Genomic DNA, 57,516 nt, shown 5'->3' with positions numbered 1-57,516 from the left:
CGGCCCGCGCCCGGGTCACGGAGGCCCGCCAGATCGGCCCGGCGCCCCGGTCCACGGCCGACGGGCCCGCCGACGCGTGGGCTTACGTCGCCTCGGACTGCACCACCGACGAGCCGGTGCCGCGCGCCGCCTACGAGGCACTCGACCCCGCGGCGCGGGCGCTGCTGCACGACCGGCGCGCCGCCGAACTGGGCGAACTGGACGACGAGTCGCTCCGGCTCGGCGCCATCGCCTACCACTTGGAACACGGCACCGACCCGAGCGGCGCCGGGGTGCCCGCGGTCTTCCACGCCATGGACCACAGCCTGTGCAACGGCTTCTACGAGGCCTGCGTCGACTACGGCCGGCGGGGACTGGCGCTCGTCGACCCCAGGACCGAGCACGACCGATGGTGGGCCTTCACCAAATGCGTGACGCTCTCCCTCTCCATCCTCGGCCGCACCTACGAGGCCGAGAAGCTGGACGACCAGGCCCGGCTGAACTCCGTCAAGCCCGCCGTCCACATGGCCGCCGCCTACAACACGGCCATGCTCTACACCCGGCACAACGACCCGCAGGACCGTGACGAGTTCAAGGCCAAGGCCTGGCTGAACTCCGCCATCGCCACCGCGTCACTGATCGAGAACCGCAGCGACCGGGCCTTCCAGAGCGCCTTCTACAAGAACGGCCTGGCGCTGGTCGAGGTCAACCTCGGCGAGCCGACCGAGGCGCTGCGCCTGGTCGACGAGGCGATCAGCAGCCTCGACGAGCTGCTCGGCCCGGACGAGCACGCCCTGCACCGCTCGGTGCTCAAGAACAACCGGGCCCGCGTCTACCTCAGCCTCGGCCGGATCCAGGAGGCCCTCGCGGACTACGCGATCGTCATCCGCGAGGACCCCAACCACGCCGAGCACTACCTGGAGCGGGGCAACATCCTGCGCCGCCTGGGCCGCCCCGAGGAGGCGTTCGAGGACTACGCGAGGGCCATGCGGCTCTCCCCGCCGTTCCCCGAGATCTACTACAACCGCGGCGACCTGCGGCTCAGCGAGGGCGACACCGAAGGCGCTCTCGCCGACTTCGGCTATGTGCTGGAACTCGTCCCGGAATTCGTGGACGCGTACGTCAACCGGGCCGGCCTGCTGCTGGACGCCGGCGAGCTGGACGCGGCCGAGCAGGACGCGAACACCGGCCTCGGCTACGAGCCCGACAATCCCTATCTGCACGCCGTGCTCGGCCAGGTGCACGCCGAGCGCGAGGAGTTCGAAGCCTCCCGGGCCGCCTTCGACCGCGCGCTCGCGGTCGACCCGGACATGATCACCGCACTGTCCGGACGCGCCGCCCTCGCCTACGACATGGGCGAGCTGGACACCGCCGCCGTCGACCTCGGCCACGCCGTGGAACTGGAGCCCGACGACCCGGCGCTGCGCTACAACCGCGCCTTCGTCCACCAGGACACCGGCCACTGGGAGGAAGCCCTCGCCGACCTGGAGATCGCCGCCGGGCTGGCGCCGGACGACCCCGACATCACCGAGGCTCTGGACACCTGCCGGCGCAAGGCGGCAGCCGCGCGATGACGGCGGACGGAGCGGTGACGACGGACGCGGCGGCGCGCGAACACCAGCGCCCGCTGCGGTCGGTGCTCGGCCGCTTCGCCACCGGCGTGGCGGTCGTCACCACCGTCCGCCGGGGGCGCCCGGCCGGGCTGACCATCAACTCCTTCAGCTCCCTGTCCCTCGACCCGCCGCTGGTCCTGTGGTGCCTCAACCGCGCCTCCAACCACCGGGCCGCCTTCACCGCGGCCCCGCACTTCGCGGTCCATCTGCTCGCCGCCGACCAGCGCGACCTGGCAGCCCGCTTCGCCGGCCCCGGCGACCGCTTCGACCGGCTCACCACCCGGCCGGGTCCGTACGGGGTACCGCTCCTCGACGGCACGATCGGCACCCTGATCTGCCGCCGCGACCGGATCGTCCCCGCCGGGGACCATCTCGTCCTCATCGGCGAGGTGCTCGACCACCACGCGGAACCCGGCGCGCCGCTGCTCTTCCTCGACGGCCGTTTCCATCGCGGCCCCGCGCCGGAAACGACCTGAACGGGTATCAACCGGCCGGACGCCGACTAGAGTCGGATCACCGCGAAATGCCGTACTGCTGGTGGGTGTGCCAGTGCACAGTTCCGGGTCACCGAGGCGACCCGGAGGGACGGGGTGTGCCCGAATGAGTAGTCGCTCCAACCGGTCGATGGGCGTGTGGGCCGAGGCGCAGCGCCAGCGACAACGCCAGTTGGAGGCAGACCAGCGGGAACAGCGCTACGCCGACCGGGAGCTGGCCCGCAGCAACCGCGAGCAGCAGGCGGCGTACCGGCAGCGGCGCGAGGCCGACGCCCGGCGGCGCACGGAGGAACTGGACGCGCGGGTCGAGGCGTTGACCCGCCTTCTCGCGACGGGCTGCCGGACCCCGGCGTTCCGTACGTCGGCCCTGCTGCGGTCCGAGCAGCTGGAGCCGTTCGCCCCGGGCCGGCTCGCCGTACCCGTCCCGATGCCGCAGCAGAGCGCCTACCGGCCCCAGTCCGGCTGGGGTTTCGGCTCCGGCCGGCGGGCGCAGGAGGAGGCCCAGGCCCGGTACGAGCAGGACCTGTCGGCCGCGCGGACCGCCGAGGCGCAGCGGCAGCAGCAACTGACGGCGCACGGGCGGCAGTACGACGCCTGGCGCGCCGCGCAGCTGGCGGAGATCCGCCGGCACAACGCCGGCATCGAGGAGAACGTGACCGGCATGCGCCGCGGGGACCCGGAGACGGTGGTCGAGTACTTCTCCGCGGCGCTCTACGCCTCCACGGCCTGGCCGGAGGGATTTCCGCGCCAGGTGTCGTGCGCCTACGACCCGGCCGGCCGCCGCCTCGTACTGAACTGGGAGCTGCCGGGGTACGACATCGTGCCCGAGGCCAAGCTGGTGCGGTACATGCCCGGCGCGGACCAGGACAAGGAGACGGCCAGGCCGGTGGGGCAGCGCAGGGCCGTCTACCGGGACGTGCTGGCGCAGTGCGTGCTGCTGGCCCTGCGGGAGCTGTTCGCGGCGGACGAGTTCGGCACGCTGGACTCGGTCACGCTGAACGGCTTCGTGGACGACCACGACCCCTCGACCGGCCTGCGGGCCCAGCTCTTCCTCGCCACGGTCGCGGCGGACCGCCAGATCTTCGAACGGCTGAACCTGGTCCAGGTCAGCGCCGTGGACTGCCTCGTGGACGGCCTGGGCGGCAAGCTGTCCGCGCGTCCCGACCAGCGCACCGTGGTGCGGCCCGGCGCGGTACCGGCGGACCTGGGCCGGGGGACGGTCTCGCACGGCGGAGGCGAGGACCCCGACCTGTTCGAGATGGACCCCATCGAGTTCGAGTCGCTGGTGGCGGAGTTGTTCCGGGCCCGGGGCATGCAGGCGGTCATGACGCAGCGCTCCAACGACGGCGGCGTCGATGTGGAGGCGCTGGACCCGGACCCGATCAGCGGCGGCACGATCATCGTGCAGGTGAAGCGGTACCGCCACACGGTGCCGCCCACGGCGGTGCGCGATCTGTTCGGAACGGTGCAGGGGGCGGGCGCCAACAAGGGCGTGCTCGTGACGACCTCGGGCTTCGGCCCCGGCTCCCACGCCTTCGCCAACGGCAAACCGCTCACGCTGATCTCCGGCCCCGAACTCGTCGACCTCCTGGGCCGGCACGGACTGCGTGGCCGGCTCGGCGGCGGCCCGGCGGTGCCCGCCCAGCGGACCGCCGCACCGGCCGCCGCCCCGGTCCCGGACGCCGACTACAACGTGCTGGGAATGTCCTGGTCCGGGAGTGTCGCGCTGGATGTGTGCGCGCTGGTCTGCCACGGGAACCGCGCGTTGAGCGACGACCACTTCGTGTTCTTCAACAACGCACAGACTCCCGACGGTACGGTCCGTACGGTGTCCCGGCCCGCTCGGGACAAGGCCGCCGTCCGGGTCGCCTTCGACTCCCTTCCCGCGAGCGCGGACCGGCTCGTGCTGGCGGTGTCCATCGACCCCGAGGTCAATCCGCACGCCGACCTGTCCGGCTTCACCGACTCCTTCATCCGCCTGTCGGACGGATCAGGAGCCGAACTCGACCGGCTGGAAGTCTCCGACGGTCGGGCGGGCGAGACCGCCCTGATCCTCGGCTCCTTCCGCCGGCGGGCCGGCGGCGACTGGGAGTTCGTCATCGGCGGCAAGGGATACGAGGGCGGGCTGGAAGCGCTGGTCCGCGAGTACGGCATCGACGTCGGTTAGAACCCCCATTCGTTGTCGTGGCACGAGGTCGTGGCGTGAGCCATAAAAGGATCTTCTGGCACGCAATTCCCTCCCGTCCCGCCAATGCGAACTCCTGTACAGGGAACGGGAATACGAACAGGAATACGAACGGGAATTCGTGGCGAAAGGTCAGGAATTCGGCACGCGCAGCTTCGCCCAGGAAACGGGACCGGGCCAGCCGTCGGCGTCCGAACCCCGATATCCGATCTTCACTTGGAACCGGGCGTACGAGCGCCGGTCGGTCTCGGTCCACTGCGGGCCGGGTCCCTGGCTGTACAACGCCACCCCTTCGGACACCAGCCTGCGGCCCATCGCCGTGATGATCGGGCTGTGCGGTGCGGTGTGGAACCACTGGGTGCCCGGGAACGGCTCCAGGGCGGGCGGGTGCGGGGTGGGGGCCGGACGAGGCCATGCCGGGTCGGCCGATTCGATGCCGCCGGCGTACTTCGGGTACCCGTATCCGTAGACCCGGGGCGAGGTGCGTTCGCGCACCCGCCGGTAGACCCCGTCGCCCTCGGCGGAGCCGTTCACATTGGTGTTCCCCTCGACGGTGTAGATGCGCGTGGCGTCGAACCGCTCCACGACGCCGGTGTGCTCCGAGCCGCCGACACCGTAGAAGACCTGGGCGCCCACCGCCGGATACTCCGAGAACCGCCCGCGCTCCTTGAACCAGCCGACGCCCGTGGCGCACGACGCGGTGCGCGGGAACAGGCTTGCCGCGCCGGCGCGCAGCGCCACCCAGGAGACGAAGGTCGCGCACCAGGGCTGCCCCTGCGACCATTCCAGGCCGGGGACCTCGTCGCTGTACCGCTGGATGTTGTTCCAGTCGCCGTGATCACGGCCCTCATGGACGCCGACCTGCCCGGCCGCGGTCCGAATGACCGCGTCCGGATCCCCTTGCAACGCCTGCGCCAGTAATGGGTCTGCGGACACCTGAATCACCCCCGTTGGCTCCACCGTGGAGTCGGTAATGAACAGAGTCCCTCGGGCGCCTTGCAGAATTCGTGCAACCTACGTGCAAGATGCGTAGCAGGACTACTTCTCATCCATGAGATCCGCGTGTTAAACAATGACGGTGAAAGACGCACCATCGGTCTGGGGGGAGACCATGGAGTTCCGCTTACTCGGACCTGTCACCATCGCCGACGAATACCGTTCGATCAGCCCGGGAGGGCGTAGGCAACAAGCTGTCGTGGCGGCTCTGTTGATGCACCGGAACACCTTCGTTCCGGTGCCCCGGCTCATCGACTACGTATGGGGGGACGAGGCGCCGCCCAGCGCCGTCAACAGTCTTCAGAGTTACGTCTCCCGGTTCAGGAAACTCCTGGAACCCGGTCCGCCCGACGGATCGGTGCGCCTGGTGCGCAGCGTCCCGGGCGGATACTCACTGCACGCCCCGGACGAACGGATCGACGGAGTGCGGTTCGCGCGGCTGGTGTCGGACGGCCGGTCGCTCCTGGAGGCGGGCCGAGCGATGGACGCGTACCGCTGTCTGACCCGGGCGCTGGGGCTGTGGCGCGGGCCCGCGATGGCGGGTCTCGGCGACCACGAACCGCTCGCCGCGGAGATCGCCAGGCTGGAGGAGTTGCGGATGTCCGCGACCGAGTACCGGGCCACGGCCGCCCTGGCGCTCGGCCGGAACGAGGAGGCCGTCGACCTGCTCAAGGGGCTCATCCGCGAATGCCCGCTCCGCGAGCGGCCGCGGGCGGGTCTCATGCTCGCGCTGTACCGCTCGGGCCGGCAGGCGGAGGCACTCGCCGTGTTCAGGACGACCCGGGAGATGCTCATCGACGAGCTGGGCGTGGAGCCGGGCCATGAACTGGCCCGGCTCCAGCAGTCGATCCTCCGGCAGGACCCGGCGCTCGGCGCGCCGGCCCGGACCGTCTAGAAGAGGCCTGGCCGGCCGGCAGGGACGGAGGAGGAGGGACCGGGAAGGGGTCGCGGTTCAGCGGGTGATGATCGCCGGGTCGCTCATACCGGGCCGGCCCGTCTCGACGTGGCCCGCGAGACGGCGCAGGAAGCCGCTGTCCTGGTCGGAGCCGACCGACAGGTCGTACCAGTCGTGACTGTGGCGCGGGTGCGCGATGTGGACGGCGCGCGCGCCCGGCCGCAGCCGGTACGTGGCCGGCCGCTCGTGCCCGTAGCAGTCCTTGACGGTGAGCTTGACGGTCGTCGAGCCCGGATTGGTGAGTACCAGCCGCACCCGGCCGGTGCTCCCGTCATGGGTCGCGGCGACCTCCGGGCCGCGGCTGCCGGCGTGGCCCGCGAACTGCCGCAGAAAGCCGTTGGGGCCGTGCACCGTGAACTCGTAGGCGCTGTGGCCCGCCGGGGCGATGGCCAGGCTGTCGGAGAGCCGCCGGCCCGCCTCGACGGTGTACGTCCACGGTCCGACCGTGTTGGTCGAGGAGGTGACGTACAGGTTCGCGCCGGCCTTGCCGCGGTTGGCGAAGTCGATCTTCAGCCGCTGGTCCTTGACGCTGATGCCGGCGTCGGCGGCCAGGTCGTACGGCAGCGCGCGGGCCGGGCGCAGACCCGGTTCCTGCTTCGGCAGCACCGGGTTGGCCGGCGGCACCGGCGCGTAGTCCGGGTGCCGGTCACGGTCCGGCGGCAGGTAACCGGCGGTGTCCGGGAGCGCCGGGACCCTGGTGTCGGCCCTGCCGAACTGGAACGCGGTGGTGAGGTCGCCGCAGACCGCCCGGCGCCAGGGCGAGATGTTCGGCTCGTGGACGCCGAAGCGCCGCTCGATGAACCGGATGATCGAGGTGTGGTCGAAGACCTGGGAGTTGACCCAGCCGCCCTTGCTCCACGGGGACACCACGAGCATCGGGACCCGCTGCCCCAGCCCGTAGGCGCCGGGAACGCTGTGGTCGGTTCCGGTGGGCGTGAAGAGCTCGCCCGTGATGTCCACGGTCGACTGCCCCTGCGCCCGGGAGGACGGCGGGTACGGCGGCACGACGTGGTCGAAGAAGCCGTCGTTCTCGTCGTAGGTGATGAAGACCGCGGTCTTGCTCCACACCTCGGGGTTGGACGTCAGCGCGTCCAGGACCTGGGAGATGTACCAGGCGCCGTAGTTGACCGGCCAGTTCGGATGCTCGGTGAAGGCTTCGGGCGCCGCGATCCAGGAGACCGCGGGCAGTCGGTCGGCCGCCACATCAGCCTTGAGGATGTCGAAGAAACCCTCCCCGGCCTTCGCGTTGGTGCCGGTGCGGGCCTTGTCGTACAGCGGGTCGCCCGGCTTCGCGTTGCGGTACTGGTCGAAGTAGAGCAGCGAGTTGTCGCCGTAGTTGCCCCGGTAGGCGTCCTCGATCCAGCCCCAGCCGCCGGCTGCGTCGAGCCCGTCGCCCACGTCCTGGTAGATCTTCCAGGAGACGCCGGCCTTCTCCAGGCGCTCGGGGTAGGTCGTCCAGGAGTAGCCGGCCTCGGCGTTGGTGATGACCGGTCCGCCACCGGTGCCGTCATTGCCGACGAAGCCGGTCCACATGTAGTAGCGGTTGGGGTCGGTGGGACCGAGCAGCGAGCAGTGGTACGCGTCGCAGATGGTGAACGTGTCGGCCAGCGCGTAGTGGAAGGGGATGTCCTCCCGCGTCAGGTAGGCCATCGTCGTCGCGGTCTTGGCCGGCACCCAGCGGTCGTACTTGCCCTGGTTGAAGGCGGCGTGGCCGCCGTTCCAGTCGTGGTTGAGGTCCTGGAGGAACTGCAGGCCGAGATTGTCCGCCTCCGGGTGGAACGGCAGGACGTCCTTCGTACCGTCGGACTGGTGGAAGACCGGCTTGCCGCTGGGCAGCACCACCGGCCGCGGGTCGCCGAATCCACGGGCGCCTCGCAGCGTGCCGAAGTAGTGGTCGAAGGATCGGTTCTCCTGCATCAGGACGACGATGTGCTCGACGTCCCGCAGCGATCCGGTGCGGTGATTCGCCGGAATCTCCGCCGCTCGGGCGATGCTGTCCGACAGGAGTGACGCGGCGGCGGTGCCACCGGCCAGCTGCATGAATCGTCGGCGGTCGATGGCGGTCATGAGAGGCCGGCCTCCAGGGTCGTCCGTGGTGGGGCGGATGCGGTGACAGTCTCCTCAGGCGGCGGAGAACCCGCCGTGACCGATGGGTGGAACCACGGTGAATACTCCGCCAACCACGATCATTCGCGGGGCGACCGACATGCTCGCACCCGGCGGCACCGAAGCCAAGAGGACCCTCCGGCCCGGCACCTCACGGCCCGCCACTCCGCACGGCGCCTCCCGGATGCTGCTCCGGCCGGAACCCGCCGATCGGCGCGGAATTCGGATCGCGTAGATCACAAACGGTCAGGTCCGGGGCCATATCGCCCCCACCGGGCGGGCCGGGGTGGCACGATGGCCGCATGACCACCGGGCCGGCGTCCCGCACCGCACGAGCCGCGATGTTCGCGGCCGTCTGCGTGCTGATGGCAGCGCTCGGTCACTCCTGGGCCTCCGGCGCCGCCGTTCCATGGTGGTCGCTCTGCGCGGCCTTCTCCGGTACGGCCTCGGCGGCCTGGTGGCTGGCAGGGCGGGAACGCGGCGTTCTCGTGGTCACCGGATCCACCGTCGTGGCCCAACTCGCCCTGCACGCACTGTTCGGAGTGACGCAGCAGCCGCCCGGCCGTGGAACGGCCGGCCTCATGGCCCATGACATGGCGGGCATGGAGGGCGGCTCCGCCGCGATGGCCGCGGCCATGCGCATGGGCAACATGAGCATGAAAATGGGCCTGGACATGTCCGGTTCCGCCAGTCCCAGGACCGCCGCCTCCGACCTCATGGGCATGTCCGCCGGCGGCCACGACTCCACGACGATGTTCTTCGCCCACCTGCTCGCCGCCGTGGTCTGCGGTCTGTGGCTCTGGCGCGGTGAGGCAGCCGCCTTCCGGCTCGGTCGGGCTCTTTCGGCCCTGGTGGCCGCCCCGTTGCGACGTGCCTGGCGCGTCCTGTTCCGTCCTTTCCGTACAGCTCAGGACGGCGACCGGCCCTGGCCGGGCCGTCCCGCCGACGACGCTCCCGCGCACGCGCTGCGCGGCGTCCTGCTGCACCACGTCCTGTCCCGCAGGGGCCCACCAGCACTCGCTCAGCACTGCTGAAACCGCTCGTCCCCGGCGCGCCCGCTGACAGCCGCGCGCCCGGGGACGGGCGGAGTGCCCGCCTGCCCGCACGCCGCCGCGCCCACGGCGGGCGCCGTCGCGCAGGCCGGTCCCTGACCACGCGGCTCTCTCCCGCCGCCCGCCGACCGCGGGCGGGGGACACGGACCCGGCCCGTCCGGACGGACACCGCCGGTCCTGAGACGCCGTTCGCCGACGGCCGCTTCACGCCGTGGTGCGGCCGTGCAGCACGATAGGACCTTTTGCGATGACTCATGCCCTGGTGAGGGGCGCCCCGAGGGCGTCGGCTCGCAAGGACGACGAACAGGTCACCGAGTGGGCGCTCGCCGCACGCGGCGGTGATCCAGCGGCGGTGGAGCGTTTCGTACAGGCCACGTACAGCGATGTCTGGCGGTTCACCGCCCACCTGAGCGGCGATGTGCACGGCGCCGACGATCTGACGCAGGACACGTTCCTGCGGGCGCTGGGCGGCCTGCCGCGGTTCGCCGGCCGCTCGGGCGCCCGGACCTGGCTGCTGTCGATCGCCCGCCGGGCCGTCATCGACCGCTATCGGCACGCCGCCGCCCGGCCCCGAATCTCCGACGCCGTCGACTGGCGCAGCGCCGCCGAGGGGACCCAGCCCGTCGGGGTGCCGGGCTTCGAGGAGGGCGTGGCGATGCTCGAACTGCTCGACACGCTGCAGGCGCCGCGCCGCGAGGCGTTCGTCCTCACCCAACTGCTGGGCCTGTCCTACGCCGAGGCGGCCGCCGCCACCGGCTGCCCGATCGGCACCGTACGGTCCCGCGTCGCGCGCGCCCGCGACGACCTGGTCGTTCTGCTGAAGGCGGCGGAAACGGCGCCGCGACCGGGAGCCGTCCATCGGCACCAGGACGCGGAGCCCCACGCCATGGAGCCCGACAGCACCGAGCGCCACATCACCCGCCGCCACACCGCGCGTCACCACACCACCCAGCACCACGTCACTCAGCACCATGTCTGGAGCCACGCATGACCCCCGAGATAGAGAAGGCCTTCGCCGCGCTGCGGGAGCAGTACGGAGCGGGGGCGATCGAGCGCGTCGAGCAGATGCTTGAGCTGGGGCGGCGGGACCGGCACCCGCTGCAGAAGGGCGCGAAGTGGATCATGCCCGGGATCTCGCAGCGCCCCTGGCACGACCCGTACGAACACCAGGAGCTGGCCCCGGTGGTCCATGCTCTCGAAGCCGCGCACGCCGCCGTCAAGAACGAGTTGGCGGAGGCCTGGTCCGAGCGCCGCGCCGCGTTCTCCGACTACGAGCACTATCTGACGCGCCAGGACGACTGGCAGGCGCTGTACCTCTACCGCCAGGGCGGCATGGTATGGGAGTCGGCGGAGGTCGTGCCGACGGCGTACGGGGTGCTCAAGGAGTACGCGGTCGACACCGGGAAGATCTGCCCGCTCCTGGAGAGCCACTTCTCCACACTGCTGCCCGGCGCGTCGATCGCCCCGCACCACGACCTGTGGAACTTCAGCATCAACCTGCACCTGGCCGTGGACATCCCGGAGGGCTGTGGCATCACGGTCGCCGGTGAGACCAGGACCTGGGAGGAGGGGAAGTGCCTGCTGTTCGACTACTCCTTCGAGCACGAGGCATGGAACGGCGGCTCCCGGCCGCGTACCGCCCTGCTCATCGACCTCTGGCACCCCGACACCACGGTCCCGGAGCGCGCGGCGCTCGTCGTCCTGATCACCGAGATCCGCAAGCTGATGGGGGAGGGGTGACCGTCGCCCCCGAGGGCTGACGGTCCGGTGTCCGTCCGGGGTCAGGCCCCCGGACGGACGACCACGGCTTCGACGCGCACGTCCCCGCTGTCCCGGAACCGCAGGACGAACGGCACCCGCTCGCCCAGCGGCAGCCGGGGCGGGCGCTGGATCATGACGTCGAGCCCGGCCGGATCCATCGTCACGGCGCTGTGCGCGGGCACGGCGACGGGGCCGGCGGGTGCCATCCGGCCGGCCCCGTCGCGGACGATCGTGCGGGTGAGCATCGCCGCTCCCAGCACGGGGGAGTCCACGGACAGCAGGGTGTCGGCCGTGCCGCCGGCGTTGCGGATGGTGAAGAGCGCCGCGGTCGCCTCGGTGTTGGTGGGCTGGAAGACGCGGGCGTCGGTGACGCTGATCCGGGCCGGGGGTTCGCCGGCCGCACCCGTCGTCGTATAGGCGGTGAGCAGCGCCAGCACGGCCACGCAGGTGGCCACCGGAACCAGGGCGGAGCGCAGCACACCCGGCACCGCGAGGACGGTGTCGGTGGGAGAAGCGGGCCGGACGGGGTCGTCGTGGATCGGAGTGCTCATCGCGCACCCGCCAGGGACCGTTCGCCGCCCGATCGCCGGCCGGGCGCGCGCCCGGACCGTCCGCCGGCCGCTCCTGGCCCGGACCGGGGCCCGGACCTCGATCCGGGCCCTGAGCTGTACGAAGGAGCGGCCAGCCGCAGGCTGTTGCCGACGACGAGTACGGAGCTGGCCGACATCGCCAGCGCGGCGAACATCGGGTCGAGCCAGCCGGTCGCCGCGAGCGGCACGGTGAGGATGTTGTACGCGAACGCCCAGCCGAGGTTGGCGCGGATCGTGCGCAGGGTGCGGCGGGTGAGCCGGACCGCCTCCACGACCGCCTCCATGTCCTCGCGGACGAGCGTGATGTCGGCCGCACCGATCGCCACGTCGGTCCCCGCGCCCATCGCCATCCCGAGGTCGGCGACGGCCAGTGCGGCGGCGTCGTTGACCCCGTCGCCGATCATGGCCACCCGCCGCCCGGAGGACTGCAGTTCGGCGATGATCTCCGCCTTGCCCTGCGGGAGGACGCCCGCGTGCACCCGGGTGATCCCGGCCTGCTCGGCGATCGCCGCGGCCGCGGCGGGTCCGTCGCCGGTCAGCAGGACGGACTCGATGCCCATCTCCCGCAGATGGCGCACGGCGCGATAGCTGGAAGGACGTACGGTGTCGCCGACGGTCAGCACGGCGACCGCCCGGCCGTCCAGCTCCACGACGACGGCTGTGTGCGCGGCGCGTTCCGCCCGGTCGAGCGCCTGAAACAGGACATCGGGCAGCGCCGGACGGCCGCGCGGGTTCAGCACGCGGACCTCGTGGCCCTCGATCCGGCCGGACACGCCGACGCCGGGCAGCGCGCGAAAGCCGTCGGTCGCGGGCAGAGCCGCGGTCCCGCCCTCCCCGGCGCGGCGGCGCGCGGCGGCGGCCACCGCCCGCCCGATGGGGTGCTCCGAGCCGTGCTCCACCGCGCCCGCCAGGCGCAGCGCCTCAGCCGCGGTCGGCCCCTCGGGGACGGCCGTGGTCTCGACGAGCGTCATCCGGCCGGTGGTGAGCGTTCCGGTCTTGTCGAAGACGACGGTGTCCACCTGGCGCAGCCGCTCCAGCGCCTCGGGTTCGCGGATGAGGATCCCGAGTTGGGCCCCGCGGCCGGTGGCGGCGAGAAAGGCGGTGGGAGTGGCGAGACCGAGCGCGCACGGGCAGGCCACGACCAGGACGGCCACGGCCGCGGTCACGGCGGCCTCGGCGCCTGCCCCGGCTCCCAGCCAGAAGCTGAGCACGGTGGCGGCGACCGTCACGATGGCCGGTACGAACACGCCCGCGATGGAGTCCGCGAGCCGCTGGATACGGGCCTTGCCCGCCTGGGCGTCGGTCACCAGGCGGGTGATCCGGTCGAGTTGGGTGTCGGCGCCGACAGCGGTCGCCCGCACCACCAGCAGCCCGCCGGAGTTGACCGCCGCGCCCACGACCGCGGTGCCGGGTCCGACCTCCACCGGTGTGCTCTCGCCCGTGACCAGGGAGAGATCGAGGGCGGAACTGCCCTCCACGACGATGCCGTCGGTGGCGACCTTCTCGCCGGGCCTGACGAGGAACTCCTGCCCGACCCGCAGTTCGGCGATCGGCACCCGCGGGCCGCCGTGTCCGTTCGCAGCCCGCAACTCGACGTCCTTGGCACCGAGTTCGGCCAGGGCGCGCAGTGCCGATCCGGTGCCGCGTCGAGCGCGTGCCTCCAGGTAGCGCCCGGTCAGTACGAACAGCGGCACGCCGACCGCCGCCTCCAGATACACGTGCGCGACACCGTCGCCCGCGGTCGGCAGCCAGCTGAACGGCATCCGCATGTTCTGCTCGCCGGCCCCGCCGAGGAAGAGCGCGTACACGGACCAGAGGAAGGACGCGGCCACCCCCACGGACACCAGGGTGTCCATGGTGGCCGCCGAATACCGCAGGCCGCGCAGGGCCGCCCGGTGGAAGGGCCAGGCCCCCCACGTGGCAACGGGTGCGGCGAGGGTGAAGCAGAGCCACTGCCAGTGGTTGAACTGCCAGGCCGGGACCATGGACAGCAGCATGACGGGCAGCGCGAGCGCCGCGGTGCCGAGCAGCCGCTCCCGGTCGGCATCGCGGGCCGCGCCGTCGTCGGGCCCGGCGGCGGCACTTTCGGTGCCGGCAGGGACGGGCGGCTGCGGGAGTTCGGCGGTGTACCCGGCCTGCTCGACGGCTGAAATCAGCCGCTCGGCGGAGACCTCCGGCGGGTGGATGACCCGGGCCCGGCCGGTGGCCAGATTCACGCTCGCCGTCACGTCCGGAAGTCTCGCGAGCTTCTTCTCCACGCGGCCGACGCAGGCCGCGCACGTCATACCGCCGACGACCAGGTCCGTGGTGACCGGACCGGTGACCGGACCGGTGGCCGTCATCGTCCGGCCGCCGGGATCTCGGAACCCTGCGATCCCATGCCGCCCATGCCCGGCATCCCGCCGCCGTCGGCGTCCGGATCGGACGGTGCTCCGGGCTCTGAACCGGGATCGGTTCCCGGCCCGGAACCCGGCAACGGATCGCCCGGAACACCCGGTGCGTCGTTACCCATCCGGTGGATTCCGGGGGAGACCGGCCCGGCCGCCCGTCCGACCGCGAACGAGGCCGCCATCAACACGACCAGCAATGCCAGGAATCCGAGCAGGGCCGGTGGTGGCGCGGCCCGGGATATACGCCAGGAGCTGGCGGAACGCGACGGTGTGCGGGTTTCTGCCACGGGAGTCAATGCCACTCCCTAATGTTTGCATGCCGTACGGGGCTGGCAGCCGGATCGGCAACTCAGTATGGTGTGATGAAAAATGTCGGAAGGCCCGGGAACTGAACGGCTGCGTCATCCGACTACTGTAAAACGGCTGTTGAGGGCCGGTGTGGCGGGAACGACGCGGAATCGCGGGAGTTACGGTCGGAATTCGCCATCTCCTGTGCTGCGCAGGGCTCCAGGAATGGCCAGAAAAGCAGGTTTGATCTGCGGCCCGGGTTGACATCGTCCCCATGAGTGCCCAATATTTTGGCCAGATATCGGCGGCACATCCCCTTGTTCCGAAGCGGTGGATCCGCCGGATCACAAGGAAGCCGTATTCGCAACAGGGTCGGAAGCCAGTCCAAATCGAATGCTCGGCGTTTGCCGCGTCCCGGTACCTCGGTCAGGATCCAGGACGGGCCGCGCTCCCGGCGTATGACGGGCATACGACCAGGGGCGGATTCCAAGGGGGAACGTCCGAGCATGTCTGCACTGAAGGCACCACCCGCTCCATCGCGCCAACGTCTCGGACTGTCCTTGTTCGTCCTGGCCACCGCCCAGCTCGTCATCGCCCTCGACTTCAACGTCGTCTATGTCGCGCTCCCGAGCATCGGCAGCGGCCTCGGCTTCTCGGCCCAGGACCTCCAGTGGGTGGTCAGCGCCTACGTCGTCGCCACCGCCGGATTCCTGCTGCTGGGTGGCCGGGCCACCGACCTGCTCGGCCGGCGGCGCATCTTCGTCGTCGCCGCGCTGCTCTACGCAGGCTCCTCGCTCGTCGGTGGACTGGCCGGATCCGCCACCGTCCTGGTGGCCGTCCGCGCCGTCCAGGGCATCGGTGGGGCACTGCTGTTTCCCGCCACTCTCTCTTTGATCAATACGCTCTTCGACGAGGGGCCGGCCCGGAACCGGGCGCTCGCCGTCTGGGGCGCGGCGGGGGCGGGCGGACTCTGCTTCGGCTCGCTGCTCGGCGGAGTGCTCGTCGACGCGTTCGGCTGGCCTTCGGTCTTCTTCGTCAATGTGCCGCTCGCCGGGATGATCGCCGTGGCCGGGTGGCTGCTCTTCCCCGCCGACGAAGTGCGCGGGCGGCGGCGGGAGTTCGACGTGGCCGGCGCGCTCGCCGCGACCGGCGGCATCACCCTGCTGGTCTTCGTCCTCGTGCACGCACCGGAGGCGGGCTGGGACAGCGCCTCCGTCCTCGGCTGCTCGGCGGCCGCCCTCGCGCTGCTCGCGGCCTTCGCGGTCATCGAGACCCGCACCCGTGATCCGCTCACTCCGGGCCGGCTGTTCGCCCACCGGAGCCTGGTCGCCGCCATGGCGCTGACCGCGGTGTTCAGCGCGACCTTCAGCTCGCTGCCGTACTTCCTGACGCTGTACTTCCAGACGGTGCGCGGCTACAGCGCCCTCGAAACCGGGCTCGCCTTCCTCCTGCCGGCGCTCGTGGTGGCCGCCGGGACCAAGGCGGGCGAGCTGGCGGTCGACGCGATCGGGATGACCAGGACCCTGTTGGGGTCGCTGCTGCTGGGCGCCGCCGGCGCCGCGCTGCTCGCGTCCGGACTGACCGCCGACGGCTCGTACGCGCGGCTGCTGCCGGGGATCGTGCTGCTGAGCGCGGGACAGGGCGCGGGATGGACCGCGATGTGGATCGCGGCGGCCGCCGGAGTCGCGCCCGGGGACCAGGGCGTCGCGTCCGGTCTTGCCTCCACCACCTTGCAGGTCGGTGGTGCGGTCGGCCTCGCGGTGCTGGTGGCTGTCGCCGACACCGGCCGGCACAGCGGGCTCACCGGCGACGCCCTGCGGCTCGCCCTGCTGGGCGACATCCGCACGGCCGTGTACGTGATCGCGGCCGGCATCTGTCTGGGCACGGTGGTGCTGCCGGTCTTCCGCAGAGTGCCGGGCAACTGAACCACGGACGCCGTCCGGCGCCCGCCCTTTCCCTCCCGGCCCCCGTGGCCGCGCAAGTGCACGCATACCGAGGAGAACCGCCGTGCTCAGCCCGAACGCCCCGAATATACCGAACATACCGAACACCTCGACCGGACCGAACACCGTCGCCGTCATCTGCGGTCTCGCGGGGTGGCTGCCGCCCCGGGTCGTCACCAACGAAGAGCTGTCGCAACGGCTGGACACCACCGACGCGTGGATCAGGACCCGCACCGGCATCGGCGCGCGGCACTTCGTGGACCCCGGCCAGGCCACCTCCGACCTGGCGGTCGAGGCGGGCCGCCGCGCGCTGGAGTCGGCCGGGAACGGCTCGGTGGACGCAGTGATCGTCGCCACCACCACACCGGACCGTTCCTGCCCGGCCACCGCACCCGTCGTCGCGGACCGGCTCGGTCTGAACGGAGTGGCCGCGTTCGACATCAGCGCCGTGTGCACCGGATTCGTTTACGGGCTCGCCTCCGCCGCCGGGCTCATCGCGGCCGGCGTCGCACGCCGGGTGCTGCTGATCGGCGCGGACACGTACTCCGCCATCGTCGACCCCGACGACCGGGCGAACGCGATCATCTTCGGCGACGGGGCGGGAGCGGTGGTGCTGCGCGCCGGCCACGCCGACGAGCTCGGCGCCGTGACCCACTTCGACCTCGGCAGCGACGGGGCCGGCGAGGACCTCATCATCGTCGCGGCCGGCGGATCCCGGCAGCGCTCCGCCGACGCCGACCGCGCCGACCAGCACTTCGCGATGCGCGGCAGAGAGGTCTACCGGCACGCCGTGACCCGCATGGCCGGGTCGGCGCGCGCGGTGCTGGAACGCGCCGACTGGAAGGTCGAGGACATCGACCACCTCGTACCCCACCAGGCCAACCTGCGGATCCTGCACTCGGTCGCGGATGACCTGGGGCTCCCCAGGACCGCCTGCGTGTCCAACATCGAGTCCGTCGGCAACACCGGCGCCGCCTCGATCCCGCTCGCCCTCGCCGACGCCGCCGCCCGGCAGGTCGTCCGGCCCGGGCAGCGCATCCTGCTCACCGCCTTCGGAGGCGGCCTCACCTGGGGCTCCTGCGTGCTGCGGTGGCCCGACCTCACCGCTTCCGGTACCCGAAAGACAACGGAGGAGAGAGCCGACATGAGCACCACCTACGAGCAGCTGGTCGCGATCATCGCGAAGCTGCACGACGCGGATCCTGAACTGGTACGCCCGGAGGCGTCGTTCGCCGAACTCGACGTCGACTCGCTGACGATGGTCGAGATCAGCATGCGCCTGGAGCGCGACCTCGGCATCGAGGTGGCGGACAACGAACTCCGCGGCGACCTCACCCTCGACGAGGCCGTCCGGCTGATCGACGCCAAACTCGACGGCCCCGTCGGCACGTCAACCACCCACCACACGAAGGGCTGACCCCATGAAGATCACTCCGCAGGCCGGCAAGACGCTCGGTGCGAGCATCGAGGGCTTCGACCACGCCGCCGCCTCCGACGAGGACATCGCCACCCTCAAGCAGACGGTCTACACCCGCAAGATCGCGGTGCTGAAGGGCCAGGACCTGTCGCCCAAGCAGTTCCTCGAACTCGGCAAGCGGCTGGGCCGTCCCGAGACGTACTACGAGCCCATGTACCAGCACCCCGAAGTCGAGGAGATATTCGTCTCCTCGAACGTCCCGAAGGACGGAAAGCAGATCGGTGTGCCGAAGACCGGAAAGTTCTGGCACGCCGACTACATGTTCATGCCGGACCCGTTCGGACTCACCCTCATCTACCCGCAGGTGATTCCGCAGAAGAGCCGCGGTACCTATTTCATCGATATGGGCAAGGCGTACGAGGCGCTGCCCGAGGACCTGAAGCGGGACATCGAGGGAACCTACGCGCGGCACTCCGTGCGGAAGTACTTCAAGATACGGCCGCACGACGTGTACCGGCCCATCTCCGAAATCCTGGAGGAGGTCGAGACCAAGACCCCGCCGGTGCTGAAGCCCACCACCTTCACCCACCCGTTCACCGGTGAGACGGTGCTGTATCTGAGCGAGGGGTTCACCGTCGGCCTGGAGGACGCGAACGGCAAGCCGCTCGAGGAGACGCTGCTGCGCCGGCTGTTCGAGGCCACCGGCCAGCTCGACGACGGGTTCACCCACCCCGGCATCCACCTGCAGAGTTTCGAGCAGGGCGACCTGCTGGTCTGGGACAACCGCAGCCTGATCCACCGCGCGCTGCACACCGTCACCCCGGAGCCGACCGTCTCGTTCCGCGTCACGGTGCACGACGAGCGCAAGCTCTACGACGAAGCCCCGGCGGCGTAGCGCGATGACCGTTTTCAGCACCGACACCGAACTCCTGCCGCAGGTACTGCGGCCCTACAAAGCGAATTGCAGCTATCTCAAGTCCGCCGAGGTCACCGCGGAGAACGGCCGTGTGTCGGCCCTGTGCGAATTCTCCATCGACGAGTCGTGCTACATCGACGACACCGGGCACCTCAACGCGGTCGAAGTGAACATCAGCTACAACCAGATGATGTATTACGTGGTCGCCAAATCGGTCAAGGAGGGGCTGCTGGCGGAATTCAGCTCCTGGACCCTGGAGGACTACTGGCGGCACCAGCTGCCCGACATCCTCATCGCCCGGTTCGGCGGGAGTTTCCGTCGTCCGATCAACGCCCGTGCCTTCTCCGGCGAGTTCGAGTTCCTCGCGGTGGACCGGCGCTCGCCCGGCGGTGGCGATCCGCTGATCATCGCGGACACCTCCTACCGGTACTGGGACGCGGCGGGTGGCCGCTGCGACGGCGAAGTGAAACTCGCCTTCGTCAACGCCTTCGACGAAGCCGCCGTCGGCACGTCCTGAAGGCTGAAGGCTCCCCCCCGAAACCGCCGCGCGCCGCCGTCCTGTCCAGCGGCGGCGCGCGGCCCAGAAAGGACAGTGGCTGTGAACACCGTGGTCCGTCCCCAGGACGACGAACGCCCGTACTACCCGTTCCTGCGGACGCTGTGGGAGACCGCGGCCTTCCACGCCGACCAGCGGCCGGAAACCCCGGCCGTATGCTGCGAGGACCGTACGCTCACCTACGGGGAGCTGCACCGGGACAGCAACCGCGTCGCCCACGCGATCCGGGCCGCGGGCCTGGCGCCTGGGGCGCGGGTCGCGTACCTCGGCCGGGAGTCCGAGCTCTACTACGCGATCCTCTTCGCCTGCGCCAAGAGCGCGACGGTGCTGGTGCCGGTCAACTGGCGGCTCACGGCTCCCGAGGTGAGTCATATCCTCCAGGACTCGGAGAGCGAACTGCTCTTCCTGGAGGCCGAGTTCACCCAGGTCGTCGAACGGATGCCGACCGATCCGCCGGGCACGGTGGTCCTCCTCGGCGGCACTCCCGCGGATGGTGACCGGCCGGCGTACGAACCGTGGAAGGACGCCCAACCGGACACCGACCTGGTCCCCGGGTCAGGACCCGACGACCCCATCGCCCAGCTCTACACCAGCGGAACCACCGGGCTGCCCAAGGGAGTCGTCCTCGCGCACCGCAGCTTCTTCGCCGTCCGGGACGCGCTGGCCCGGGAGGACCTGGACTGGATCGACTGGCGGACCGGGGACATCGCCCTGGTCGGCATACCCGGCTTCCATGTCGGCGGCCTGTGGTGGGCCACCCAGAACTTCAACGCCGGGGTCACGGTGGTGGCGATGCGCGCGTTCTCCGCACCCGACGCCGTCACCCTCATCCGGGACCTCGGCATCACCACCGCCTGCGTGGTGCCCGCGATGCTGCGCATGATCCTCGCCGAACCGGGCGTGCAGCCGGGGGACTTCGGCACCCTGCGGAAGATCGTGTACGGCGGATCGCCGATCTCCGAGGCGCTGCTTGAGGAGAGCCTGGCGATGTTCGGCAGCGATTTCGCGCAGATCTACGGTCTGACCGAGACCGGCAACACGGCCGTCTGTCTGCCGCCCGCCGCCCATGTGCCCGGCGGGCCACGGATGAAGGCCGCGGGAAAGCCGTATCCGGGCATCGGCTGCAAGGTGATCGACGACAAGGGTGAGCCGCTGCCGCCCGGTGCCGTCGGCGAGGTCTGCCTGGCCACCCCGGCCCGGATGCTGGAGTACTGGGGCCTGCCCGACAAGACCCGCGAGACGCTCGTCGACGGCTGGGTGCACACCGGTGACGCCGGATACCTGGACGACGAGGGTTATGTCTTCATCAGCGACCGCATCAAGGACGCCATCATCGTGGCGGGCGAGAACGTCTATCCGGCGGAGATCGAGTCGGCGCTCGAAGGGCACCCGGGTGTCGCCGAAGCGGTGATCGTCGGAGCGCCGGACGAGCGCTGGGGCGAGAGCGTCCGGGCCTTCGTCGTCGCCGTCCCGGGCCAGGAGCCGCCCAAGCCCCGGGATCTGCACCGCTTCCTGGTGGAGCGGCTGGCCGCGTTCAAGCTGCCGGCCGCCTACGAGTTCATCGACCACGTGCCCCGCAACCCGAGCGGCAAGATCCTGCGCCGGGAGCTGCGTGACCGCTTCTGGGGTGACGCCGGGCGCAAGGTCAACTGACCCGGCGCCCGCGACGCCCCGCGTGACTTCGAGAGAGACCACATGACTGTGCCTGAGCCCATGACGCCCTCAACGTCCTCGACACCCCTGACGCCGCTCACCCTCGCGGACTTCCGCGCGGACCTGGCCGAGTTGCTCCACCAGCAGCCCGACGAGGTCGACCTGGAGGAGAACCCGCTCTACGCCGGCCTGGACTCGCTGCGCATCGTCACCCTCGCCGAGCGCTGGCGCGCGGCCGGCTCCGAGGTCAGCTTCGTCGAGCTGGCGGAACGCACCTCCTTCGCCCAGTGGTGGCAGCTGCTCTCGGAGCGGCAGTCCGGAGGCGCACGTGCCGACGCCTGACCACCGCACCGCGCCCGGGGACCGCCGGGCCCTGCTCACCGCGCAGGAGGGCATCTGGACCGGCCATCAGCTCGATGTGGACAGCCCCGCGTACAACACCGCCGAATACGTGCAGATCCACGGGCCGGTGGACGTGGCGGCCTTTGACAAGGCCCTGCACCATGTCGTCGGCGAGGTCGAGGCGCTGAACGTACGGTTCGTCGAAGTGGACGGCCGTCCCTGGGAGATCGCGGTCCCCGCCGTGGACTGGCGCCTGCACACCGCGGACCTCACCGCGGAACCGGACCCGCGGGCCGCCGCCACCGGCTGGATGGAGCGCGACCTGGCCCGCCCGGTCGATCTCGCCCGCGACCCCGTCTTCGGGCACGCGCTGCTGCAGACCGGACCGGAGGAGTACCTCTGGTACCACCGCGTCCACCACATCGCGCTCGACGGCTTCGGCCTGTCGCTCGTCGCCCGACGCGTCGCGCACGTCTACACGGCGCTGGCCGAGGGCACACCGCTGGGGGAGAGCGGCTTCGGCACCCTCGAGTCGGTCTTCGAGGAGGACCGGAGCTATCTGGCGTCGAAGCGGCGCGAGATCGACGGCGCCTACTGGACGCGGCGGTTCGCGGACCGCCCGGTTGTACCCAGCCTCGCCGACCGTTCCGCGCTGCCGGCCCGTACCTTCCGGCGGCGGGTGACCGACCTCGGCGCGGCGGAGACCGAAGCGCTGCGCACGGTCGCCCGCGAGCTCTCCGTGACCTGGTCCGATGTGGTGCTCGCGGTCACCGCCGGTTACCTAGGCCAGGTCTCGGGCGAGCCCGAAGTGGTGCTGAGCCTGCCCGCGATGGGCCGGCTCGGTTCGGTGTCGCTGCGGGTGCCGTGCATGGTCCGCAACGTCCTGCCGCTGCGGATCGCGGTCGGCGGCGGCGACACGCTGCGCGATCTGGCCGGCCGCGTCTCGGCGGAGCTGCGCGCCGGGCTGCCGCACCAGCGCTACCGGTACGAGCACCTGCGCCGCGAACTCAAGCTGGTCGGCGGCAAGCGCCGCCTGTCCGGCCCCGGCGTCAACATCATGCCGTTCGAGTACGACCTGCGCTTCGCCGGGCACCGCAGCACCGTCCACAACGTGTCCGCGGGGCCGGTCGACGACCTGTCCGTCAATGTCTACGACCGGGCCGAGGGCGCGGGCCTGCGGTTCGCCTTCGACGCGCACCCGGAGCTGTACAGCGAGACCGAACTCGCCCAGCACCAGTACGCGGTGCTGGCGCTGCTGAACGACGCGACGGCCGCACCCGACCGCCCGCTGGGCGAGCTGGGCACCCGCCGCGCCACCCGGCCCGACAGGACCGTCGTCACCCTCGACGGCGGACCACTGCCCCGCCCCGCGCGACCCGTCCTGGACCTGATCGCCGAGCACGCCGCCACCCGCGGTGACGCGACCGCCGTCGAGTTCGACGGCGCCACGCTCAGCTACGCCGAACTGCTGGCCGCCGCCCGCACCGTGTCCGGCCGGCTGGCCGGTCACGGGACGGAGACCGGGGACCTGGTGATCGTCGCGCTGCCCCGCGGCATCGAGTCCGTCGCCGCCATCCTCGGAGTCCTCCTCGCGGGCGCCGCCTACTGCCCGGTGGACCCCGGCGCCCCCGCCGCGCGGATCGAGACGCTCCTCGCCGAGTCCGGGGCGCGGGCCGTCATCACCACCGCCGGGTACGCCGACCGGTTCACGGGAGGCGGCCTGCCACAGGTCGTGCTGGACGGTTCCGATGCTCCGGACGTCGCGGGTTCGACCGTTCCCGCGCCGGACCAGGACCCTGACCGGCTCGCCTACGTCATCCACACCTCTGGCTCCACCGGCCGGCCCAAGGGCGTGGAGATCAGCCACGCCGCGCTGGCGCACTTCGTGACGGGCGCGACCCACCGGTACGGGATCGGCCCGGACGACCGCGTACTGCAGTTCGCACCGCTGCACTTCGATGCCAGCGTGGAGGAGATCTTCCTGACGCTCTGCGCCGGCGCAGAGCTCGTGGTGCGCACCGACGCGATGACCGAATCCGTCCCGGTCCTGACACGGTCGTGCGAACGGTTGGGGATCACCGTTCTCGACCTGCCGACGGCGTACTGGCACGAGCTGGCGTACGCGGTCTCGACCGGAGCCGCGGCGCTGCCGCCGGGGCTGCGGACCGTCGTCATCGGCGGCGAGGCGGCACTGCCGGAGCGGGTGGACCGGTGGCGGGACGCCGTGGGGCCTTCGGTGCGGCTGTTCAACACCTACGGGCCGACCGAGACGACCGTGGTGGCCACTGTGGCCGAGCTGAACGCGCCGGAACTGGCGCGCGGGGACGTCCCGATCGGCCGTCCGCTGCCCGGCACGACGGCCGTCGTCGTCACCTCGGCCGCGAACGGCGAAGACGCGGATGCCGCCGTCGGCGAGCTCTATCTCGTCGGCGACGCGCTCGCCCGGGGGTACCGGGGCGGCGCGAGCACCGACAGCTCCCGCTTCCAGCCGCTGCCGGAACTTCCGGACCGGCCGCGCGCGTACCGGACCGGCGACCTCGTACGGCTCGGAGCGGACGGACAGCTCCGGTTCGTGGGGCGGGCCGACGACGAGTTCAAGATCAGCGGGCACCGGGTGCAGCCGGCGGAGGTGGAGACCGTCCTCCTCGCCCACCAGGGGATACGGGAGGCGGCCGTCGTCGGGCAGGTGCTGCCGGACGGTACGCGCCGGCTGGTCGCGCATGTCGTCGCCGATCCGCCCGCACCGTCCGCTGCCGAGGTGCGTGAGCACCTGCGGGCGACCCTGCCGGCCGCGATGATCCCGTCCGCCGTCGTCTTCACCGACCGGCTGCCCCGCACCGGCGCGGGCAAGATCGACCGCAACGCACTCGCGGCACCGGCACCGGCGGCGGAGCTGGAGCCTGCCGCGTCGTCCATCGACGTGGCCGGAGCCGCGCCCGCCAACCGGACGGAACAGGTCATCGTCGCCGCCTGGGCACGGATCCTGGGCACCACGGACATCGCTGCGCAGGACGACTTCTTCGACCTCGGAGCTCAGTCCCTGCAGGCGATCCAGGTCGCCAACCGGCTGGGCGTGGAACTGGAGACCGACGTACGCGTCGCCTGGCTCTTCCAGTACCCCACAGCCGCCGAACTCGCCCGCCATCTGGACGACCAGCGGGGCCCGGACGCATCCGGCGCCGCGCAGAGCGGTGCGGTGCCGGACGCCGTACTCGCCGACTCCGTACTCGACGCCGACATCACCTTCCGTCCCACCGCCGAGCCCGCCGCAGCCGACGGCGCGATGGCTGTGACGCCGCCACGGCGGGTGCTGCTCACCGGGGCGACCGGATTCGTCGGCGCCCATCTGCTCACCGAGCTGCTGGCGGCCACCGACGCGGACGTCGTCTGCCTGGTGCGGGCCGAGGACCGGGCGGCGGCCGACGGCCGGATCCGCAGGGCGCTCGCGGAACAGGAACTGACGCTGCCGCCCGGGTCGGAGCGCCGGGTCGTCGCCGAGCCGGCCGATCTCGCGCGCCCGCTGTTCGGGCTCACCGCCGGGCGCTTCGCGGAGCTGGCGGCCGGCTGCGACGCGATCTACCACAACGCGGCGACCGTCAGCATCATGCGCGAGTACGCCAGCCTGCGCGGGCCCAACGTCGAGTCCACCCGGCAGCTGTTGCGGATGGCGGCGGAGCGTTCGATACCGTTCCATCTCATCTCCACGCTGTCCGTCGCGCCGCCCGCAGGAGCGAGCCCCGAGGTGGCGGAGACGTTCCTGCCCGCGCATCCGGGACTGGTCTACGGCTACCAGCAGTCCAAGTGGGCCTCGGAGCGGCTGGTGGAACAGGCCGCGGAACGCGGGCTGCCCGTCACGCTGCACCGGCTCGGCCGCGTCACCGGCGCGGCCGGCACCGGCTACGTCAACGAGCGCGACTTCCTGTGGAGCGTGCTGCGCGCCGGCATACCGGCCGGCATCGTGCCCGACCTCTTCGAGGCCGAGGTGTGGACACCGGTCGACTACGTGGCACGGGCCGTCGTGCGGCTGTCCGCCGCCGTGACGGCCACCGTTCCGGCCGAGCGGCCGGTGTACAACTACGCCCCGGTGCCGACCGTCCGGCTGGCCGATCTCTACTCCTGGATACGGGAGTTCGGCTATCCGGTGGAGCGCATGCCCCTCGCGCGGTGGCGGGCCGAACTGCCGCGCGCCGCCGACGTCGCCACCACCACCCTGGCGTTCTTCGACTCCTGGACCGGCGACGACGACACCGTGGCCGACAGCGCGAGCGCGGAACCCGAGCTGGGACTGGGCCGGGTCGTCGCCGACAACCTGCTGCGCGGGCTCGACGGCAGCGGCATCTCCTGCCCGCCCGTCGACCGGGCGTTGGTCTTCCGCTACCTGGAGCGCTGCGTCGCGACAGGGGCGCTGCCACCACCGGACCGGAGTCGGTACCGCATCCCGCACCAGGGCCGCCGCTGATCCGGAAGATCTGATTCACAACATCCGGGAACCCGGGCGGACTCCGCTCCGACTACTGAAGCGGAGTCCGCACCACCCTGAGGAGCCCGCATGTCATGGAAACGGCCAACCGCCGCATTCGCGGTCGGAGCTCTCTGTCTGGCCACCGCCGCCTGCGGCACCTCGTCGGGGACGGCGGCCTCGGCGGGCAAACCGGAACCGCCAGGGCCCGGCTATCCCGTCACCGTCACCGACTGCGGGCAGAGCACCACGTACACCAAGGCGCCCAGCCGGGTCGTCGTCATGAACGGCGCGTCCGTCGCCGAGGTGTCCTCGATGCTCGCCCTCGGCCTCGGTGACCGCATCGTCGCCAACGCCCAGTCGTACGGCATGTCGGAGGTGCCGGGCCGCGTCCAGGCGATCGCGAAACTGCCCACCGGGGGAGTGAAGCTCAACGACATCCAGGACATCCCGCGCGAAGCGATGCTCAACCTCCGCCCCGACTTCGTGCTCTCCACCACCGGATTCGGCTTCGACCCCAAGAACGGCTACGCCACCCGCAAGGACCTCGCGTCCATCGGCGCACACACCTACATGCCGGTCAAGGGCTGCGACGACGGGACCTCCGTCAAGGGCCCGCCGTCCATCGACGACAGCTATTCGATGCTGCGCGACCTCGGCAGGATCTTCGGCGTCAGCGCCCGCGCCGAGAAGCTGATCGCCGATTCCCGTGCGCGTATCGCCGCCATCAGCGCCAGGGTGAACACGAAGCTCAAGGCCGCGGCCGGAACGGCGCAACCGTCGAAGGTGATGGTGATCTTCTCCAACATGTCGATGGGAGCGAACGAGTTCAGCTCGATCGCCGGCGTCGGCATCTGGAACGACATCCTCGCCAAGGCCGCCGGATCCAACGCGTTCGCCTCCGTCACGAGCAACTCCTTCGCCGACCTCAGCAAGGAGAAGGTCGCCGCCGCACAGGTGGACGCGCTCGTCGTCGTCAGCTATCACGACCCGGATCCCGACGCCTACGCGCGCAGGCTGTTCGCCCAGTTCCCGCAGTGGAAGGCCGCCCGGGACAAGAGGTACACCGTCCTGTCCGACTCCATCTATCTCGGGCCCAGCAACGACATCGCCGTCGAGCGCATCGCCCGGATGCTGCACCCCGAAGCGCTCTGACGCGCCGCCCATGACCCCACGTCCGCTCAGCCCCCGGTCCCCGCTGTCCGTCCTGGTGCTCCTGCCCGCCCTCCTCGCCGTGCTCGTCGTCGTGATGATGGTGGCCGTCGGCATCGGAGCCGTGACCGTTCCCCTCGGGGACATCTGGCACATCGTCGTCGCCCACCTCGGCGGCGCCGCCTTCACCGGCGATCCCGTCCAGGACCAGATCGTCTGGAACTTCCGCATCCCCCGGGTGCTGCTCGCCGCGCTCGCGGGCGGCGGACTCGCCGTCGCCGGGGTGGTGCTGCAGGCGGTGGTCGCCAACCCGCTTGCCGACCCCTACGTCTTGGGCGTCTCCTCCGGGGCGTCGCTCGGCGCCGTGCTGGTCATGACGCTGACCACCGGCGCCCTCGGCGGCCTGGGCGTCTCCTCGGCGGCGTTCGCCGGGGCCATGGCGGCCGTCGTGCTCGTCTTCCTCCTCGGACAGCGCGGCGGCCGGCTGGCACCCACCCGCCTGGTCCTGTCGGGTGTCGCCATCGGCTATCTGTTTCTCGCGGCCACCAGCTATCTGCAACTGCGGGCCACCCCCAACGAGCTGCGCTCGGTGATGTTCTGGATGCTCGGCAGCGTCGCCGGGGCGCAGTGGAGCCAGCTGCCGCTGGTGAGCGGTGCGGTGCTCGGGACGACCGTCGTCCTCGCGCTGTACGGGCGGCGGCTGAACGCGCTGCTGGCCGGGGACGAGTCCGCGACGGCGCTCGGGGTGGAGGTGCATCGGCTGCGGGCCGCGCTGCTGGTGCTCTCCTCGCTGCTGACCGGCACCATCATCGCCGTCGCGGGCGGCATCGGCTTCGTCGGCCTGATGATTCCGCACCTGGTGCGACTCGTCGTCGGCGCCGACCACCGCCGGCTGCTGCCGCTCGCCGCCGTGACGGGTGCGATCTACCTCGTCGTCGTCGATCTCCTGTCCCGCACCCTGGACCGGCCCAACGAACTGCCGCTCGGCATCCTCACCGCACTCTTCGGCGCACCGTTCTTCCTGTGGCTGCTGCGCCGGAACAAGAGCTTGGATTCCGTATGAGACTCAGCGTGGACCGCCTCGACATCACCCTGGACCACCAGCCCATCCTGCGGGACGTGTGCCTGGAGGTGGGGCGGGGCGAGATCGTCGGACTCGTCGGGCCCAACGGCAGCGGCAAGTCCACGCTGCTGCGCGCCGTCTACCGCTCGCTGCGTCCGGAGCGGGGGCAGGTACGGGTCGAGGGTGCCGACATCTGGTCGATCCCCGCCCGCGCCGCCGCACGCCGCACCGCCGCGGTGCTCCAGGACGTCGGCCACGCGTCGGGGCTGTGCGTGCGGGAGATCGTGGCGCTGGGCCGCACCCCGCACCACGGCCTGCTCGGCCGGGACGGTCCCGAGGACCACGAAGCGGTCGACCGGGCGCTGGACCAGTGCGGCGCGCGCCCGCTCGCCGACCGCGACTTCGCCTCGCTCTCCGGCGGGGAGCGCCAACGGGTGCTGCTGGCCCGCGCGCTGGCCCAGCGGCCGCACCTGCTCGTCCTCGACGAACTCACCAACCACCTGGACATCCGCGCGCGGTTCGAACTGCTCTCCCTGATCCGCGCCATCGGGACCACCACGCTGGCCGTCCTGCACGACCTGGACCTCGCCGTCCGGCTCTGCGACCACCTCGTCGTCCTGCGGCAGGGCAGCGTGGTCGCGGCCGGGCCCGTGCTGGACGTCCTCACACCGGCCGTGCTGCGCGACGTCTTCGGCGTCGCGGCGACCGCGGACCGGCACGCCGACGGTGTCGTACGGATCGTCTACGCCGCGGACCCGCTCGCCCTGCAACTGGTCGAACGGACCGCCGCCGCCGGATGATTGCGCCTCCTCACGGCCCCTCCCAGGGGGCGGGGGCGCGCCTTGTCGCGGCGGTGAAACCTTCCGGTAACTCCGCACGCGGTAGGCGTTCCTACGCTCGGTACAGGTGCGGTACGCCCGACCGGCGCGCATACCCGCACGGCGAACAGGGAGGCGTGTCCATGAGTGGAACCTTCAGGCCGAGTTCTCGTGAGGGCCGGCTCCGCCCAGTGATCCACCGGGACGTCGAGCTGCGCCACCACGTCGTGCACGGCTACCGCAGGGCCTACCGGATCGCCGGAGAGGGGCCCGCCATCCTGCTCATCCACGGCATCGGTGACTCCTCCGCCACCTGGGCGGACCTCATCCCCGGCCTGGCGCGCCACCACACCGTCATCGCCCCCGACCTGCTGGGCCACGGCGCCTCGGACAAGCCCCGCGCCGACTACTCGGTGGCCGCCTACGCCAACGGCATGCGGGATCTGCTCGGCGTCCTCGGCATCGAGCGGGCCACCCTGATCGGCCACTCCCTCGGCGGCGGAGTGGCGATGCAGTTCGCGTACCAGTTCCCCGAGCGCACCGAGCGGCTGGTGCTCGTCAGTACCGGCGGAGTGGGCAGGGAGGTCAACCCCGTCCTGCGCGCGGTCTCGCTACCAGGGGCGGACCTGCTGCTCTCGCTGCTCAAACTGCCCACCATGGGCCTGCAGACCCGCGCCTTCGTCCAGTTGATGAAGGTCCTGGACACCGACCTGGGGCAGGACGCGCCCGATCTGCTCAACCTGGTCGACGCGCTGCCCGACGCGACGTCCCGCAGCGCCTTCATCAGGACGCTGCGGGCGGTGGTCGACTGGCGGGGCCAGGTCGTCACCATGCTCGACCGCTGCTATCTGGTGCGGGGTATGCCCACCATGCTGCTGTGGGGGTCGCGGGACAGCGTGCTGCCGGTGCGGCACGCCCACGACGCGCACAGCGCGATGCCCGGCAGCCGTCTGGAGATCTTCGAGGGGGCGGGCCACTTCCCCTTCCACACCGATCCCATCCACTTTCTGTCGCTCGTCGAGAACTTCGTCGCGTCCACCGAACCGGGCAACCTGAGCAGCGAGCAGTGGCGGGAGCTGCTGCGTGCCGGCCGCCGGTGGGAGGGGCTGGTCGGTCTGCCCGGAAACGAGGCCGACCGCGTCACCGGACGGGACCTGAGGGAAGCGAGCGAACGCAGCGCGACCTGAACCGAAGATCCCCTTCTGCATGCCGGCCGCCACCTCCGGGTTCTGGCCGGGAAGGGTAATTGACGGTATGTCAGAACCAGTGGAAGGCTGTCCTTCCCTTGTCCGCACCGCCTTCCGGTCTTCGAGGAGGCCGCCGATGCCGTCCAGCCCTTCCCTCGCGGCCCGGAGGCTGCGCCGGGCCGCGCCGCTGAAGCCGGCCGGGCGCCCGCCCGGCAGATTCGTCCGGGTGGCGAGGCGCGCGGTGCACGTCGTGGAGGACGGGTCGCCCGGCGGACCCGCGGTGGTGCTGGGCGCGGGGCTCGGCGGGGCATGGCTCGGCTGGGAGGCGCTGGTACGGGCGCTGGACGACAACTGCCGGCTGATCCGCGTCGACCGTCCCGGCCTCGGCCGCAGCGAGCCGTCGCCGGATGCGCCGACGCTCACCGGCCAGGCCGCGTGGCTCGCGTCGGTGCTGGACGCCGTCGGTGCCGGCGGGCCGGTCGTCCTGGTCGGGCACTCGCTCGCCGGGCTGTACACCGAGGCGTTCGCCCGGCTGTTGCCCCACCGCACCGCCGCGGTGGTGCTGGTGGAGGCCGCCCCGGAGCAGGAGGTCGGGGCGCCGCTGCGGTGGCCGGGGGCGCGGGTCCGTGCCGCGAAGGGCGCCGGTGAGGTGTTCCGGTGGGCGGGTCTCAGCCAACTGGTGGCGCCCGCGATCCGGCGGCAGGGCGTAAGGACGCAGTCACTGCGCGGCCAGGACCCGGACGACATCGGAGACGCGTACCGCTGCGCCTACGGCGCCGGGCACTGTCTGAAGGCGGCGCTTGTGGAGCGGGTGCTCTTCCGCGATATGAACGCCGAACTCCGCCGTCTCAGAGCCGAATTGGCGTTCCCCGACGTGCCACTTCAGGTCGTTTCCGGCCCGTTGAGCGATCCGCGGCCGCACCGGGAACTGGCCGCGATGAGCGCTCTGGGGCAGTACCGGATGGCGTCCGGAACGCGGCATCTGGTGCCCGTCGACCGGCCGGATGCGATCGCCGACGCCGTCAAGGACGTGCTGTGTGCGGTCGGCCGGAGTGTGCCGACGGCCGTCAGGACGAGACCCCGTACGTGATGAGCGGGACATTGCGCTGCTGTGGAGCCGGATCGTTCACATTGACCAGACCGAAGGCCGCGGCGACCGCGAGGGACGCGCCCGCCACCGCGACGGCGAGGATGATCCACAGGACCTGTACGCCCATCGGTCCGCCTCCTGTGTGGGCCTACCGTTTGCCCCCGGGCTTCCCCAGGCGGCTGCACAGACATTATTGACGGTTTGTCAGCTCCGCAATAGCGTAACCCGCCAGCCACGCCTGTCACGAGTGCTCGACCACCCGGACCGTGGAAGGGGCAGCATGAGTGCCACCGATACCACCGGGCCGTCGCCCGCCGAAGCCGGCGCCCGACGGCCACCGCAACCCGCGCCGGGCGGCCCGGACCGCCCCCGGCTCAGGAGCTGGCTGGCCGGACGGGGCGGCGACCTCGGCGGGGGGTGGGCGGTGGGAGTGTGGGCCGCCGCCTTCCTCGGGCTGCTGCTCCAGGCCCCCGGCCGGATCGTCTCCGACACCAAACTCGATGTGGTCCTCACCCCCGGGGCCTTCCTCGGCCACCTCGGCCAGCTGTGGAACCCGCGCCATGGTTTCGGCGGACTGCAGGACCAGGCGGTCGGCTACGCCTTCCCGATGGGGCCGTTCTATGCGGTGGCCGAGGGGATCGGGGTGCCGCCGTGGATCGTCGAGCGGCTGTGGATGGCGCTGATCGTGGCCGTGGCCTTCTGGGGCACGGTCCGGCTGGCCGAACGTCTCGCCGTGGGTACTGCGGGAAGCCGTCTGGTCGCCGCCGTCGCGTACGCGCTGTGGCCGACGCTCACTTCACTCGTCGGCTCCACCTCCGCCGCCGTCCTGCCGCTCGCCCTGCTGCCCTGGGTGCTGGTGCCGCTCGTCGACGGAGCACGTGCCGGCGCCTCCCCGCTGCGGTGTGCCGCGCGGTCCGGCGTCGCCGTGCTGTGCATGGGCGGGGTCAACGCCGTGTCGGTGCTCGCCGTACTGCCGGCCCCGCTGCTCTACCTGCTCACCAGGACCCCCGGGCCGCGCCGCCGTGCCCTGCTGGGCTGGTGGCTGGGCGCCGTGGCGCTGATCACGGCGTGGTGGTGGCTGCCGCTGTTGCTCCTCGGCGGCTACGGCTTCAACTTCCTGCCGTACATCGAGACGCCGCACACCACCGCGAGCACCATGGCGGCCACCGAGGCGCTGCGCGGTACCGGCAACTGGCTGGACTACCTCAACTTCGGCTCACCCGCGCTCCCTTCGGGCTGGGTGCTGGTCAGCACCGGCTGGGCGGTGGCCGGGACGGGGTTCGTCGCGGCGCTGGGACTGGGCGGGCTGGCACGCTCCGGCATGCCGGAGGCGCGCTGGCTGCGGTGGAGCGTGTGCGCCGGAGCGGTGGCCACGATGGCCGTGTACCCCGGGCGGCTCGGCGGCCCCTTCCACGGCCCGCTGCAGGACTTCCTCAACGGCCCGGGGCAGGCGTTCCACAGCGTCTACAAGTTCCAGCCGCTGATCGCCCTACCGCTGGTGATCGGCCTGGCGCAGCTGCTCGGCCGGCCACCGCGCCGGTCACCGGTGCTGCGCGGCGCCGTGGCCGTTCTGCTCGCCGCCGGACTGCTGGGCGCCGCGCTGCCGTATCTGGGCGGGCGGGTGCTGCAGAGCGGGTCCTTCACCGCTGTGCCCGGGTACTGGCGCGACACCGCCACCTACCTGGCCGGGCACGGCGGGGACGGCCGGGCGCTGCTGGAGCCGGCCGCCTCGCACGGCTACTACGCCTGGGGCACCACCACCGACGACGTGCTGCAGCCGTACGCGGAGTCGGGCTGGGTGCAGCGCACCCTCGTCCCGATGGGCGGCGCGGGATCGCAGCGCTACCTGGACGGCGCGGAGCGTGCCATGTCTTCGGGCACCGAAGTGCCGGGACTGGCCGCCTACCTGGCGCGCGGCGGGATCCGCTACGTCGTGGTGCGGCACGACCTCGACCCGGACCAGTTCGAGTTCATCTCGCCCGCGATATACCACCGCACCCTGCAGCAGTCGGGATTCCGGCTGGTCACCGGGTTCGGCCCGATCACCCCGGCCAGCCCCATCCGCAGCGGAACCCCCCTGCAGATCCAGGCCATCGACCAGCAGCACCGCGCCGTGGAGATCTACGAGGCGACCGACCCGACGCTCCGCCCCGAGGACCCGGTACAGGTCTTCCCCGAGGCCGGCGCCGTCCAGCTCAGCGGCGGCCCGGAATCGCTGCTTCCGGCCGCGGCCGGGGGCCTGCTCAACGGGCGAGCGGTCACCCTCACCGGCGACGCCACCGGCTCGGAGACCAGCCCGCTGGTCGTCACCGACGGACTGCGCCGCACCGACACCTCCTTCGGCCTGATCCGCGACAACGTCTCGTACACGTACACGCCGTCGGGTACCAATCCGCCGGGCCGGGCGGACGGCAGCGGGGGCAATCCACCGCGTCAGCTGCTGCCGCCGTTCCCGGCGGCCGGCCACCAGACCACTGCCGTGATCGACGGCGCGGCCTCGGTCACCGCCTCCACCTACGGTTCCTGGCTGTTCCAGGCGCCCGCCTACGATCCCGTCAACGCCTTCGACGGGGATCCGGCAACCGCCTGGGTCGAGGGCAGCGCCGCCACCCCGGCCGGGCAGTGGCTTCGGGCGGACTTCGGGCGGCGGATCGAACTGTCGGACGGCGTCAAGGTCCGGCTGTTGGCCGACAGTTCCTTCCGGCCGGTCGCCACTCGCATCACCGTCACCACCGACAGCGGCTCGGTCACCGACACCGTCACTCCCGACGGCCGGGAACAGACGCTGCGCGCGCCGGAGGGCGCGACGACCACGCTGAAGCTGACCATCGCCGCCGCCACAGGGGCGGTTCCCGGCGGATTCGGGGCCGGAATCAGCGAGGTGTCGGTACCGGACGTGCGGATCACCCGCTTTCTGCGGGCCCCGCACGACGCGTCGACCAGCGGCCACGGGGGAGTCGTCTACGCCTTCCAGCGGCAGACCACCACCGCCGGAATCACCGGGTCCGCCAACCCCGAGACCCAGCTCGCCCGGATCTTCACCACCGACCAGGGCGAGAACTTCACCGTGGACCTCAGCGCCCTGCCCGCCCCGGGCCCCGCGCTGGACCGGCTGCTGGAGACCACCACCGGGGACCCCGGGGACCTGAGGATCACCGGCAGCCCGGCGCTCGGCGGCCTGCCGCAGTTCCGGCCCGCCAACCTGGTCGACGGCTCCTATCTGACGGGCTGGATCGCGGCCGGACCCGACCCGGCGCTGCACCTGAGCTGGACCGGCGAGCGCACCATCGGCGAGCTCTACCTCAAGGCGGCGGAGGGCATTTCGGCGCCGCCGCTGTCGGTGCGGATCAGCAGTCCCGACGGCGTCCGGGAGGGCCGGGTCGAGGCCGACGGCCATGTCCTCTTCAACCCCGCGCTGCGCACCGACCGGATCGATCTGACGTTTCCTCAGGTCAAGCAGGTGACTGCGTACGACGCGGTGACCGGCACCCGGCTGCCACTGCCGCTCGGGCTGGCCGAGCTCCACTTCCCGGCGCTCGCGGAACTGCGGCACACCGCGGCGGACGCGTCCCGTACCTTCCAACTCCCGTGCGGCAGCGGACCTGCGGTCACCGTGGACGGTACGCAGTACCCGACCTCCGCGACCGGCACCCTGGGCGATCTCACCGACGGACTGCCGGTGCGGGTGACGCTGTGCACCACCGGCGGGCAGCTCCAACTGGGGGCGGGGGAGCACCGGATCAGCTCACCGGGCAGCGGTGTGCCCGTCGCCGTCACCGATGCCGTACTGACGGGCGCGGCGGCCAACGACAGCCTGCGCGCGTCGGCGCCGGCCGGCCGGCCGGCGCGGGAACTGACCCGTTGGGAGTGGGGGGACGAGGACCGCAGCGTGCAGGTCGGCCCCGGCGCCGAGGCCTACGTCGAGGTCCACGAGAACCGGGCGGACGGCTGGACCGCGACCCTGAACGGCAAGGAGCTGCGGGCGGTCACCCTGGACGGCTGGCAGCAGGGATACGTCATTCCGGCGGGCGAGGCGGGCACGCTGCGCCTGCACTACCGCCCGGCCACCGCCTACGTCCTCGCGCTGGTGGTGGGCACCGTACTGGCGCTGCTCGTCGTCGCGGCGGCCTGCGGTGCGTTCGGCCGCCGCCGCGGCGCGGACCGCCCGGAGGTCGCCGAACGGCCTCCCGGGGCGCTGGCCGGAGCGGTGGTGGCGGTACTCGTCCTGGTGGTGGTCGGCGGCCCGATGGCGCTGGCCGCCGTCGCGATCGCCCTGCCGGCCCGGCGGCGGGCGTCCGTCGCGCCGGCGGTCGCCGTCGCCGCGATGACGGCCGCGGCCATCGTCGCCGCGGTGGCCGCCCAGGACGGACTGGCGCCGGGACGCGGGGCGTTCGGGCCCGTGGCACAGGGACTGGCCCTGACAGCGCTGGCCGCCGCCGTGACCCCTGGCGGACCGTGGAACCGGGTCCGGGGGCGAATCAGGCGCCCGGCCCGCGAGCCGGACGGAAGGGGTGGCGGCGCGGTCGAGGGCGGGCCCGAGGGCGCGGACGGTCCGCGCCATCCGGAAGCGGCCGGTGAAGGCACCGGCCGGACGGCACGGGAAGCGCCCGGGTGATCACCGGCCTCGTCGTGACGCTCCTCGCCGCGGTCTTCTACAACGTGGGCGTGCTGGTGGAGAAGACCGCGCTGACGGCGTTGCCCGCCCTGCGGGTGCGGGCGCCCGTCGCGCTGTTCCGGACGCTGTTCGGACGGCCGCTGTGGCTGCTCGGCTTCCTGCTGATGCTGCTCGGCCTAGCGTGCCAGGTGACGGGACTGGCGCTGCTGCCGATCACCGTCGCCCAGCCGATGCTGGCGGTCGGCCCCGCGGTCGTCGTGGCGGGCTCCGCACTGGTGCTCAAGGAGCGCATCAGCCGGGCCGACTGGCGCGCGCTGGCTGTGATCGGCTGCTCGCTGGTGATGCTGGGCCTGAGTTACGACCCGGGTGAGGAGCGGGTCGCGCACGGAGATCACCCGGTCGCGGTGACCCTGGTCGCCGGCGTGTCCGGCGCGGTGGCCCTGCTGGTCTTCGCCGCTGCCGGGCGGACGGCCAACGGCGTGGTCTACGGCGTCGCCGTCGGACTGCTCAACGGTGTCGGTGGACTGCTGGGAAAAGCCAGTGCCGTCGTGCTGGCCGGCGCCGGAGGCGGGGCTCCGGCCGCGCTGCGAGCTCTGGCCGCGACCCCGTATCCGTACCTGTGCTGTGTCTTCGCCGTCGTGATGCTCGGCGCCCTGCAGATCGGGCTGCAGCGCTCGCGGGCCGCGATCCTCGTGCCGGCCCAAGTGGTGGTCGGCAACGCGCATGTGATGGTGAGCGGCACCCTGATCTTCGGCGAGCGGCTGCCCGCCGACCCGCTGCGGCTCACGTTGCGGCTCACAGCCCTGGTGGTCTCCCTCGGGGTGCTGGCCCTGCGGCAGCGCGCCGCCGCCGATCAGGGCGCGACCGACCCGGTGGCGGCCCCGGTGAAAGCCCCGTCGGCGGCCGGTGTACCGGCCCGGCGGCGTGCACCGGGCCGGCACCGCCGGGTGACAGGCGCGGCCATGGGCGAACGGCCACGGCGGGCAGGTGACGCCCCCGACGGATGACGACGGATGACGGCGGACAGTGGGGCCGTCCCCGTCGCCGCTCTTCAGTTGCGCAGCCGGTCCCTTTCCAGCGCCTCGTCCACCACCCCCGCGAACCGCTCGACGGTTTCCGTCCACTGAAGGGCCAGAGCCCGGCGGCGGGCCGCGTGGCCCATCGCCGCGCGCCGTCGCGGATCGAGGGCCAGGCTGGCCCAGGCCGAGGCGAAACCGGCCTCCGTGCCGGTGAGCAGCCCGGTGCGGCCGTGCGTGACCGAGTCGCGCAGCCCGGGAACGTCGAAGCCGACCGCCGGCGTCCGGCGCACCGCGGCCTCGGTGATCACCAGTCCCCACCCCTCGACCTGGGCGGGGTGCAGGAGCAGCCAAGCGGTGCCGAGCAGATGCTGCTTCTCCGACTCGGAGATTCTCCCGGTGAACCGCACGCCGGGACCGGCGAGCTGTTCCAGCCGGGGCCGCTCCGGACCGTCGCCCGCGATGACCAGTGTGCCGCCGGTGACCGGACGGACCCGCTTCCACAGCCGCAGCAGCAGGTCGATGCGCTTGTAGTCGGCGAGCCGGCCGAGCGCCAGGAAAAGCGGTTCCCGCGCCTCGGGGGCGATGGCGCCGACGTCCTCGACCCCGTTGGTGATGACGCGGATGCGGTCCCGGTCGACACCGATCTCCACCAGGGCGCCGGCGGTGGACGGCGAGACGGCCACGAACAGGTTGCTCCGGTGGGCGCGCGGCATCAGCACCGTCTCGGCGTAGCGGCCGGCCGTGGCGACCGGCCGCCGGTAGCGGATCCCCCACAGTTCGCTGTGCACATGGTTGACCAGGCAGACCGAAGGAGTGCCGCGCAGCCACAGCGGTACGAGGTAGGGCAGGCCGTTGCAGACCTCCACCAGCAGATCGCAGTCGCCCAGCTGCCGCCGCACGGCGAGCGGGGCGGCGAGGAACTGGCTGTAGGCGCCGCCGTTGCGGACGACGCGGTACGGACGGCCGGTGCCGACCGGCCCGCCGCAGACCAGCGTGACCCGGTGGCCCCGGTCCGTGAGCCCGTGCGCCAACCGGTCGATGAGGAGTTCTGAGCCGCCGGCCTGGGGGCTGGCCAAGTCACGGCCGGCGAGGAAGCCGATGTGCAGTGCAGGTCGCGCAGGTGCGGTCAGCGGTACGTGCGGAGCCGGACGGGGTGGGGCGGGTCCGGTTGCCATGGGCGGAGGTCCTTTCGCCGGGTGGTGACGAGGGTGGTGACGAGAAGGAAGAGGCCCTACCGTAGGTAAGAGTTGACGGACCGTCAATCATGTGAGTAGGCATCCGGGGTCCCCGGGAGGGCGGGTCCGGTGGCCAATGGCGGCATGGGCGGCGTCCCCTGCGCGCTGGGTGGGTCGTGCGGGTTAACAAGCCAGTTATGAGGCCAGTTCGGCGCTCGTCCTTGACTGTTTGTCGGCTTGTTCCTAACGTTCCGTCAGCGCACTACCAGCCGGTACGAATCCCTTCGGCAGTAAGTCAGGGAGACGTGATGCATGGCCGACGAATCGTCGCGGTCCTCACCCTGGGGCTGGGGATCTTCTTTCTCGTCCTCGCCCCGATGCTGCGCTGGTACGTGCTGCCGCGGGTGCAGGTCGCCCCGTACGACATGGACTTCACCGACGTCAGCTCCGGGCCGGGAATCTATCTGGACCAGACCACCGGCAAGCTGACCCAGGACACGCTCACCGTCACCCGGCACCTCCTCGGGGACGCGGAGGCCGGACGGCAGGCCGGCAAGGCGGTGTGGGACGTCTCGACCCGGCTGGACAGCTCCAGAACGGTCGGTCTGGCCGACGCGCGGCAGGCGATCGACCTCAGCACGCACCGCTGGGTGTTCGACCGGCACACCACCGTCTCGAGCAAGTGCTGCGGCGGGGACACCGCAATCGGCGCGGAGGCGTACCTGAAGTACCCGTTCAACACCGGGCATCGCGCCTACCAGGTCTGGGACGCCACCGCGGGCAAGTCCTTCCCCGCCGAATTCACCGGCACCCGCAGGCTCTACGGCCGGACGTTCAACGAGTACACGCTGAAGGTGGACCCGCCGGTCCGCGTCGGGACCATGCGGGTGCCGCCGTCGGTCGTCGGGCTCCCGGCGGGCAAGGACCCGGTCACCGTCGAGGAGTACTACAGCAATCCGGGCGCGGTGAACCTGGTCGACTCCCTGACCGGGGCGCCGGTGGCCGGTTCCAGCCACCAGATCATCACGCTGCGGCTGCCGGGCAGCGACAAGGTCGCGGCCACAGTGCTCGACGTGCGGTTGCACTCCACCCCGCAGACCGAGAAGGCGCTGGTCGACAAGTTCCGCAGCAAGCACGACGGGCTGGCCGCCCTGGCCGGACCGCTGCCGCTGGGCACGCTCGTGCTCGGCGTCCTGTGTACCGCCGCCGGCTTCCTGCTGCTGGTGCGCAGCCGGGACGCCCGGGCCGTGCCGCGCACGCCGGCGGATCCGACCGGCCGGGACAGGGGCGATGACCCGTACGGCCGGGACGGGCCGGGTGGCGGGCCGCACCCGGTCGCCGGAGCGGCCCGGTGAGCGGGGACGTGGCCGCCGACCCCCTGCGCCGGGCCACGGTGGGGCAGCTGCTCCGTGCCCTGGCCGGCCAGGGCGGCACGGACCGCACCGTCTTCCGCCGACTGCGGGCCCGCTACTGCGTGCAACAGGTGGCCAGGTGCTGCGAGCTGGGCGGCCGCACCGTCGTGGACGTCGGCGGTGGCGACGGCTGGTGCGCGGAGGCGTTCCGGGCCGCGGGAGCCCGCTGCGTCGTCGTCGACCCGTTCCCGGTCCCCGCGCGCACCGGCCCCTCGACCGTCGTCGGCGACGGGTACTGGCTGCCGCTGCTGGAGGGAGCCGCGGACGTCTGCTACTGCTCGGACGTCCTCGGTCGGATCCCCGACGCGGTGGGCCTGGTGGACGAGCTCATCCGGGTGACCCGCCCGGACGGCACGGTGTGCCTGGCCTTCACCAACTGGTCCTCGCCGGGCGGCCGCACCCGATTCCCGGTCCGCACCGGCCCGCTGCTGCGCCATCTGCGCGACCGCACCGACGTCGTCCTGATCGAGGCCGGACCCCGGTACTTCCCGCGCTCGTTACGCGGCCTGCTCCGTATCCCCGTGCTGCGCGGATTCGCCGTCCAGGTCACCTTGCGGAGATGCCGATGACCGGCGGCGACACCCCCCGAACCGGCGGCATCCCGTTCACCGCCGTCGACGAGAGCGCGGACCTGCTGGAGCGGCGCGGCGAACCCAATCTGATCCTGCTGGAACTGGCCCTGGCCGGGCAGCTCGACGCCGGACGGCTGCGCACCGCGGTCGGCGACGCGCTGAGCGCCCACCCGATGGCGCGGGCCCGCCGGGCGCCCGGCGGGCCGTGGCGGCGCCGCAGCAGCTGGGAGATACCCGGCCGCCCCGACCTCGACCCCCTGACGGTGGCCGCCTCCGGAGCCGTACCCGACACCGAACGCCGCCGGCTCATGGACACGCACGTGCCGCTCTCGTCCTCACCGACCCTGCGGTTGCTGCTCCTCCCGTCCGCGGGGGGCGACCGGTTGCTGATCGCCGCACATCACGCCCTCTTCGACGCGATCGCCTGCCTGGGATTCCTCGGCTCGGTCGCCCGCGCCTACAACGGGACTCCGGACCCCGCGGCGGTCGCCGGTCCCGCCGGGTCACCCGCAGGGTCGACCTCGCCCGCCGGCTCGCCGGCCGAAGCCGGAGACACGCGCACCCAGCGCCCGGAACTGTTCCCCCGGGCGGTCCGGGTGGCCCGCGCCCCGGCGCCCGGCGGCGGATACGGCTGCGTCCTGGAGGCGTTCGACGCGGACCGCACAGCGGCACTCGCGACCGCGGCCCACCGTCAGTCGACGACCGTCAACGATCTGTTGATCACCGCGCTCGCACTCGCGGTGACCCGTTGGAACGAGGCCCACCAGCACCGCGCCGGGCCCGTCCGCATCACCATGCCGATCAACGCCCGCGCCGCCGACCGGCGTTTTGACGGCATCCGCAACCTGTCCCGACTGACCTCGATCAGCGCAGCGGCCGGCGAACCCGGCGACCTGCTCGCCTCCGTCGCCGGCCAGACGCGGCGCGCCAAGCGCACCGCCGCGCCCGCCGGCGGCCCGGCCGCACAGGTACTGGGCTCATCCACCCTCCCCTACGGCGTGCGGCGCGCCCTGGTCGGCCCGGTGCGGATGGCCGCCCGGCTGCTCGCCGACACCACGATGCTCAGCAACCTCGGACGGCTGCCCGACCCACCCAGCTTCGACGGCGCGGGGAACACCACCGGGCTGTGGCTGGCCGCCCCCGCACCCATGCCGCGCGGTCTCTCGGTCTCGGCCCTCACCGTCCTCGGCCGGCTCCATCTGGCCGTACGGCACCGTCACGCCGTACTCGGCGCACCGGCGGCCCGCGCGTTCATCGACGTGTTCACGGGTGCGCTCGGCGAGCTCGTCGCCCTGCCCGCCGCCTCCCACGTCTCCACGGACCCCGTGTCCATCACGCCCATCACGCCCATCACGGAAGGAGATCCCCGGTGACCGACCCCGCACCGCCGGGACTGCGCGCCCTCTACGAGGATCCGGCGCTCCCGGTCGACTCCGGCGCCGAACGGGCCCGCCGTCAGCTGCGGATGATCGAACCCACCCTGGACGCGGCCCGGCGCCCCTTGTGCATCCTCGACATCGGCTGCGGCGACGGCGCGGCCACCGCCGCACTGGCCCGCCGGGCGTTCGGCCATACGGTCATCGGCGCCGACTGGTCGCTCCAGGCACTGGAACGGGCGCGACTGCGCGGCCTCCCCGTGGTGCGCGCGACGCTGGACGGCCACGGTCTGCCCTTCGCCGACGGCAGCCTCGACATCGTCGTCCTGAGCGAAGTCATCGAGCATCTGGTGGACACCGACGCGGCGCTGGACGAGATCGACCGCGTCCTGCGCCCCGGCGGTTCCCTGCTGCTGTCCACCCCGAACCTGGCCGCCTGGTTCAACCGCGCCCTGCTGCTGGCGGGAGTGCAGCCGCTGTTCACCGAAGTGAGTCTGCGCGGCATCTACGGACGCCCCGGCAGCGAAGTCGTCGGCCATCTGCGGGTGTTCACCCGCCCGGCGCTGACGGGGCTGCTGCGCGCGCACGGTCTGGAGATCGTCTCGCTGCGCGGCGCGTGCTTCCCTGCCACTCCCCGACCGCTGCGCCCGCTGGACCGGCTGTTCCGGCTGATGCCGTCGCTCGCCGCGGACCTGCTGGTCCACGCCCGTACACCGCTCACGCCCCGCGCGACCCCACTGGAGCGGCCGTACCCGCCGCGATCGGAGGACGGGATGCCTGTCATCCAGGCCTTGCTCGATCTGCTCGCCTGCCCCGTCGACAAGGGGCCGCTGCTCTACGACGCGGAGGCAGACGCCCTCTACAACCCACGGCTGCGCCGCCGTTACCCCGTCGTGAACGGCATCCCGCACCTGCTCGCCGACCAGGCCGAGTCCGTCGACGCGCCGGGTCACGACCTGATCATGGAGCGGGTCGCGCACGCGCGGTCCGCGCCGGAGGACGTCAGTGACGTACCGGCGTCGTAGCGGACGCGGAGGAGGGAGCGGCCGGTCCCAGCCGCAGCCGGACGAACCGCGGCCGGTACAGGGCCGCGTTCCGGTTGACCTCGGCGCCCACCTGCGCGCTGGACGCGCCCAGCCAGTTCACGTCGTAGCTGAGCAGCAGCCCGTCCCGGCCGGTGAACTCCCCGTGGATCTGCGGGTTGTAGACCACGGCGCCTCCGGAGGAGTCCGGTGGCAGCGGCGGGCGGAATCCTGTGGCCGGGCCGTGCCAGGGTCCTTGCGGGGCGCAGGCCCAGTACGTGGCCACCGCGCTCAGCCCGCTCGCGGCGGGTCCGCCCGCGTCCATCGTGAACAGCACCCAGGTACCGCCCTGCCGCACGACCGAGAGGGAACTGCCCACGCCACGACGGATGTTCCCGGTGCTGTCACTGCCGCCCAGAACGGGCGCCGCGCGCGCCGCACCCGCTTGCCATCCGGTTCCGTCCCAGTACCGCCAGGCCGCGGGGTCGGCCAGCCGGCCCTCCGGGACGCGGGCCAGATAGGCGCGCGAGGTCCGCAGCGACGGGGTGCGGCCCGGCCCGTCGTCGCCGCCGAAGACGTACGTCCAGCCGTCCACCCGTACCGCGGTGGCGCCGTAGAGCACCCGCTGACCCGGACTGGGGACGGCGCCCTGGTCGGAGACCTTGACGATGGTCTCCAGCCGCAGGCCGGGCAACGACAGTGTGGCGACCTCGGTCGCGAGTGGGACCCCGTACAGCCACGGCGGCGGCCCCGCCGCCCGGTCCCACAGCAGGACCCGGACCACCCGCTCCGCCGCGCCGGGCGAACGCGGCTCCACCACGCCCTGCACCGGCCAGCGCCACACCTGGGGGACGGCGGACACATCGGGGAAGAACGCGCCGGGAGCCGCCGTGGTCCCACCGGTCAGTGTCCGCTCGAGCCGGCCCGCGGCGGACATCACCAGCACGGCGTTGTGCGCCCAGGCCGGCGTACGGCCGCCGGAGGTGTCACGCCATGGATAGGGCTGGCCCAGCGGGTTCGGCGGCGGACGCACTGCCTCCAGGACCGGATCATCCGCGAGCCAGAGCGTCCGGCCGTCGGGCAGCCGGACCGAGTGCGTGCCGTCACCGCCGCTCCAGGACCCGGTAACGGCGCTCTCGTCGCCGTAGCGGGCGAATTCCTCGGTGACCGGCCGGTCCTGGGACCAGGAGGCGATGTGCAGGCCGCCGCAGGGGGAGGGCCAGGTGTCACTTCCGCCCGAGCAGCCGGTGAGGCCGGCAGCCACCGCCCACAGCAGAGCCATCAGCAGGGAAGTCACACGTCGGTACCGCACCGGATCAGGGCAACTCCTCCGGGGACATCAGATGATGACGATCCGTCAGGGAAGCGTAGACGCCTCCCGCGCCGCGCGGCAATGCCGCACCACCCCATCGGAGGGGACAGATGACCCTGGCAGCCGCCCTCGGCCCCCGTCTGCCGGCCCGCTGGCTGGCGTACGGCATCGACGTGCTCTATCCGCGGCAGGAGCCCGAGCTCGCCCGGCTCGAAGAGATCTGCCCGGCGCACGGCACCGCCCTGGATGTCGGCGCATGGTACGGGCCCTGGTCGCGGTGCCTCGCCCGGCGCGCGGACCGCGTCGTCGCTTTCGAACCGGTACCGGAGGTGTACGGGGTGCTGCGCGGCACCGTACCGCCCTCGGTGAGGGTCCTCAACGCCGCCGCCTCCGACCACGACGGCGACGCCCGGATCTGGCTCGCCGACCATCGCGGTCATGAATCCCGTGGTCTGACCTCCCTCGAGCGGCGCCCGGAGGTCCATCGCCGGAGCCGCCCGGTGCGCCTGGTGACCATCGACTCCCTGGGTCTGAGCGATGTCTCCTTCGTCAAGATCGACGTCGAGGGACACGAGACGGCCGTGCTGCGCGGGGCGGAGGACACCGTGTGCCGCGACCGGCCCAACCTGTTCATCGAGGCCGAGGCCAGGATCCAGCCGGTCACGGACATCACCGGCCTGCTGCATCAGTGGGGGTACCGCGCCTGGGTGCTCCCCGAGCGGCACTGGATACCGCTCGGCGCCTTCGACCTGGCCGGCCATCAGCGCCGCTTCGCGCACGTCGTGGACGCCGGCCTGCTGCGGCGCGCCCTGCGGCCCCGCCCCCGCTACGTCAACTCGATCCTGTTCACCCCGGAGGAGGGGCCGGGGCCGCAGGAGACGGCGGACGAGGCGCGGCCATGACGGCCCGGACAGGCGTGGAACGGTCCTGGGGCGGCTCTTCGGCGGGGCGCCAGACACCCCGTCGGTCCGCGGGAATGATCAGGGGTCGGGCGGGCAGCAGTCAGGGGGAGAGTGCGGGTTGGGCAGGAGGTGCCCGCGGCCCCACTATCGAACTGCGCGGTCCGGACTGACGTCTCGGTAGCCATCCCCCGTCCGCCGTACACCACGACGGGCCGCGCGCAGGCCAGCACCGCCCGACTGGTTCCCGGGCGTGCCCCCGCCGGGCAGCGTTTGTGAGGGCGCTGTCCCGGCCCGTCGGCTCCGCGCCCACCCCCCTTGGGCGCGGGGCCGACGTATGCCTGAGGCGGGCGCGCACGGCGGCCCGCCGGACCGCTACCGATGGCGGCTGCGGTCGGTGTCGGGCAGGTTGCACCACAGGTCGATCGTCGCGGACAGCTCCCGGGCCTGGGTGTCGGCACGGCGCTCGGCCCGTTCCGAGGCCTCGGCAGCGGCATCGAGCGAGCCGAAACCCCGTACGAGGGCGATCAGATCCTCGACCAGGCCCGGATCCTCGTCCTCGGCACGGGCGTGCGCGTGCAGGGCTTGCAGGATGGCGAGTTCGTCGTCTTCGGCGTCCATGTGCACAGTCTGCCGTGCGGGTCTGACACTCCGTATGTCTTCAGTGCGCGCCGGGCGTCATACATCCGTGTCCCCGCGGCCCGAGCGGACGCCGGTCCGTCGAGCAGGATGCCACCCGTCGAGTGCGCTAGCGCCTGGCGGCCGGCCGGGACGTGCCTCGGGGCCGCGTCTGCGCCGGCGGTGCCGGGGGAGTCGCGGGAGTTTCGTCCTCGTCCGTCTCGTACGGCTCGTCACCCAGGTCGGCCTGCTGGAACGGCGAGGTCGACGGGATCGGCGATGTGTGCGCCGTAACCGGCGTCGAGGGATCGGGATTGGAGAAAAGCGTGGTCATGGCACCTTCGTCGGGCTTCGCAAAACGGGGCCACCCGGAATGGACCAGTCGGTGGCGATCGCGGCCTGAAATGGCGGCCGTCGATTCCCATCATCCCACGCGGAGCGTTCCGCATGGGTGTCCGGTACAGCACAGTCCCGTCACGCGACGTGTGCGGATGCTCACCGATTCGGATGAAACCGCAGGCCAAGCGGGGGACGCAGGTCCCCAACGGGTGATCGGCGGACCGCATGCGGATAGGACCCGTGTTCAGGAGGTCTGATCCATGGGTGCCGCATTCCCGTGCCGCCGTGCCGAGCGCCGATACGGGCGCGCCGCTTCCCTGGACGCACTGCTGGCCCTCCTCGCCCTGGTCCTGCTGCTGGGTGGGGCGCTGTCACCGGACCTGCCGGCCGACGCGGGGGCCGTGTCCGCGACGTCGGCCTCGGCGCCGCTGTCCGTCGCGGGCGACGAGCACCCGGACGAGTCCGCCACCGCAGTACGCGCCGGCCGGGCGCCTCTCCGGGCCGGCGTGCCGTCGCGGGCGGTGCGCCACACGCCCCGCGACGGGATTCGCCCCGCCTCGGCCGCGCCGTCACGGGGCGCCCCCGTGGAGGGCGGCGGGCGGCCGGGGCCCGGCCTCCACGGGCTGAGCTGTGTGGTTCTGCGCTGCTGACCGGACCAGGGGCCTGCCGGGCCCCGCTCCGCTCCGCTCCGCATGCCAACCCCACTTCCCCGTCCCGGAGGACCCGCCATGCCCATCGACCCCTTCACGGCCCTGAACGCCATGCTGCGCGCCGAAGTCAGCCGCGCCGCAACGCCGGAGACCGAACCCCGGCAGCCCGCCGCCCATGACACGCACGACACCTCCGAGCACCCGCCGGTCACCCCCGCCCCGACCGAAGGCGCCTGACCCCACGGCGCCCGACCCGCGGTGTCCGGCAAGCTTCCGAAGCGGCCGGGCACCGCAGGTCCCGGATCACCAGCCGATGCCTCCCTTCACCGAACCGGGCAAGAGGTAAACACAGAAAACTCCGGAAGCGGGACAGGCGGTTCAGTTGGTGAACGCCCGCCGGACGGCCGGGTGTTCGAGGGCGGTGCCGGAGCGGGCGTCGGCGGTGGTCGGGCGTCACACCGGCCTGTCGTGGACGCGGTGCGGGAGTGGCGCGGAAGCGAAAACGCGCGACAATTTGCCGGAGAGCGCTCTCCGGAATGTCGCTTTACGGGCCACGCTGATGCTGGGACCGCCACCGGACCGTCCCCGGTCATCACCACGACCCGCCCCGCCGCCGCGAGGCATTTCCGCTTCAACACTTGACGCCGACCCGATGTCGGGGCACTCTCCTGCCCATCGCTTGAGAGCGCTCTCAAGACTCACGTCCGTCCTGAAGCCATGGGAGGCTTCCATGCCCGTTGCCCGAGCCGCCAGACACGTCGCCATTCGATTCGGGGCGGTCGCACTGGCCGGGGCACTGCTCGCCGCCTGTGGATCCAGCTCTTCGGGGAGCAGTTCCGCGGACAGTGCCGACGGGGGCAAGGTCACGCTCACCGTCGATCTCTTCGGCACCTTCGGTTACAAGGAGGCCGGCCTCTACGCCGAATACCAGAAGCTCCACCCGAATGTGACGATCAAGGAGAGCGACACCGAGAACGAGGCCGACTACTGGAAGGCGCTGCAGACCCGCCTCGCCGGCGGTGGCGGCCTCGCCGATGTGCAGGGTGTCGAGGTCGGCCGGATCGCCTCGGTGACCCAGCAGCAGGCCGACAAGTTCGAGGACCTGAGCGCTCTCGGCGCCAAGGAGCTGCAGAGCCAGTTCTCGCAGTCCAAGTGGTCGGCCGCGACCGCCCCCGACGGGCGGGTGCTGGGTCTGGGTACCGACACCGGACCCGAGGCGCTCTGCTACCGCGCGGACCTCTTCAAGGCCGCCGGGCTGCCCACCGACCGCGTCGAGCTCGCCAAGCAGTGGTCGACCTGGGACGGCTACCTCGCGCTGGGCAAGCAGTACGCCGCCAAGGCACCGGCCAAGAGCCACTGGATGGACAGCATCGCCAGCCTCTACTCGGTCATGGTGGGGCAGCAGAAGGAGCGTTACTACGACGCGTCCGGCAAGCTGATCTACGACTCCAACCCCGCGGTGAAGGAGGCCTGGAACGCCTCGGTCAAGGCCGCGCAGGACGGGCTGAGCGCCAAGCTCGCCCAGTGGGCGCCCGAGTGGAACCAGGCCTTCAGCAGCGGTTCCTTCGCCACCATCGCCTGCCCCGCCTGGATGCTCGGCTACATCAAGGGCCAGGCCGCCGACGCGGGCAAGGGCAAGTGGGACGTCGCGGCGCTGCCGGGCGGCGCGGGGAACTGGGGCGGCTCGTACCTGTCGATCCCCAAGGGCGCCAAGAACACCAAGGAGGCCTTCGCCTTCATCAAGTGGATCACCGCCAAGGAGCAGCAGGCCAAGCTCTTCACCAAGCAGGGCAGCTTCCCCTCCAACATCGGTGGGATCGAGATGGTGAAGGACGTGAAGGACCCCTACTTCAGCAACGCGCCGATCGGCGCACTCTTCGGCACGGCCGCCGAGCAGGCGCCGGTTCAGGTGCCGGGGCTGCGCGACAACGACGTGAACACCCAGATCACCAACGCGCTGGGAGAGGTAGAGCGCAAGGGCACCTCGTCCGACGAGGCCTGGAGCCATGCGCAGAAGGGCGTGAAGAACGCTCTCGGCTGATCCGGACGGCCTGACGTGCCGGGTCCGGACGCATCCACCGCCCCCCGCTCGCGCCCGGACCCGGCGCACCCACTGCCCCATCGTCGCCACCCGCCCCCGGTACGGCAGGGCGACAGGTACGACAGCACCGTTCCCCGATACGAAGGCCTGGCACATGACCGTGTCCGTCACTACGCCGCCCGCCCGGACGGCGCCCCCGCCACGGCCCCGCGCCGAGCGTCGCACCCGGCTGCTGCGCCGGGTGTCGCCGTACGCCTACATAGCCCCGTTCTTCACCCTCTTCGCCGCCTTCGGGCTCTTCCCGCTGATCTACACCGCCTACGTCTCCCTGTACCGGGTCGAACTGCAGACCCCGGACCAGATGGAGTGGCGTGGCCTCGACAACTACACCGCGCTGCTGAGCGACAGCTACTTCTGGACGGCGCTGCGCAACACCTTCAGCATCGGTGTCCTGTCCACGGTGCCCCAGCTGCTGATGGCGCTGGGACTGGCCCATCTCCTCAACTACAAGCTGCGCGGCCGCACGTTCCTGAGGGTCGCGGTGCTCCTGCCGTACGCGACCTCCGTCGCCGCGGCGACCCTGGTCTTCGCCCAGCTCTTCGGCCGTGACTTCGGTCTGATCAACTGGGTCCTCGGCCTGGTCGGCTTCTCACCGGTCGACTGGCAGTCCGGCACGCTGGCCTCGCAGATCGCCGTGTCCACCATCGTCACCTGGCGCTGGACCGGCTACAACGCCCTCATCTATCTCGCGGGCATGCAGTCCATCCCCGGCGAGCTCTACGAGGCCGCGCAGATCGACGGGGCGTCGCGCTGGCGGCAGTTCCTGCATGTGACGCTGCCGGGGCTGCGCCCCACCATCGTGTTCACCGTCGTCGTCTCGACGATCGGCGCGACGCAGCTGTTCGGCGAGCCGCTGCTGTTCGAGGGCAGCATCTCCGGCGGTATCTCGCACCAGTACCAGACGCTGGGCCTCTACATGTACGAGCAGGGCTGGGGTTACTTCCACCTCGGCCGGGCCGCCGCCATCGCCTGGGTCATGTTCGTCCTCATCGTGCTGCTGGTCAGCGTCAACGCCGCCGTCGCCCGCCGGCGTACCCGTAAGGAGGCCGTCCGATGACCTCGCTCGCCGCACCCGCTCGCCGCCCAGGCTCCGAGGACGACAAGGACCGCCCGACCGCAGGACGACGCGGGCGGTCCCGGCGCCACCGGTCCACCGGCGCCGGCCGCCAGCACCACGCGGGCCGCCTCGCCTACGCGATCCTCATCGTCGCCGCACTGCTGTCGGCGTTCCCCTTCTACTGGACGATCGTCGCGGCGACCCGGTCCAACGCCGAGCTGGCCCAGAGCCCGCCGTCGCTGCTGCCGGGGCCCAACCTGATGCACAACTTCCAGCAGGTGCTGGACCAGGCCGACATCGGCAAGGCGCTGCTCAACTCCTTCATCGTCTCGGGCTCGGTGACCGTCGGGACCGTGCTGTGCTCCACGCTCGCGGGATTCGCCTTCGCCAAGCTCCGCTTCCGGGGCCGCAACCCCCTGCTCGCGATCACCGTCGGCACGATGATGATCCCGCCGCAGCTGGGCGTCATCCCGCTGTTCATGCTGATCGCCAAGTTGCACTGGATCAACCAGCTGCAGGCCGTGATCCTGCCCGGCCTCGTCTCCGCCTTCGGGGTGTTCTTCATGCGCCAGTACCTGGTGCAGGCCCTGCCGGACGAGCTCATCGAGGCCGGCCGGGTGGACGGCGCGTCCACCGCTCGGATCTTCTGGAGCATCGTCGTGCCCATCGCCCGGCCCGGCATGGCGGTGCTCGGCATGCTGACGTTCATGGCCTCCTGGAACGAGTTCTTCTGGCCGGTCATCGCCCTCACCTCCCAGGAGCCCACCGTGCAGGTCGCGCTGCGCCAACTGGGCGGCGGATACGTGCACGACCAGTCGGTGATCATGGCCGGCACGCTGCTCGGCACCCTTCCCGTGCTGCTGGTCTTCGGGCTGCTGGGACGGCAGATCGTCGGCGGCATCATGCACGGCGCCGTCAAGGGGTGAGCCGCCCGGCCCCCGTTCCGTTCCGTGCCACCACTCCGATTCCTCACGACCGTGTTGGGAGCCTTTCCTGATGACCGCGATCGACGCGCGCCCGGAAGCCGCCACCGCCCTCACCTTCCCTCCGGGCTTCCGATGGGGCGCGGCCACCGCCGCCTACCAGATCGAAGGCGCGGCCCAGGAGGACGGCCGTACGCCGTCCATCTGGGACACCTTCAGCCACACGCCCGGCAGGGTCCGCAACGGCGACACCGGTGACATCGCCGCCGACCACTACCACCGGATGCCGGAGGACGTCGCCCTGATGTCCGGCCTCGGCCTGACCGACTACCGGCTGTCGGTGTCCTGGTCGCGCGTCCAGCCCACCGGACGCGGCCCCGCCCTGCAGAAGGGCCTGGACTTCTACCGCTCCCTCGTCGACGAGCTGCTGGGCAAGGGCATCCGGCCCGTCCTGACGCTCTACCACTGGGACCTGCCGCAGGAGCTGGAGGACGCCGGCGGCTGGCCGGTCCGCGAGACGGCCGAACGGTTCGCCGACTACACCGCGCTGGTCGCCGGCGCACTGGGCGACCGGGTACCGACCTGGACGACGCTCAACGAGCCCTGGTGCAGCGCCTTCCTCGGCTACGCGGAGGGCGTGCACGCACCGGGCCGCGCCGAGCCCACCGCCGCACTGCGGGCCGCGCACCACCTGAACCTCGCGCACGGCCGGGCAGTCGGAGTGCTGCGGGACCTGCTGCCGTCATCTGCGGAGATCTCCCTCACGCTCAACCTCGCGGCGGTCCGTCCACTGACCCGGTCGGCCGCCGACCTGGAAGCCGCGCGGCGTATCGACGCGCTGGCCAACCGGGTCTTCCTCGACCCGGTGTTCCGCGGCAGCTACCCCCAGGATCTGCTGGACGACACCGCCGCGCTCACCGACTGGCACTTCGTACGCGACGGTGACCTCGCCGCGATCTCCCGGCCGCTCGACTCGCTCGGCCTGAACTACTACACCCCCACCGTCGTCGCCGCCGGAACCAGCGCCATCCCGTCGGCATGGCCGGGGGCCGAGCAGCACGCCCGGTTCGTGCCCGCTCCCGGTCCCCGTACCGCCATGGACTGGCCGGTCGACGCCGGCGGGCTGCACGAGATCCTCACCCGGCTGCGCTCCGAACTGCCCGGCGTCCCCGTCCTCATCACGGAGAACGGCGCCGCGTACGACGACTACCGCGACCCGGCGGGCGACGTCCACGACCCCGAGCGCATCTCCTACCTGCGAGAACACCTCGCCGCCGTCCACCGGGCCATCGCCGAGGGCACCGACATCCGTGGCTTCTTCCTCTGGTCGCTGCTGGACAACTTCGAGTGGGCGTACGGATACAGCAAGCGTTTCGGCATTGTCCACGTCGACTTCGCCAGCCAGCAGCGCACGCTGAAGGACAGCGCGCGATGGTATGCCGACGTCATCCGCGCGGGCGGGCTGTCCGCTGAGGACCAGGAGCCGTCGGCGGCGCCGTGATCCGGGGCGCGCGGCCGGCCGCCGTCGGCTACTTGCCGTAGACGGCCACGAAGTCGCGGGTCGCCTTGACGTAGTAGCGGTCCGCCGGGTTTTCGAAGTCGAGGAGGTTGCTGGGGGTGGGGTTGGCCGGATCACGGCTGCCGTTGTAGGCCATGAAGGAGGGCCAGGCGCGGTTCATGTCCAGCGGCATGGCACGAACCGCGCCGGCGCGCTGCATCAGGTCCGCCAGCGTGCGGGCGGTCAGTGCCTGTCCGACGACCATGATGATGTCGCCCGAGGAGGTGACTCCGACACCGGAGCGCTCCACGTACATCCGGCTCTGGTCGGTGACGCCCCACTTGGCGTCGTTGCCGATGTCCGGAACGACCTGGCCGCTGTCGACCATCAGCTCCAGGCACTGCCGGACACCGACGACATCCGGAGTCATGGACACATCGCGGCCCCACACGCCGATGTCGAAGGAGCCGTCGCGGTAGAAGACCTCGGAGGCGGCGCCGGAGCGGAGTTCGCCGGCGGTCTCGCCGTTGAGGAAGAAGCCGCCGTGCGACCCGCCGTCGGTGACCCGGAAGCCACCGTTCCAGGTCGCCACGAGCCCGGTTCGCTGGCCAGGGGGAATGGTCGGCGGAACGGAGAAGGTGCCGCCCGGCTCGCGGAAGCCCGGGTGGAGCTGGAAGCGCGCGTGCTTCGCGCTGATCCAGGCGATCGCCGCCTGGTAGGAGGTGTGTTCGTCGTCCGGGCGCACATACGTGGCCTGCACGATCGGCAGCCCGTGGGAGCTGGCCACCGGACGCCAGACGCCCTCACCCGGCAGCCCGGGACTGACGATGGGTTCCATCGGTTGGCGCAGCGGCAGTCCGGGCATGTGGACGGTCGCCGGGGCGGTCGCCTTCATACGGGCCAGCGCGTCCGGTGCCAGCGTGCCGCCGACCTCCGGCGGGTCGAGCTGGTACTGGAGGTCCTCCAGCTTGTCGACCACCGCGCCCAGCCGGTGGTCACGGCTCCATTCGGCGAGCCGCGCCATCACGCTGTCCTTGCCCGGGTAGGTGAGGGCCTGTCCCACCGACCAGCCGACCGTGCTCACGCACATCAGCCCGACGGCGAGCCCACCCCGGGTGACGGCCTGCCGCCGGCGCAGCTGGGCCGGTGACAGATCCCGCTTGTGCTTCCACGGGAGCAGACGGCGTCGCCCGGCCCCGTTTCCGGCCACGTCGTCACCGGCGATGCCATCGCGGTCCCCTGTTTCGTGGAGGTCCGTGATCTGTCCGCCCGCCCCTTGCGTCATGACGCTCCTTCTCCCGGCCGTTCCGTGCGGATCGCGTCAACGCCGGAACATCTCCGTTATGAGTAATTTAATACGCTCTATCCCCTCGCCAGGTGGCCCAACCAGAACGGCGGGGAGAAACACCCGCACGCCCACGACACGCCACGATCGGCCCAGCGCCGCGGTCCGCTGACCCGGCGTCATGCGGACCCGGACAAACATCGAACAACCCCTGGCACAGAGTGTGCATGGCCCACTACTCTGAGCGCCTGAACGGCAGGGACGTGATCATCAAGAGGGCCACATGACCTACCCGGAACCCACCATGCCGCGAGACGACTTCGACGACCGGACCCCGTCCGACCACATCGACGGGTTACTGGCCCGCGACGGCCGGCCGGCACCGATCGCCGCGGCGCTGCTCGTGCGGCTGCGTACCGCCATCGTGCACCGCACCGAGCTGGTCTCGAACCGCTACAGCAAGGAGCCCGGCCGGCTGCTCAGCCGCCGCACGCTGCGGCATGTCTTCCTGCTGCCGGACGGCACGACGCCCTCCCTCTGGGAGCTGCAGCACGACACCGGCCCCCGCGAACACCTGGTGCACGAGGTGTTCGCGGACGAGCCGGCGCTGCTCTCGGCCGAGCTGGACGTGGACATCCGGTTCGGCGACCTGGAGCACACTCCCGCGCCCCTCGACCTGCCGGAGATCCGGCTCGATCTGCACGTCGTCCCCGCTGCCACGCACCGCCGCCGGCAGTACGAGGCCGCCAACTCCGCGGACCACGCCGTGCGGCTGCTGCGCCGGGCGGTCAACCCCGACCTCCCCGGCGAAACGGTCCGCCGGCGCGTGCTCACGGCCGTCGGCCACGACATCGCGTTCGCGGGCAACAACAGCAGGATGATCCACGAGCGCTGCGCCGGCTGGACCCTGTACGAGCACGCGTTCCTGCTCCCTGGCGGCGAGGAGATCAGCCTCTGGGAGGTCGACCACTCCATGACGCCGGACCGGCACCCCGTCTGCGAGGTCTACGACTGCATGGACACTGCCCGCGACTCGGCGGAACGCCGCCTCGAATCGCTCTGAACCCACCGGGCGGGCTCCGCTACCGGGCGGGCTCCTCGTCCTGGTCGACGAAGAAGCTGTCGTGCCGGACGAGGAAGTCCGCGAACTCCTGGCCGCCGCGCTGCGCCATCTCCGCGACCCGCTCGAAGTACTCCTCGCGAGGAGCACCGGGGGAGAAGAGCAGCAGCATGGACGACGGCTCGTCGGAGTCGTTCTTGAAGGCGTGCAGCCCGCCGACCGGTACGTAGAGGAAGTCACCGGCGCGCCCGGTGATCCACTTCTCGCCGTTGTACAGTCCGACTTCGCCGGAGAGCACGAAGAAGGACTCCGAGATCGCCTTGTGGAAGTGGGTGCTCGGGCCGGGCGACTTCGGCCCCATGTCCACCTTGTAGAGCCCGAACTCACCACCCGTGGTGGCATGGGTCGCGAGGTAGTGGGTGCGATTCCCCGAGGGCGACGTCAGTTCCGCCTCGGTGTCCGCGGGCCGGAAGACCGCGTTGATCTCGCCCTTGTCCCCGAGGTAGCGGGGCTCCGGATACGACATGGTCAGCTCCTTCGACAGTGGATCACAGCATTGTCACTCCGGATTCCGCGCTTCCGGGGTCGGATCGCCAAACGGGCCGGGATGCCGTATCCGCGCCCGTGACGCGGAAACGCGAGTGCCGCCGGGAGGGTCAGGCCTCCCGGCGGCACTCGCGTCCCACTGTCTGGTGCTCCCCTCCTTACGGGTTCTGGATGATGGTGAACGTCGAGGTGGTGTTCTTGACGTTCTGGAAGTTGTTGCCCATCCGGAGGTTGTTGAACGTGACGGAGCCGACGGCCGGCCCCTGGCCCGGCTCGGGCAGTTCGTTGGCCCAGATGCCGTAGCCGGACTTGGCGTCGAAGGCGTCACCGCTCTTCTGGGCACCGGTGATCGAGATGTTGGTGAAGATGGTGTCCTTCACCGGGAACTGCGGCTGTCCGCCGACATAGTTCGTCTGGAACATGATGCCGCTGTACGTCGGATCGACGATGTCCACATCCGTGACGCGGATCCCCTGGAAGATCTTCGAGGCCGAGAAGACCCAGATGGCCGGGAAGACCTGACTGCCCCAGAAGTGCCCGCCGGCCCGCACGATCGAGATGTTCTGCAGGTTGGTCGGGTCGGTGCCGAAGCCGTTCATCGGGTAGCCGAAGTCCAGCGAGCTGATGGTGATGCCCGAGTAGACCAGGGTGTCGGCGATGTAGATGTTCCGGAACGTGTTCGCGAAGCCGCCGTAGACCGCGACACCGGCAGCGCGCCAGGTCAGGATCGACGTCAGGTTCTCGAAGACGTTGTTCTTCTCGTCGGCCCCGCCGGCGTCGATGGCGGAGAAGAGCGCGAAGCTGTCGTCGCCGGTCGACCGCGCCTCGATGTTGTTGAGGTGGTTGTCCGTGCTGCCGTTCGTCATGTTGATGCCGTCGGCGAACGTGTCACGGATCCGGCTGTTCGTGATGGAGATGTTGTCGGTGTTGGCGCCCCAGTACAGGCACACCGTGTGCTCGTTCCAGACGTTGTCGATGGAGATGTTGGCGACGTTGGAGAAGTCGAACACCTTGCCAGGACCGTCGATCCGCGACGTGTAGTTGCCGAAGTAGGCGAAGCCGGAGAACGAGGAGCCGTTCGCGGTGGCCTCCGCGCGGAAACCGATGTCGGTGTTGGCCTGGGTCGAGGGCGCGTTGAAGCGGGTGAACCAGGGACCGGCGCCGACCACCTTCACGGCCTTGCCGTACACCTGGAACTTGCTCGCCGTCTGGTACTCGCCCGGCGGCAGGTAGACGCCGACCAGGGTGCCCGTGGTGTCCATCCGGACCTTGTCGAGCGCGTTCTGGACGTCCTGGTGCGTGACGCCCGCCGGAACCGTGTACTTGGCCGGGTCCGGGTTGGCGATCGCCGTCGCCTGCTCCAGGTTGATGAAGTCGATCGCGTACTGCGTGGTGTTGGCGGCGTCCTTCTGGAGCTTTATCTTCGATCCGGCCGGGACGGTCGTCCCGAGCATGATGTTGGCCTCGTCGTAGATGTGACGCGGGCCGCCCGCGCCGGGCGAGTTGCCGGGACCGGTCTCGTTCCCGTACAGCCAGGCGTACTTGGACGTCAGGTCGATGGCCTTGAGGAAGCTGCCGTTGACGTAGATGTCCAGGGTGGAGTTGATGCCGTCGCCGCCCGCCGCGTCCGGAATGGAGAAGCGGGTGACCAGGGTGTTGGTGCTGGCCTTGGTGGTGAACTCGACGGAGGAGCCGGTCGAGTTCAGCGTGACGGCCTTGCGACCGGACGCCTCGCCCGCCACGTCGCCGACGGTCCGGTTCGGCCCGACGACGGCCGCGCCGCCACCGAGGACGCCGTCCTCGGCCTCGTACATGTCGTACGGCATGTTGGCGCCGCGCCCGACGAAGAGCGACTGGGTGCTGGTGTTGTTGGCCTGCTTGACCGGCAGCTCGTTGGCGTCGTTGGCCAGCACGGTCTTGACGCTGTACTTGCCGTTGACGGACGTCCAGGTGCCCAGGTTGACCGGGGCGGCGGTGGCGCCCGCCGCGATCGCTCCGTTGTAGGCGCCGGTCAGCGTCTTGACGACGGAACCGGACGTGGTGTCGGTGACCGTCAGGGTGATGCCGTGGGCGCCGCTCGCGGAGGCCACGGTGCCCTGGTTCTTGATGGCCACCGAGAAGGTCACCGTGTTGCCGGCCGCCGGGTTGCCCGGAGTCCAGCTGACGGGCGACGAGATCAGGTCGGAACTGGCCACCGGGGTGATGACCAGCGGGCTCGGGCTGCTGAAGCTGTTGTTCGCCTCGTTCTGCTCGATGACGGCGTTGGCCTCGTCGACCTTGGCACTCAGCGGGTAGGAGCCCGCTTCGCGCACGCCGATGTTGGCGGAGACGGTGGCGGACGCCCCGGCCGCCAGCGCGGCGACCGGCGCGGTGCCGGCGAGCGTGGTTCCGAGGTAGAGATTGACGTTGGTCGCGCCGGCGGCCGCGGGGCCGATGTTCCTGACCGTCGCGGAGAGCGTGATCGGGTCGGTCTCGACCGGCGAGGCGGGCGAGGCGGTGAGTGCCGATACCGTCAGGTCCGGGTTGGGGGCCGGTGTGCCGATCACCTGGAACTCGGCGGCCTGGCCGCCGCCCGCACCGGAGTTGGACGTGATCTTGAGCTGGACGTCCGCGACCCGTCCGCTGACCGGGATCGTCACCGTGTTGCCCGAGGCCGGGTTGAACGTGTAGACGGTCGGTGACGTCAGGCTGGTGAAGGACGAGGAGCTCTGCTCGCGTCCGAGGACCTGGATGGTCTGGGTACGCGTCGACCAGGCGCCGTCGGGGTTGAGCTTCACCACGACCGAGTTGACGTCGGCGTTGGAGCCCAGCGCGACGGTCAGCGTGTTCGGGTAGCTGCCGCCGTTCGCCTCCCAGTAGGTGGCCACGTTGTTGTCGTTCGCGTTCGTGGCGACGAAGTTCTGGATGGTGGACGAGGCGGTGATGGACTTGCCGACCGCCAGGTTCGAGCCGCCGCCACCGGTCCCCGTGCGGGTGACGGTGTTGCTGTTGCCGGACTCGTTGCCCGCCGCGTCCTTGGCCTTGACGTAGT

45 protein-coding genes and 2 pseudogenes (2 of these 47 cut by a window edge) are annotated in these 57,516 nt (G+C 71.6%); 35 read left to right on the top strand and 12 right to left on the bottom strand.

Going from position 1 to position 57,516, the window contains the following annotated elements; all coding sequences use genetic code 11:
- From AC07DC_RS03790 to AC07DC_RS03780, 3 genes are all read left to right on the top strand, one after another.
- Positions 1–1,553: the 3' portion of a tetratricopeptide repeat protein gene (locus AC07DC_RS03790; RefSeq protein ID WP_478911499.1), read on the top strand. 547 nt of this gene lie to the left of the window's left edge; the window shows 1,553 of its 2,100 coding nt (coding positions 548–2,100); its start codon lies off the left edge, out of view; the stop codon is at positions 1,551–1,553.
- Positions 1,550–2,068 (top strand): flavin reductase family protein, encoded by a 519-nt coding sequence (locus AC07DC_RS03785; RefSeq protein ID WP_478911497.1) that lies wholly within the window; start codon positions 1,550–1,552, stop codon positions 2,066–2,068. The genes AC07DC_RS03790 and AC07DC_RS03785 overlap by 4 nt, the downstream gene beginning before the upstream one ends.
- A gap of 124 nt (positions 2,069–2,192) precedes the next feature.
- Entirely contained in the window at positions 2,193–4,253 is a 2,061-nt protein-coding gene (locus AC07DC_RS03780) for a restriction endonuclease (protein WP_478911495.1), read from the top strand.
- Positions 4,254–4,403: 150 nt separating this feature from the next.
- Here AC07DC_RS03780 and AC07DC_RS03775 read toward each other — a convergent pair whose 3' ends face one another.
- Entirely contained in the window at positions 4,404–5,207 is an 804-nt protein-coding gene (locus AC07DC_RS03775) for a peptidoglycan-binding protein (protein ID WP_478911493.1), read from the bottom strand.
- Between the two features lie 136 nt (positions 5,208–5,343).
- Here AC07DC_RS03775 and AC07DC_RS03770 point away from each other — a divergent pair, with 136 nt between their 5' ends.
- Positions 5,344–6,162, top strand: a complete 819-nt coding sequence (locus tag AC07DC_RS03770) for an AfsR/SARP family transcriptional regulator (RefSeq protein WP_478911491.1) — start codon at positions 5,344–5,346, stop codon at positions 6,160–6,162.
- Between the two features lie 57 nt (positions 6,163–6,219).
- Here AC07DC_RS03770 and AC07DC_RS03765 read toward each other — a convergent pair whose 3' ends face one another.
- On the bottom strand, positions 6,220–8,289 hold the full coding sequence (locus AC07DC_RS03765; RefSeq protein WP_478911490.1) for a phosphocholine-specific phospholipase C: 2,070 nt from the start codon (positions 8,287–8,289) through the stop codon (positions 6,220–6,222).
- Positions 8,290–8,630: 341 nt separating this feature from the next.
- On the opposite strand from AC07DC_RS03765, the gene AC07DC_RS03760 reads away from it, so the two are divergent.
- The 3 genes from AC07DC_RS03760 (at position 8,631) to AC07DC_RS03750 (ending at position 11,121) form a co-directional block, all read left to right on the top strand.
- Positions 8,631–9,362: a hypothetical protein gene (locus AC07DC_RS03760; RefSeq protein WP_478911489.1), complete on the top strand. Its 732-nt coding sequence runs from the start codon at positions 8,631–8,633 to the stop codon at positions 9,360–9,362.
- 266 nt (positions 9,363–9,628) lie between these two features.
- Positions 9,629–10,372 (top strand): sigma-70 family RNA polymerase sigma factor, encoded by a 744-nt coding sequence (locus AC07DC_RS03755; RefSeq protein WP_478911487.1) that lies wholly within the window; start codon positions 9,629–9,631, stop codon positions 10,370–10,372.
- Entirely contained in the window at positions 10,369–11,121 is a 753-nt protein-coding gene (locus AC07DC_RS03750) for an aspartyl/asparaginyl beta-hydroxylase domain-containing protein (RefSeq protein ID WP_478911485.1), read from the top strand. Before AC07DC_RS03755 ends, AC07DC_RS03750 begins: the two co-directional genes overlap by 4 nt.
- A gap of 41 nt (positions 11,122–11,162) precedes the next feature.
- On the opposite strand, the gene AC07DC_RS03745 is transcribed toward AC07DC_RS03750, so the two are convergent.
- Together AC07DC_RS03745 and AC07DC_RS03740 are read right to left on the bottom strand one after the other, a co-directional pair.
- Positions 11,163–11,693, bottom strand: coding sequence for a copper chaperone PCu(A)C (locus tag AC07DC_RS03745; RefSeq protein WP_478911483.1), 531 nt, complete (start codon positions 11,691–11,693; stop codon positions 11,163–11,165).
- The gene (locus AC07DC_RS03740) at positions 11,690–14,074 is read right to left on the bottom strand and encodes a heavy metal translocating P-type ATPase (protein WP_478911481.1); all 2,385 of its coding nucleotides are present in this window, start codon (positions 14,072–14,074) and stop codon (positions 11,690–11,692) included. Before AC07DC_RS03740 ends, AC07DC_RS03745 begins: the two co-directional genes overlap by 4 nt.
- Positions 14,075–14,916: 842 nt before the next feature.
- Between AC07DC_RS03740 and AC07DC_RS03735 the strand changes: the two genes are divergently transcribed.
- The 13 genes and pseudogenes from AC07DC_RS03735 to AC07DC_RS03675 all read left to right on the top strand — a co-directional run bounded on the left by AC07DC_RS03735 (position 14,917) and on the right by AC07DC_RS03675 (position 31,006).
- On the top strand, positions 14,917–16,335 hold the full coding sequence (locus AC07DC_RS03735) for an MFS transporter (RefSeq protein WP_478911479.1): 1,419 nt from the start codon (positions 14,917–14,919) through the stop codon (positions 16,333–16,335).
- 115 nt (positions 16,336–16,450) lie between these two features.
- Positions 16,451–17,455 (top strand): annotated as a pseudogene (locus tag AC07DC_RS03730) (beta-ketoacyl-ACP synthase III); the annotation flags it as partial.
- A gap of 42 nt (positions 17,456–17,497) precedes the next feature.
- Positions 17,498–17,770 carry an acyl carrier protein gene (locus tag AC07DC_RS03725; protein ID WP_478912594.1) on the top strand — a complete coding sequence of 91 codons (273 nt, stop codon included), beginning with the start codon at positions 17,498–17,500 and terminating at the stop codon, positions 17,768–17,770.
- A 4-nt stretch (positions 17,771–17,774) separates the two neighbouring features.
- Positions 17,775–18,665, top strand: coding sequence for a (3R)-3-[(carboxymethyl)amino]fatty acid oxygenase/decarboxylase (gene scoE, locus AC07DC_RS03720; RefSeq protein WP_478911478.1), 891 nt, complete (start codon positions 17,775–17,777; stop codon positions 18,663–18,665).
- 4 nt (positions 18,666–18,669) lie between these two features.
- Positions 18,670–19,203, top strand: a complete 534-nt coding sequence (gene scoD / locus AC07DC_RS03715) for a (2E)-enoyl-ACP glycyltransferase (RefSeq protein WP_478911476.1) — start codon at positions 18,670–18,672, stop codon at positions 19,201–19,203.
- Positions 19,204–19,284: 81 nt separating this feature from the next.
- On the top strand, positions 19,285–20,895 hold the full coding sequence (locus AC07DC_RS03710; protein WP_478911474.1) for a long-chain-fatty-acid--CoA ligase: 1,611 nt from the start codon (positions 19,285–19,287) through the stop codon (positions 20,893–20,895).
- A 60-nt stretch (positions 20,896–20,955) separates the two neighbouring features.
- A complete protein-coding gene (locus AC07DC_RS03705) occupies positions 20,956–21,237 on the top strand; it encodes a phosphopantetheine-binding protein (protein ID WP_478911473.1) in 282 nt (93 codons plus the stop codon).
- Positions 21,224–25,696 (top strand): amino acid adenylation domain-containing protein, encoded by a 4,473-nt coding sequence (locus AC07DC_RS03700; protein ID WP_478911471.1) that lies wholly within the window; start codon positions 21,224–21,226, stop codon positions 25,694–25,696. Before AC07DC_RS03705 ends, AC07DC_RS03700 begins: the two co-directional genes overlap by 14 nt.
- Positions 25,697–25,786: 90 nt before the next feature.
- On the top strand, positions 25,787–26,851 hold the full coding sequence (locus tag AC07DC_RS03695; RefSeq protein WP_478911469.1) for an ABC transporter substrate-binding protein: 1,065 nt from the start codon (positions 25,787–25,789) through the stop codon (positions 26,849–26,851).
- Positions 26,852–26,861: 10 nt separating this feature from the next.
- The gene (locus AC07DC_RS03690) at positions 26,862–27,911 is read left to right on the top strand and encodes a FecCD family ABC transporter permease (RefSeq protein WP_478911467.1); all 1,050 of its coding nucleotides are present in this window, start codon (positions 26,862–26,864) and stop codon (positions 27,909–27,911) included.
- Positions 27,908–28,711 (top strand): ABC transporter ATP-binding protein, encoded by an 804-nt coding sequence (locus tag AC07DC_RS03685; protein ID WP_478911466.1) that lies wholly within the window; start codon positions 27,908–27,910, stop codon positions 28,709–28,711. Before AC07DC_RS03690 ends, AC07DC_RS03685 begins: the two co-directional genes overlap by 4 nt.
- A 161-nt stretch (positions 28,712–28,872) precedes the next feature.
- The gene (locus AC07DC_RS03680) at positions 28,873–29,916 is read left to right on the top strand and encodes an alpha/beta fold hydrolase (protein ID WP_478911464.1); all 1,044 of its coding nucleotides are present in this window, start codon (positions 28,873–28,875) and stop codon (positions 29,914–29,916) included.
- Positions 29,917–30,052: 136 nt separating this feature from the next.
- Complete coding sequence (locus tag AC07DC_RS03675; RefSeq protein WP_478911463.1) at positions 30,053–31,006, top strand: alpha/beta fold hydrolase; 954 nt, start codon at positions 30,053–30,055, stop codon at positions 31,004–31,006.
- Here the strand turns inward: AC07DC_RS03675 and AC07DC_RS03670 are convergent.
- Complete coding sequence (locus AC07DC_RS03670) at positions 30,984–31,133, bottom strand: hypothetical protein (protein ID WP_478911461.1); 150 nt, start codon at positions 31,131–31,133, stop codon at positions 30,984–30,986. The two genes, AC07DC_RS03675 and AC07DC_RS03670, sit on opposite strands and share 23 nt — an antisense overlap.
- 153 nt (positions 31,134–31,286) lie before the next feature.
- On the opposite strand from AC07DC_RS03670, the gene AC07DC_RS03665 reads away from it, so the two are divergent.
- Together AC07DC_RS03665 and AC07DC_RS03660 are read left to right on the top strand one after the other, a co-directional pair.
- On the top strand, positions 31,287–35,621 hold the full coding sequence (locus AC07DC_RS03665; protein WP_478911459.1) for an alpha-(1->3)-arabinofuranosyltransferase domain-containing protein: 4,335 nt from the start codon (positions 31,287–31,289) through the stop codon (positions 35,619–35,621).
- The gene (locus tag AC07DC_RS03660; RefSeq protein ID WP_478911457.1) at positions 35,618–36,628 is read left to right on the top strand and encodes a hypothetical protein; all 1,011 of its coding nucleotides are present in this window, start codon (positions 35,618–35,620) and stop codon (positions 36,626–36,628) included. The genes AC07DC_RS03665 and AC07DC_RS03660 overlap by 4 nt, the downstream gene beginning before the upstream one ends.
- A 44-nt stretch (positions 36,629–36,672) precedes the next feature.
- Here AC07DC_RS03660 and AC07DC_RS03655 read toward each other — a convergent pair whose 3' ends face one another.
- A complete protein-coding gene (locus tag AC07DC_RS03655) occupies positions 36,673–37,815 on the bottom strand; it encodes a glycosyltransferase family 4 protein (protein ID WP_478911456.1) in 1,143 nt (380 codons plus the stop codon).
- 308 nt (positions 37,816–38,123) lie between these two features.
- Here AC07DC_RS03655 and pgfA point away from each other — a divergent pair, with 308 nt between their 5' ends.
- The 5 genes and pseudogenes from pgfA (at position 38,124) to AC07DC_RS03630 (ending at position 42,200) form a co-directional block, all read left to right on the top strand.
- Positions 38,124–39,170 carry a cell envelope lipid trafficking protein PgfA gene (gene pgfA, locus AC07DC_RS03650; RefSeq protein ID WP_478911454.1) on the top strand — a complete coding sequence of 349 codons (1,047 nt, stop codon included), beginning with the start codon at positions 38,124–38,126 and terminating at the stop codon, positions 39,168–39,170.
- Positions 39,167–39,796, top strand: a complete 630-nt coding sequence (locus AC07DC_RS03645) for a class I SAM-dependent methyltransferase (RefSeq protein ID WP_478911452.1) — start codon at positions 39,167–39,169, stop codon at positions 39,794–39,796. The genes pgfA and AC07DC_RS03645 overlap by 4 nt, the downstream gene beginning before the upstream one ends.
- The gene (locus AC07DC_RS03640) at positions 39,787–41,172 is read left to right on the top strand and encodes a hypothetical protein (protein WP_478911450.1); all 1,386 of its coding nucleotides are present in this window, start codon (positions 39,787–39,789) and stop codon (positions 41,170–41,172) included. The genes AC07DC_RS03645 and AC07DC_RS03640 overlap by 10 nt, the downstream gene beginning before the upstream one ends.
- A pseudogene (locus tag AC07DC_RS03635) lies at positions 41,169–41,891 on the top strand (class I SAM-dependent methyltransferase); the annotation flags it as partial. The gene AC07DC_RS03640 and the pseudogene AC07DC_RS03635, both read left to right, overlap by 4 nt.
- Before the next feature lie 57 nt (positions 41,892–41,948).
- A complete protein-coding gene (locus AC07DC_RS03630) occupies positions 41,949–42,200 on the top strand; it encodes a Trm112 family protein (RefSeq protein WP_478912592.1) in 252 nt (83 codons plus the stop codon).
- Here the strand turns inward: AC07DC_RS03630 and AC07DC_RS03625 are convergent.
- Positions 42,178–43,479 (bottom strand): DUF4185 domain-containing protein, encoded by a 1,302-nt coding sequence (locus AC07DC_RS03625; protein ID WP_478912590.1) that lies wholly within the window; start codon positions 43,477–43,479, stop codon positions 42,178–42,180. The two genes, AC07DC_RS03630 and AC07DC_RS03625, sit on opposite strands and share 23 nt — an antisense overlap.
- Positions 43,480–43,619: 140 nt before the next feature.
- On the opposite strand from AC07DC_RS03625, the gene AC07DC_RS03620 reads away from it, so the two are divergent.
- Complete coding sequence (locus AC07DC_RS03620; RefSeq protein WP_478911448.1) at positions 43,620–44,411, top strand: FkbM family methyltransferase; 792 nt, start codon at positions 43,620–43,622, stop codon at positions 44,409–44,411.
- Positions 44,412–44,783: 372 nt separating this feature from the next.
- Here the strand turns inward: AC07DC_RS03620 and AC07DC_RS03615 are convergent, their stop codons facing one another.
- Both AC07DC_RS03615 and AC07DC_RS03610 read right to left on the bottom strand, forming a co-directional pair.
- Positions 44,784–45,029 (bottom strand): hypothetical protein, encoded by a 246-nt coding sequence (locus AC07DC_RS03615; RefSeq protein WP_478911447.1) that lies wholly within the window; start codon positions 45,027–45,029, stop codon positions 44,784–44,786.
- Positions 45,030–45,156: 127 nt separating this feature from the next.
- The gene (locus AC07DC_RS03610) at positions 45,157–45,360 is read right to left on the bottom strand and encodes a hypothetical protein (RefSeq protein WP_478911446.1); all 204 of its coding nucleotides are present in this window, start codon (positions 45,358–45,360) and stop codon (positions 45,157–45,159) included.
- Between the two features lie 265 nt (positions 45,361–45,625).
- On the opposite strand from AC07DC_RS03610, the gene AC07DC_RS03605 reads away from it, so the two are divergent.
- The 6 genes from AC07DC_RS03605 (at position 45,626) to AC07DC_RS03580 (ending at position 51,597) form a co-directional block, all read left to right on the top strand.
- Entirely contained in the window at positions 45,626–46,015 is a 390-nt protein-coding gene (locus tag AC07DC_RS03605) for a hypothetical protein (protein ID WP_478911444.1), read from the top strand.
- 78 nt (positions 46,016–46,093) lie between these two features.
- The gene (locus AC07DC_RS03600) at positions 46,094–46,252 is read left to right on the top strand and encodes a hypothetical protein (protein WP_478911442.1); all 159 of its coding nucleotides are present in this window, start codon (positions 46,094–46,096) and stop codon (positions 46,250–46,252) included.
- A gap of 493 nt (positions 46,253–46,745) precedes the next feature.
- Positions 46,746–48,056, top strand: a complete 1,311-nt coding sequence (locus tag AC07DC_RS03595) for an ABC transporter substrate-binding protein (protein WP_478911440.1) — start codon at positions 46,746–46,748, stop codon at positions 48,054–48,056.
- A gap of 154 nt (positions 48,057–48,210) precedes the next feature.
- Positions 48,211–49,173, top strand: coding sequence for a carbohydrate ABC transporter permease (locus AC07DC_RS03590; protein ID WP_478911438.1), 963 nt, complete (start codon positions 48,211–48,213; stop codon positions 49,171–49,173).
- The gene (locus AC07DC_RS03585; protein WP_478911436.1) at positions 49,170–50,099 is read left to right on the top strand and encodes a carbohydrate ABC transporter permease; all 930 of its coding nucleotides are present in this window, start codon (positions 49,170–49,172) and stop codon (positions 50,097–50,099) included. The genes AC07DC_RS03590 and AC07DC_RS03585 overlap by 4 nt, the downstream gene beginning before the upstream one ends.
- Before the next feature lie 70 nt (positions 50,100–50,169).
- The gene (locus AC07DC_RS03580; protein ID WP_478911434.1) at positions 50,170–51,597 is read left to right on the top strand and encodes a GH1 family beta-glucosidase; all 1,428 of its coding nucleotides are present in this window, start codon (positions 50,170–50,172) and stop codon (positions 51,595–51,597) included.
- 28 nt (positions 51,598–51,625) lie between these two features.
- Here AC07DC_RS03580 and AC07DC_RS03575 read toward each other — a convergent pair whose 3' ends face one another.
- Positions 51,626–52,879, bottom strand: a complete 1,254-nt coding sequence (locus AC07DC_RS03575; protein ID WP_478911432.1) for a phosphodiester glycosidase family protein — start codon at positions 52,877–52,879, stop codon at positions 51,626–51,628.
- Positions 52,880–53,162: 283 nt separating this feature from the next.
- Here AC07DC_RS03575 and AC07DC_RS03570 point away from each other — a divergent pair, with 283 nt between their 5' ends.
- Positions 53,163–53,942, top strand: coding sequence for a DUF6227 family protein (locus AC07DC_RS03570; RefSeq protein ID WP_478911430.1), 780 nt, complete (start codon positions 53,163–53,165; stop codon positions 53,940–53,942).
- Positions 53,943–53,961: 19 nt separating this feature from the next.
- On the opposite strand, the gene AC07DC_RS03565 is transcribed toward AC07DC_RS03570, so the two are convergent.
- Both AC07DC_RS03565 and AC07DC_RS03560 read right to left on the bottom strand, forming a co-directional pair.
- A complete protein-coding gene (locus AC07DC_RS03565) occupies positions 53,962–54,465 on the bottom strand; it encodes a cupin domain-containing protein (RefSeq protein ID WP_478911428.1) in 504 nt (167 codons plus the stop codon).
- Positions 54,466–54,643: 178 nt separating this feature from the next.
- Positions 54,644–57,516: the 3' portion of a discoidin domain-containing protein gene (locus AC07DC_RS03560; protein ID WP_478912589.1), read on the bottom strand. 1,087 nt of this gene lie beyond the right edge of the window; the window shows 2,873 of its 3,960 coding nt (coding positions 1,088–3,960); its start codon lies beyond the right edge, outside the window; it ends in the stop codon at positions 54,644–54,646.

It is taken from the genome of Streptomyces sp. NPDC045021 (assembly GCF_056432645.1).
The sequence above is the reverse complement of the archived record's forward strand: the minus strand, read 5'-3'. Positions and strand labels throughout refer to the sequence as shown.

What these genes read in the sequence shown, in the direction of transcription:
- AC07DC_RS03785 (WP_478911497.1), top strand. Translation starts at nt 1,550, where the DNA reads ATGACGGCGGACGGAGCGGTGACGACGGACGCGGCGGCGCGCGAACAC.
- AC07DC_RS03780 (WP_478911495.1), top strand. Translation starts at nt 2,193, where the DNA reads ATGAGTAGTCGCTCCAACCGGTCGATGGGCGTGTGGGCCGAGGCGCAG.
- AC07DC_RS03770 (WP_478911491.1), top strand. Translation starts at nt 5,344, where the DNA reads ATGACGGTGAAAGACGCACCATCGGTCTGGGGGGAGACCATGGAGTTC.
- AC07DC_RS03765 (WP_478911490.1), bottom strand. Translation starts at nt 8,289, where the DNA reads ATGACCGCCATCGACCGCCGACGATTCATGCAGCTGGCCGGTGGCACC.
- AC07DC_RS03760 (WP_478911489.1), top strand. Translation starts at nt 8,631, where the DNA reads ATGACCACCGGGCCGGCGTCCCGCACCGCACGAGCCGCGATGTTCGCG.
- AC07DC_RS03755 (WP_478911487.1), top strand. Translation starts at nt 9,629, where the DNA reads ATGACTCATGCCCTGGTGAGGGGCGCCCCGAGGGCGTCGGCTCGCAAG.
- AC07DC_RS03750 (WP_478911485.1), top strand. Translation starts at nt 10,369, where the DNA reads ATGACCCCCGAGATAGAGAAGGCCTTCGCCGCGCTGCGGGAGCAGTAC.
- AC07DC_RS03745 (WP_478911483.1), bottom strand. Translation starts at nt 11,693, where the DNA reads ATGAGCACTCCGATCCACGACGACCCCGTCCGGCCCGCTTCTCCCACC.
- AC07DC_RS03740 (WP_478911481.1), bottom strand. Translation starts at nt 14,074, where the DNA reads ATGACGGCCACCGGTCCGGTCACCGGTCCGGTCACCACGGACCTGGTC.
- AC07DC_RS03735 (WP_478911479.1), top strand. Translation starts at nt 14,917, where the DNA reads ATGTCTGCACTGAAGGCACCACCCGCTCCATCGCGCCAACGTCTCGGA.
- AC07DC_RS03725 (WP_478912594.1), top strand. Translation starts at nt 17,498, where the DNA reads ATGAGCACCACCTACGAGCAGCTGGTCGCGATCATCGCGAAGCTGCAC.
- scoE (WP_478911478.1), top strand. Translation starts at nt 17,775, where the DNA reads ATGAAGATCACTCCGCAGGCCGGCAAGACGCTCGGTGCGAGCATCGAG.
- scoD (WP_478911476.1), top strand. Translation starts at nt 18,670, where the DNA reads ATGACCGTTTTCAGCACCGACACCGAACTCCTGCCGCAGGTACTGCGG.
- AC07DC_RS03705 (WP_478911473.1), top strand. Translation starts at nt 20,956, where the DNA reads ATGACGCCCTCAACGTCCTCGACACCCCTGACGCCGCTCACCCTCGCG.
- AC07DC_RS03695 (WP_478911469.1), top strand. Translation starts at nt 25,787, where the DNA reads ATGTCATGGAAACGGCCAACCGCCGCATTCGCGGTCGGAGCTCTCTGT.
- AC07DC_RS03690 (WP_478911467.1), top strand. Translation starts at nt 26,862, where the DNA reads ATGACCCCACGTCCGCTCAGCCCCCGGTCCCCGCTGTCCGTCCTGGTG.
- AC07DC_RS03685 (WP_478911466.1), top strand. Translation starts at nt 27,908, where the DNA reads ATGAGACTCAGCGTGGACCGCCTCGACATCACCCTGGACCACCAGCCC.
- AC07DC_RS03680 (WP_478911464.1), top strand. Translation starts at nt 28,873, where the DNA reads ATGAGTGGAACCTTCAGGCCGAGTTCTCGTGAGGGCCGGCTCCGCCCA.
- AC07DC_RS03675 (WP_478911463.1), top strand. Translation starts at nt 30,053, where the DNA reads ATGCCGTCCAGCCCTTCCCTCGCGGCCCGGAGGCTGCGCCGGGCCGCG.
- AC07DC_RS03670 (WP_478911461.1), bottom strand. Translation starts at nt 31,133, where the DNA reads ATGGGCGTACAGGTCCTGTGGATCATCCTCGCCGTCGCGGTGGCGGGC.
- AC07DC_RS03665 (WP_478911459.1), top strand. Translation starts at nt 31,287, where the DNA reads ATGAGTGCCACCGATACCACCGGGCCGTCGCCCGCCGAAGCCGGCGCC.
- AC07DC_RS03655 (WP_478911456.1), bottom strand. Translation starts at nt 37,815, where the DNA reads ATGGCAACCGGACCCGCCCCACCCCGTCCGGCTCCGCACGTACCGCTG.
- pgfA (WP_478911454.1), top strand. Translation starts at nt 38,124, where the DNA reads ATGCATGGCCGACGAATCGTCGCGGTCCTCACCCTGGGGCTGGGGATC.
- AC07DC_RS03640 (WP_478911450.1), top strand. Translation starts at nt 39,787, where the DNA reads ATGCCGATGACCGGCGGCGACACCCCCCGAACCGGCGGCATCCCGTTC.
- AC07DC_RS03630 (WP_478912592.1), top strand. Translation starts at nt 41,949, where the DNA reads ATGCCTGTCATCCAGGCCTTGCTCGATCTGCTCGCCTGCCCCGTCGAC.
- AC07DC_RS03625 (WP_478912590.1), bottom strand. Translation starts at nt 43,479, where the DNA reads ATGGCTCTGCTGTGGGCGGTGGCTGCCGGCCTCACCGGCTGCTCGGGC.
- AC07DC_RS03620 (WP_478911448.1), top strand. Translation starts at nt 43,620, where the DNA reads ATGACCCTGGCAGCCGCCCTCGGCCCCCGTCTGCCGGCCCGCTGGCTG.
- AC07DC_RS03615 (WP_478911447.1), bottom strand. Translation starts at nt 45,029, where the DNA reads ATGGACGCCGAAGACGACGAACTCGCCATCCTGCAAGCCCTGCACGCG.
- AC07DC_RS03610 (WP_478911446.1), bottom strand. Translation starts at nt 45,360, where the DNA reads ATGACCACGCTTTTCTCCAATCCCGATCCCTCGACGCCGGTTACGGCG.
- AC07DC_RS03605 (WP_478911444.1), top strand. Translation starts at nt 45,626, where the DNA reads ATGGGTGCCGCATTCCCGTGCCGCCGTGCCGAGCGCCGATACGGGCGC.
- AC07DC_RS03600 (WP_478911442.1), top strand. Translation starts at nt 46,094, where the DNA reads ATGCCCATCGACCCCTTCACGGCCCTGAACGCCATGCTGCGCGCCGAA.
- AC07DC_RS03595 (WP_478911440.1), top strand. Translation starts at nt 46,746, where the DNA reads ATGCCCGTTGCCCGAGCCGCCAGACACGTCGCCATTCGATTCGGGGCG.
- AC07DC_RS03590 (WP_478911438.1), top strand. Translation starts at nt 48,211, where the DNA reads ATGACCGTGTCCGTCACTACGCCGCCCGCCCGGACGGCGCCCCCGCCA.
- AC07DC_RS03585 (WP_478911436.1), top strand. Translation starts at nt 49,170, where the DNA reads ATGACCTCGCTCGCCGCACCCGCTCGCCGCCCAGGCTCCGAGGACGAC.
- AC07DC_RS03580 (WP_478911434.1), top strand. Translation starts at nt 50,170, where the DNA reads ATGACCGCGATCGACGCGCGCCCGGAAGCCGCCACCGCCCTCACCTTC.
- AC07DC_RS03575 (WP_478911432.1), bottom strand. Translation starts at nt 52,879, where the DNA reads ATGACGCAAGGGGCGGGCGGACAGATCACGGACCTCCACGAAACAGGG.
- AC07DC_RS03570 (WP_478911430.1), top strand. Translation starts at nt 53,163, where the DNA reads ATGACCTACCCGGAACCCACCATGCCGCGAGACGACTTCGACGACCGG.
- AC07DC_RS03565 (WP_478911428.1), bottom strand. Translation starts at nt 54,465, where the DNA reads ATGTCGTATCCGGAGCCCCGCTACCTCGGGGACAAGGGCGAGATCAAC.